The organism is Bradyrhizobium sp. INPA03-11B, assembly GCF_040446015.1.
Classification (GTDB): Bacteria; Pseudomonadota; Alphaproteobacteria; order Rhizobiales; family Xanthobacteraceae; genus Bradyrhizobium; species Bradyrhizobium macuxiense_A.
In genome coordinates this window covers 1-56,081 of sequence record NZ_JASGSR010000013.1, presented here as the reverse complement: position 1 = coordinate 56,081, position 56,081 = coordinate 1, and the positions used below count along the sequence as shown (strand labels likewise).

Here is a 56,081-nt window from a genome sequence, read left to right as displayed (position 1 = left end):
TTGCACAGGCCGCGCGCGATCCGGTCTGGCACACGATGCGGATGGGCCGGCTACGGACGCTCGAGCGGATGGGATTGGCGGCAGAAGACAAGCCCGGCCGCTGGCGTCTTGACGCCGAGCTCGAACCGAAGCTCAGGCGCATGGGCGAGCGTGGCGACATCATCAAGACCATGCATCGCGAGCTGACCGCGGCGGGAATCTCGCGGGCGTCAGGCAGCTATGCGATCTTCGATCCACAGCGTGACAGTGAGCGCCTGATCGGACGGGTCGTCGGCGAAGGGTTTGCGGATGAGCTGACGGAGCGTCGCTATGTGGTGATCGATGGGGTCGACGGGCGGACACACTATGCCGAGGTCGGCGTTCTCGGGGCTAACGAAGAGCTGCCCGCGCGGAGCACGATTTTGGAGCTTAGGCCGCGTTCCGCGGAGGCTCGCCAGATCGACCGGACCATCGCTGAAGTGTCCGCTTCCAATGACGGCCTTTACAGCGAGCGCCTGCACCGGGAGCTCGATCCCCAGGCATCGGGTGAATATATCGGAACCCACGTCCGGCGACTGGAGGCAATGCGTCGGCAAGGGATGGTGAGCCGCCTTGCCGATGACGGCTGGAAGGTCGGCGAGGACTATCTCGATCGGGCGCTTCGGTACGAAGAACTCCAGCGCGCGCGCAATCCATTCCGCGTCGCGGTGCTGTCATGGCAAAGGCTCGAAGAGCTGCCGCAAGCGGTCGGTGCGACCTGGCTCGATCGCAAGCTCCTCGGAAAGGAAACGGGCGGCCTCGCGTCAACCGGCTTCGGAGCGGAGGTCGAGACGGCATTGCGGGCGAGACGGCAATGGCTGATCGAACAGGGGCTCGCACGAGAGGAAGGAGGGCGGATGCGTTTTGCGCGGAACATGCTGCGCGCCCTTGAGGAGCGCGAGCTGGCGGGAACCGCGGCGGGCATTTCGGCTCGCACCGGGCTCGAATATCGCAACGTCAGGGCGGGCGACAACCTCGGCGGAGTCTACAAGCGGATGCTGACGCTCAATAGCGGGCGATACGCGCTGATCGAGCAGTCGCGCGAATTTGTCCTGGTGCCCTGGCGGCCGGTTCTGGAACGCGCGCGTGGACAATTCGTCAGCGGCAGCGTTGGCGGAGCGGGCATTTCCTGGTCAATCGGAATGAAGCGGGGCATTGGCCGCTAGCCCGAGCCTCCCGTCAGCCCGGTGCGAGTCCGACCCTGTATCGCTGCGCAAGCCGCCAGAACCAGTCCTGATCGAGGTTGGTCTGTCGATCGATTTCTCTGACCGAGCTGCGTGCGCGATCAAACAGCGCATAGCAAAGGCCTTCGTCGTCGTGGCGGGCGTAGTAGGCGATGCCGTCGGGACTGAGCGGATGGTCGAAGAGCGCCTTCGACCAGGCCTGCGGCGCGTCGTAGGGCAATCCGCCATGGACCACCTCGGCGGTCGCGCCGAGAATGGCGAGTGAGGGACCGGCCAGTCTGATCAGCGCCAGATCTTCTGTAATCTCGAGACGCGCGTAGGCCTTGCGACGGAGCAGGCCGGTATCGAGCAGGGTCCGTCCCGGCACGCGGAGGAACGTCTCTGCGAATGCGCCAAAAGGCTCTCGAGCTGCATAGAGAACGCCGTAGCTTCCGTCGGGAGCGTTCAGCCGGCCAAGACGCGAGGTGTCGAAAAAGATCGGGTCGTACTCGGCCGTGTAGAACCGATGTACGACCGTACCTCGCCGTAGCCGGACCGGGCGAGGACGGCGGCGATCGAGATCGCCGGGCGGCAGTGGAGCGGTCACGCGCCTTGCTGAGCCATTCGCCGGGCGGCCTCGACCACAAGTTCAACCTTGCCTTCCCGGAGCAGGTCGATCGGCTTGCGGCCGCCCAACCGATCGTCTGGCTGAGCCAGGAAATTCAGAACGGTCCAGGGGTTGTTAGTTGGCAGGGCGTCCTGAACCGACTTGAGTCCCTCGACGACGGTGCCGTCGACGTTGAACTGGAAGGTCGGAAAGCTCCGGTGGTTACTGGGACCGGGAACGGCAAGGAGGCTGCCTTCCTGCACGCGCTTGTCGACGGCCTGCCGGGAGATTCCCCGCAGGAGCGTTCTGACCTGCTCCAGATCATACGCGCCGCCAGATCGCCGAAGATCCTCCTGCGCAATACGGACGCCTTCAAGAACGGCGAGCGCGCGGGCATCGGGCGTGAACGCGTCCTTATTGACGACAGCAGCTTTCTTTGCGGCTTCGGAGAAGAACCGGAACGCCTGACCCGTCAATTGCTTGTTTCGCTCACGCACCTTCTGCAGCGCGGTCGCGCTTTTGGAGACAATCGCGACCTGCGCATCGGCGGGAAGCTCCAGGCTCTTCAAAGCGCCGGGCTTCTGCTTAAGTACCATCATCACGCCGTCCTCATGGACGGACAGATCCTCGGTACCGGAGGGCTTTGACTGTGCCTTGGACATGAGCTGAACTCCAACCTGAATATTGGGCGCGTGTGCAACTTTGTCAACTTTGACAAAGCTTGATTTGGGTATTATGGTAGTTTTGATTGGCTTGTGATGAATTTCCGGCGGAATTCCCGCAAATCATGCGGAGAATAGGGCCGCCAATCTCCGCACGCGCCCGCATTGCAAGATCGATGGCGAGTTGGGCAGTCCGTCGCGCAGCGATGCTTTGGCCGACGCGGGCCGACGCGCGGCCCTTTCGGGCCGGCAGTCGATGCGACCATCGATGTGAAGGCGTGAGCGGCCTCGTTCGATTCGTTTCGTCACCTCGGGGCAGGCCGTGCGACGAGCTATCCGGGGCGAGGCCGGACCGGTGATCAAGTTTGATCGTGCCGTTCACCTTCAATTGAGGCGCTTCCTCAACCACGCTGAGACTGCCGCAGCAACGATTTCACTTCGATGGATATGATCGAGCCGGATCTCGTTGCCGGCGACGATTTTTATTCAGGTTGAATGCGAGCCGCCATCCCGCTTTTCATCTCGCCGCGCTCGTTGCGCGCGTCGAGTGAGGCGGAAAATGTTTCCGGCAAAAATCTATGTCGGCCAGATCGCGGTCGTCTTCGGCATCGTCGTTGCATCGACATGGGGAGCGACGCAATGGACGGCGACAGCGCTCGGATTTCAGGCGCGGCTTGGTGCACCGTGGTTCGCCATTGGCGGCTATCCGGTCTATCTGCCCTGGCGATTGTTCGAATGGTGGTTCGCATATGAGGCCTACGCGCCCGAGATATTTGAGGAGGGCGGGGCCATCGCGGCGGTTGGCGGCATTGCGGGCGCGCTGTTTGCAATCGTCAATTCGGTGTGGCGGGCGCGGCAAAACCAGCTGGTCACGACCTACGGCTCCGCGCGTTGGGCAAAGGTGAAGGAAATCCGCGCTGCGGGTCTGTTCGCAGGCAAGGGTGTGTTTCTCGGACGTTTTGAAGATCACTATCTGCGTCACGACGGACCCGAGCACGTCATGTGCTTCGCGCCGACCCGGTCGGGCAAGGGCGTGGGGCTCGTGCTTCCGACGTTGCTGTCCTGGACTTCATCCGCGGTCGTGCATGATATCAAGGGCGAAAACTGGGAGCTGACCTCCGGCTGGCGCTCGACCTTCTCGCATTGCCTGCTCTTCAATCCGACCGATCCAGCAAGCGCGCGCTACAATCCATTGCTGGAGGTCCGCAAGGGTGTGGCCGAAGTCCGCGATGTCCAGAACATTGCCGATATCCTGGTCGACCCGGAAGGGGCACTGGAGCGCCGAAGCCACTGGGAGAAGACCAGCCACTCGCTGCTGGTCGGCGTCATCCTTCATGTACTCTATTCAGAGCAACAAAAGACGCTGACCCGCGTTACCGAGATCCTCGCTGATCCAGCGCAGTCCTTCGAGAAGACGCTGCGGATCATGCTGGCCACCAACCACCTCGGAACCGAGGCCGATCCCAAGGTTCATCCGGTCGTCGCGGCCACCGCGCGGGAGCTCCTCAACAAATCTGATAACGAGCGTTCCGGTGTGTTGTCGACCGCCGTGAGTTTCCTTGCCCTCTATCGCGATCCGGTTGTGAGCCGCAATACCGAGAGCTGCGACTGGCGCATCGCCGACCTCGTCACGGCGGATAAGCCGGTCACGCTGTATCTGGTCGTGCCGCCGTCAGACATCAGTCGCACCAAGCCGCTGATCCGGCTGATCCTCAATCAGATCGGCCGCCGGTTGACCGAGTCCTTGAACATCAAGGCAGGCGAGGCGAAGCATCGCCAACTTCTCCTGATGCTGGATGAGTTTCCGGCTCTCGGGAGACTCGACTTCTTCGAAAGCGCGCTCGCCTTCATGGCCGGTTACGGCATCCGCGCCTATCTGATCGCCCAATCGCTGAACCAGATCGCAAAGGCCTATGGCGAGAACAACGCGATCCTGGACAATTGCCACGTCCGCATCGCCTTTGCGGCAAATGATGAGCGCACCGCCAAGCGCATTTCGGATGCACTCGGCACCGCGACCGAGCTACGGGCTCAAAGGAACTATGCCGGTCACCGGCTCGCCCCCTGGCTTGGCCATGTCATGGTGAGCCGCCAGGAAACCGCCCGGCCGCTGCTCACTCCGGGCGAAGTGATGCAGTTGCCATCCGACCAGGCCATTGTGCTCGTCTCGGGGCTGGCGCCGGTTCGGGCTCGCAAGCTCAGGCACTATGAGGATGCGAATTTTGTAACGCGCTTGCATCCGTCGCCGCGCCTCGATGCCGGTGAATGCCGCGACCGTCCGGCACCGCGTCCCAACGACTGGGATCGCCAGATCCGGGCCGTTGATCTTCGATTGGCAACGCTTCCGTACCGAGACCTCATGCAGGCATCGACGGAGGAGGGCGGGCTCAGACAGCAGCTACCGCTGTTTGAGGAAGCCGATCCTCGAGCCGAGGCGGCGCGGTTTGCCGAGGAGCGGCTGCTCGACGACGAGGCAGATGTCGCGGCAGATCGCAACCAGATGCAACGCGCGGCAAGCGCCTCCGGCACCATCCGCAGCGCGCACGCGGTCACGCGCGATGACGACGATCTTCTTCCCGCATTCTGAGGGCACTCCCAATGAAACCAAAACTGTCCGCCTATGTCTCCGACAGCGTGGCGCAGCGGCTCGAACTGGCAGCCAGACGGCCCGGCACCAACAAGTCGGCCATCGTCGACGCCGCCCTTGATCGTTTCCTCAATCCGGAACGGGACGCGAGCGGTGACGCAGCCCTTCTGCGCAGGCTTGACCGCATGAACCGGCTGCTTGATCGAGCGGAGCGTGATCTCTCGATCATGGCGGAAACCATCGCGCTCTTCGTTCGCTACTACCTGACAATCACGCCGCCGTTGCCCACCGGAGACCAGGACGCCGCTCGCGCGTTAGGGCGCGAGCGGTTCGAGATGTTCGTCGCGCAAGTCGGCAAGCGTATCGCTTCCGGCGGCCGGCTGGTGGCCGACGTCATGGAACAGGTCTCGACGTCAAATCCGGACCTGTTCATGCGGCATCTGGAGGAGGGCGCGCCGCTCGGCGGCGGTGAGGGACAGAGTTTGACCGAATCCCGCCAGCACCATGCGGCAGGTCAGCAGCCGGGGCCATCTCCGGCTGGGCGAGAGGAGGCCGGCCATGTCTGACCTTCTCTCGCCCGAAACCCGCGAGCGCCGCCGCGGCATGTTGCGGACCGCGTTGGGGCCGGCGATCGCGCTGGCCCTGGAGGAGGCCGAAGTTGTCGAGGTGATCGTCAACCCCGATGGCAGGCTGTGGCTCGAGCGGCACCGCGCGGGACGGGCTGATACCGGTGTCATTCTGACGCCGCAGGAGTCGGAGCGGATCATCCGTTTGGTCGCGAGTCATGTCCGGGCCGAGGCAAGTGCATCGTACCCGATCATCTCGGCCGAGCTTCCCGAAACGGGCGAGAGGTTCGAGGGCGTCCTGCCGCCGGTCTCGCTCGCGCCGTGTTTTGCCATCCGCAAGCCTGCAACGACGACGTTTCTCCTGTCCGATTATGTCAGGGCGCAGATTGCCTCGCCCGCGATGGCCAAGGTGTTGGCGTCAGCGGTCATCGAAGGCCGTAGCATCCTGGTTGCGGGCGGCACCGGATCGGGGAAGACGACGCTAGCCAATGCGCTCCTGGCGGAGATTGCGCGCCTCGATGAGCGAATCGTCATCATCGAGGACACGCGCGAGCTGCGCTGCGAGGCCAAGGATGTGGTGACGCTCCGCACCAAGCCCGGCGTTGCGAGCCTCGCAGATCTCGTGCGTTCCACGCTTCGCCTTCGTCCTGATCGCATCATTGTCGGCGAGGTGAGGGGCGCCGAGGCTCTCGACATGCTGAAGGCCTGGAATACAGGCCATCCCGGTGGGATCGCTACCGTTCACGCCAACTCGGCGCGCGCGGCGCTCTACCGGATCGAGCAGTTGATCCAGGAAGCCGTGGCCACCGTGCCGCGTCGGCTCATCGCCGAGGCGATCGACCTGGTCGTGTTCATCAGGGGGCGGGGTCCCGCGCGCCGGATCGAGGCGATCGCCGACCTCAAGGGTCTTGATCCTGCCGGCGATTACCTCCTGGAGACGCCGCCCGGTCTCCCAAACGCCTCCCATCGTCCCTGATCCGCACGGAGAGTACGACATGCCTTGTTTGTTTGGTTCAACGGCGCGCTTCTGCTGTCATCGCGCTTGCAAGCACTTCCTCATCGAGCTTGGAGCAGGCGTCGCCTACATGGTTCTCACCGCTCCGGCCGTCCGCGCGGCAGGCTCAGGCATGCCGTGGGAGGCGCCGCTCGAGCGCATTCTGGAGTCGGTGCAGGGACCGGTCGCGAAGATCGTCGCTGTCATCATCATCACGGTGACCGGCATTTCGCTTGCCTTCGGCGACACCTCGGGTGGCTTCCGCAAGATGGTCCAGGTCGTCTTTGGCCTCTCCATCGCGTTTGCGGCGAGCTCCTTCTTCCTGTCGTTCTTCTCGTTCGGCGGTGGAGCGCTGATCTGATGCGTCCGGATGGCTTCGAACTCGTGCTTCACCGCTCGTTGACCGAGCCCATTCTGATCGGTGGTGCGCCGCGCTCTGCGGCCATCCTGATCGGCACCCTGTCGGCCGTGCTGGCGCTTGGCCTGCGGCTCTGGCTCGCGGGCCTCGTGCTCTGGGTCGTCGGGCACACCGTCGCGGTCTGGCTTGCCAAGCGCGATCCCGCCTTTGTCGAGGTCGCAATCCGTCACACCAAGCACAAGGCTTCGCTCGCATGCTGAACTTGAAGGAATTCCGCGGCGATGCGTACCGGCTGGCGGACTGGCTGCCTTGGGTCTGCCTGATCGCTCCAGGTGTCATCCTGAACAAGGATGGTAGCTTCCAGCGCACGATCCGCTACCGCGGACCGGACCTCGACAGCGCGACCGAGGCCGAACTCATGAGCGTCGCGTCGCGCGTCAACAACGTTCTGAAGCGTTTCGGGTCCGGCTGGGCACTCTTCTTTGACGCCACTCGCATCCCGGCCTCGGAATATCCTCGGTCCGAGTTTCCGGATGCGGTATCCTGGCTGGTTGACGAGGAGCGCCGCGCCGCGTTTGCGGGTGCCGCCGGGGCGACATGGGAGGATCCGTCACGCCCCGGCGGGCAGCACTTTGAGAGCGTGCTGCACCTGACCTTGATGTACCTGCCGCCGGCCGAGAGGGTCTCGCGTCTCGAGAGCCTGTTCCTCGAGCGTCCGAGGCAGAAGGATCTGCGAGTCCGAAGGAACCGGTCTGCTCGTCGCGGTCCTCTGGTCAGTGACGCTGAGCGAGGGAAAGAACCGGCAGAAGCCAACATCCGTGACACCCAGATCAAGGGCCAGAACGCAGAGCGGAGCGAGCATGGCTATCGCGAACACCTCCAGCAGTTCGTCCAGGAAACCGACCGGGCAATCGATCTCCTATCGTCGGTCCTACCGGAGATCTGGCCCCTCAACGATACGGAGACGCTCACCTATCTTCATAGCTGTGTCTCGACCAAGCGTCATCCGGTCAGCGTGCCCGAGATTCCGGCCTATCTCGATTGTTTCTTGAGCGATGAGCCGCTGACCGGGGGATTGTCGCCGGCAATCGGGCGCAGCCATCTTCGCGCGCTGACCGTCCTTGGGTTCCCGCACATTACCTTTCCCGGATTGCTGGACGAACTGAACCGGCTTGGTGTTGCTTATCGCTGGGCAACGCGATTTCTGCCGCTCGACCGCACCCAGGCCAATGCCGCGCTGTCGCGTTACCGGCGGCAATGGTTTGCAAAGCGGAAGTCGCTCGCCGCGATCCTGAAAGAGGTCATGTTCAACGAGCAAGCGGCGCTACTCGATACCGACGCCAGTAACAAGGCGCTCGACGCGGACGCCGCGCTTTCCGAGCTCGGCGATGATCTGGTTTCCTTCGGCTACATCACGACGACGGTCACCGTAAGTGACGAGGACTCGCATCAAGCAGACGAGAAGATCCGTGCGGTCGAACGAGTGATCAACAACCGCGGATTCACGACCATCCGCGAGAGCGTCAATGCGGTCGAGGCCTGGCTCGGTGGTCTGCCGGGACAAGCCTATGCCAACATCCGCCAGCCCATCGTACATACCCTGAACCTCGCCCATATGTGCCCACTGTCGGCGGTCTGGGCCGGACCCGAACGGTGCGAGCACCTCGATGGGCCGCCGCTTCTGATCGCCAAGACCAAAGGGGCAACCCCGTTCCGGCTCTCGCTCTATGCCGGCGATGTTGGGCATTCGATCGTCGTCGGGCCAACTGGCGCCGGCAAGTCTGTGCTGCTCTCGATGCTGGCCTTGCAGTTTCGACGCTACCCGAATGCCCAACTAATTACCTTCGACAAAGGCCGCTCCGCGCGCACCACAACGCTTGCCCTCTCGGGTGTGTGGTACGAGCTCGGGGCCAAGGGCGGCATCGCGTTTCAGCCCCTGAAGGATGTTGCCGAGGAGGGGCCGCGGCTTTGGGCGCTCGATTGGCTTTGTGGCGTGCTGGCCCATGAGCGGGTGACCATGACGCCGGAGCTCAAGGAGACCATCTGGTCGGCGCTCACGAGCCTCGGTACTGCGCCCGTGCCCCAGCGCACGATAACCGGGCTCGTCGCCTTGCTCGCCCGGGATGCCCTGCGTCAGGCGCTCCAGCCTTATACGCTGGAGGGACCGTACGGCCGCTTCCTCGATGCGGATGCCGATCATCTTTCGAGCGCCGATGTTGTGACCTTCGAGATGGAAGAGCTGATGGCGCTGCCGCACTTGGTCGCGCCTGTGCTCACTTATCTCTTCCACGCCCTGGAGGCGCGTTTCGATGGGCGGCCGACCCTGCTCGTGCTCGACGAAGCCTGGGTTTTCCTCGACGACCCGTTGTTCTCGAACCGGATTCGTGAGTGGCTGAAGACACTGCGCAAGAAGAACGTGGCGGTGATCTTTGCCACGCAGTCGCTTGCCGATATCGCGGACAGCGAAATCGCCCCCGCGATCATCGAATCCTGTCCGAGCAGGATCTTCCTGCCAAATTCTCGTGCTCTTGAGCCGACCCAGACCGAGACCTATCGACGCTTCGGCCTGAACGACACCCAGGTCCGCCTGATCGCCGAAGCCTTTCCCAAGCGCGACTACTATCTGCAGTCCCGCGCCGGCAACCGCATGTTCGAGCTTGGCCTTGGACCAGTCGCGCTTGCCTTCGTGGGGGCGTCCTCGCCAGCGGACCAGCGCGTCATTGACGCGGTCCTGAGCCGTACCGGGCCGCACCAATTCGGGGAGCGCTATCTCACCGAACGCGGCCTGCATTGGGCCGCCAACCTGATCAGCACTTTCGAGCAAGCCCACAAGGTCTGACCTCAACACAAATCCCTGGAGTCCTTCATGATGGAACGTCTCGGCCGCATGCTCACCGGTACAACCGTAAGGATTATCATGACAACGATGCTATCGTTCGTCATCGCCGTGAACGGGTCGCGGCGGCTCGGGGCGTTCGATATAGTGTTCGATCCTACGAACTACGGCCAGAATCTCCTGACCGCCGCGCGTGCGCTTGAGCAGATCAATAATCAGGTGAGGAGCCTGGAAAACCAGGCGCAGTCGCTGCTCAATCAAGCCAGGCACCTCGCGAGTCTCCCCACCAGCGTCGTCGGTCAGCTGACATCGACGATCCATCAGATGAACGGTCTGATCAGTCAGGCAAAGAACATCTCGTTTGATGTTCAGACGACGCAGCAGGACTTTCAGCGGCTCTATCCCCGGCAATACGCGGCGGCGATCTCGTCCGACAAATTGGTTCAGGACGCGACTGCACGATGGGACAACAGTTACGACGGGCTGAAGCAGTCACTCACCGTTCAATCGGCCATCGTCAGTGGCTTGGATCAGGACGGCCAGACCCTGCGGACCCTGATGGCCAGGTCGTCAGCTGCCGTCGGCTCCCTGCAGGCTCAGCAGTCGGGGAACGAGCTTCTTGCCCTGCAGATCAAGCAGTCGCTGCAGGCTCAGGCATTGATGGCAACGCAGGCTCGCGCAGAAACGTTGCGGGCCGCCGAGCAGCAGGCTTCGGCCGCTGCCGCAAAGGAGCGGTTCATCCGCTTCATTGGCGACGACCATGCCTACGCTGGCGGCAAGTAGGCGAGGGCACCATGGCTGACCTTTCCGTCATTGACCGCTTTACCGAGACCTTCTCCCGCTACATCGATTCCGGATTTGGTCTTCTGTCTGGCGAAGTCTCGTTCCTCAGTTCGACCCTGATCGGCATCGACCTGACGCTAGCGGGGCTTGCCTGGAGCACACGTGGCGATGACCAGATCCTGGTCACGCTGGCCAAGAAGGTGCTCTATGTCGGCGCCTTCGCGTTCATCATCGGCAACTTCAAAAGCCTTGCGGACATCATCTTTGCGTCGTTCTCTGGCATCGGATTGAAGGCCGCTGGCGGGAGCTTAAGCGCTTCCGACCTGGCGCGGCCGGGCTTTGTTGCGGCTGCCGGATTCACGGCGGCACATCCGCTGCTGGAGGAGACCGCCCAGTTCACGGGCTTCGACGTCCTGACTAACCTGCCAACCATCCTGACCCTGCTGTTCTGCTGGATCCTGATCGTGCTTGCGTTCTTCGTGCTCTCGGTGCAGCTCTTTGTGACGCTGATTGAGTTCAAACTGACGACGCTGGCAAGCTTTATCCTGGTGCCGTTCGCGTTGTGGAGGAAGACCGCCTTCCTCGCGGAAAAGACCCTCGGTAGCGTCGTAGCGTCGGGCGTGAAGGTGATGGTTCTCGCGATCATCATCGGCATCGGATCGACCATCTTCGGTCAGCTTGCGGGAACGCTGATCCGGCCGATCGACATTGCCTCAGCCATGAGCCTGCTGCTAGCGGCGCTCTCGCTGCTCGGCCTCGGCATCTTTGGTCCCGGGATCGCAGCGGGCCTGGTCTCAGGCGCCCCTCAACTGGGAGCCGGAGCGGCAGCCGGGACGGTGGCGGGTGCAGCAGCGGTCGCGATCGGCGGCGGAGCGGCGGCCGTCGGCGGTCTGCGCTTAGCAGCGGGCGGTTCAATGGCTGCCGTTCGATCCGCGGCATCGCTCACGGGGGCATCTTCGGCCGCGGGCGCGCCAGCGCGGGCTTTCGCCATCGATCAGGTCTCCAGCGGTAGTGCTGGAGGTACTGCTGGGCCAGGTCGCGCAGCGGCCTCGTCGGCGCGGGGACACGCGCGGGAAGCGGCACAAGTCGCCGCTCATACCCTGAAGGAAGGTGACAAAGGCGGACATTCGTCGGGCCCGAAACTGGAAGGAGAGTAGGAGATGGCATCTCACCCGTTTCAGCGCGTGTCGGTTCGCTATGGCGAGACGCCGGAGCCGGTCACGCCCTATCAGAAGGCAGCCCAGGTCTGGGACGAGCGGTTGGGCTCCGCTCGTGTTCAGGCGAGTAACTGGCGCCTCGCTGCGCTGGCAGCCATCGGCCTGTCCGGCGTGCTTGGATTGACGATCTTTACCGAGATCGCTCGCTCGGGTGTCGTTCCCTACGTGGTCGAGGTCGATCGGCTCGGTGAAGTCCGAGCCGTCGGACCGGCGATCGAAGCCTACCAGCCGTCAGACGCGCAGATAGCGCACTTTCTTGCGCGCTTCATCGAGAACGTGCGCTCGCTTTCGATGGATCCGGTCATTGTCCGGGCAAACTGGCTGCGTGCCTACGACTTCGTCACCGATCGCGGCGCACAGGCGTTGAACGACTACGCTCGGGAAACCGATCCGTTCACCAAGATCGGGTCCAAGACCGTGACCGCAGAAGTCACCTCCGTGGTGCGCGCGTCCGGCGACAGCTTCGAGGTCCGCTGGAAGGAAAACGCCTACGAGAACGGCGCGATCGCAAAGACCGAACGCTTCACGGGTCTTGTCACCACGGTTCTCAAGCCGCCCGCAGATGCCGAAACGCTGCGCAAAAACCCTCTCGGACTCTACGTCCATTCGCTCAACTGGTCGCGCGACCTTATTGGAGATGCCAAATGAACACTGTTGCCTTCAATAAGCTCGCGTCGACCAGCGTCCTGGCCTTGTCGATTGCACTCTGTGGCTGCGCCACCAAGCTCAACCTTGAAGCGCCCTATGATGAGATGAGCTTCGAAAAGGCGCTCCCGGAGACCGACCCGCCGGCGCCGATACAAGTGGTCGAAACACCGAAGGTCTTGCCTTTGCCGGGTCAATTGAAGCCCGTTCCGGCAAAGGCGGGTAAGGAGGAAAAGCTCCCGCCGGAACAGGCGGTCGCCAAGGCCAACAAGGCGGCGAGGATGGAGCCAACGCGTGCCGGATATATCAACGCCATTCAGGTCTACCCCTGGACGGAAGGCGCACTCTACCGGCTCTATGCAAGCCCGGAAAAAGTCTCGACCATCGGGCTTCAACCGGGCGAAGAACTGGTGGACGTCTCCACCGGCGATACGGTGCGCTGGGTGGTCGGCGATACTTCGAGTGGACAAGGCAACTCCCGGCGGGTGCACATCCTGGTCAAGCCGACGCTGCCGGATATCCAGACAAACCTCGTCGTGCTGACGGACCGGCGGGCCTACCACCTCGAGCTCGTCTCGACCAAGCAGACCTATATGGCGTCGATCTCCTGGACTTATCCGACAGACACGCTTGTAGCGCTCCACAAGCAGAACGTCGCCGCTCAGGAAAGCGAGCAGCGGATCGCCGATCGCGGGGTACGCCTCGACAACCTGAATTTCCGGTATCGCATTGAAGGAGACGATCCACCCTGGCGGCCGGTGCGTGCATTCGACGACGGTCGCAAGGTCTATATCCAGATGCCGTCCGGTCTCTCACAAGGGGAGGCGCCACCCTTATTCGTTGCCGGCGCCGATGGCCGGCCGAACCTCGTCAACTACCGGGTTCGAGGTTCCTACTACATCGTCGACCGGATGTTCGGTGTCGCTGAGCTCCGCCTTGGTGAAGATCCCCAGCGCATCGTCCGGATCATTCGTATTGACGCGCGTCCCGTATCGCAGAGCTTCAGCAGCACGGGGAATGCCTCATGACGACGGGGTTCGACCGGGATCCTGAGCCGCTTGAACTACGAGCACGTCCGCGGCCAGTTCGGCGGCTCAACAGGCGCGCCCTCATGACCGGCTGCGCGATCGCCGCGTTGTTGATTGCCGGAGCGACGCTCGTGGCGCTCCGACCGCAGTCCTTCAAGCAGTCGGTGCGGACGGAGCTCTTTAATACTGACCGCAAGCAGACCGCCGAGGGGTTGAGCAGGCTGCCAAAGTCCTACGAGGAACTGTCGCCATCGATCCCGCGGCTTGGACCGCCGTCGCCGGGGGACGTCGGGCGGGCATTCGTCGAAAACGAGAAGAAGGCCGGTGTGGCGTCGGATACGGGCTTCCGGACCAACCCGGAAGAAGACGCCGAACGGGCCGAGCGGATCCGGCAGACCCGGATCGCCCAGCAGGCAAAGGAGTCAGGATTGTTCTTCCGCCTGTCGGAGAAGCAGGACAGGCGAAGGCAGGCAAGCATGACCGAAGTGGCAGCTGCCGCCCCATCTGCGTTCCGGCCATCAACCACCGATACGGGACCATCAGCCGCCGAACTCGCCAAGACAGCGCAGGCGATGGTCGATCGATCCAGTGAGATCGTTCCTTCGTCGCAAGCACGGAAGCTCGCCTTTGTGGGAACGAAAGCTGACACGGAGACCACCAATCCGCATACGCTGAAACCTGCACCATCGACCTATGCAGTCATGGCCGGGTCGATCATTCCGGCTAGCCTAGTTACGGGGCTCAATTCGGATCTGCCTGGAGCGACCATCGGCCAGGTCACAGAGAACATTTTTGATACGGTTTCTGGCGAACACCTTCTTATCCCGCAAGGTGCGCGACTCGTGGGCAAATACGACAGTATCGTCGCCTTTGGCCAGAAGCGGGCGCTCGTCGTTTGGACGCGGCTGATCTTGCCCAACGGAAATTCGATCGTGATCGAGAATCTTCCGGCTACCGATGTCGCAGGCTATGCCGGGCTCGAGGATGAGGTGGACTTCCACACTTGGCAGTTGCTCAAGGGTGTGGCTTTGGCGACGTTGATCGGGGTGGGGACCCAGCTGTCAATCGGCAACGACGAGAGCGATCTTGTGAAGGCGCTGCGGGAAAGCACGCAGCAAACGACCAATCGTGCCGGCCAGCGCCTGGTCGAGCGCGAGCTCGACGTACAGCCGACGATCACGGTGCGGCCGGGTTGGCCACTGCGGGTGATTGTTTCGAAGGATCTGGTGCTGAAGCCATACCAAGATGTTCAGACGGTCACGAAAGGCAGGTAACGGATGAAGCTTGCGAAGCTGCCTGATCGGACGCCCGTTAAGATGAGTGTCATGCTGCCGCCAAGCCTTGCCAAGCGGCTAAGCGAATACGCTGATTTCTACGCTGAGACTTACGAAAACCGAGAAGACGTCGCAGAGTTGATACCGTTCATGCTAGCAGCATTCCTTGATAGCGACGCAGCATTTAGAAAGATGAAGGTCGGCGGGACCAGCTCTTCGTCGAGCAATGAGTAGCCACCGCCGTTATCTGCTTGCTTTTGGGTGGCTATGAAGCTGCTAGTGTCTTGATGAATTCCTCTAGAGTCGGCTGCGGCGACGTCTGTAGCTTGTGGAGCTCTTCTGGTTTCAGCTTCGTATAGCGCCGCAGCGTCCGCCAATCCTTGTGACCAGTCACTAGCGCGACTTTCTCGATCGGTAGTCCTGCTTCGAAGAGTCGACTGGTGCCCTCGTGCCGCAGATCATGAAAATGCAAATCCTCGATCTTCAACTTATCGCAGGCCCGCGTGAATGACGCGCTAATTGAGCGATGGTTGTACGGGAATACGCGACCTTGACCCCTGGTGACGATGCGTTGCTGGAGCAGGATCTCCCAGGCATCATAGCCAGTCAGATTAAGAAGCGGGACTTTCTGATCATTGCCATCTTTCTTTCGCGGGTCTTTCCGATCGATGATCGTGAGAACCCGCGTTTTCATATCGACGTGGGGCCAGTCGGGTCGACAAATCTCCTCTTGCCGCATTGTGGTTGCGACCGCGTAGCGAACGATGCGCCCCATCGGAATGACCTGTCGCGGGTTCGTCTCGAAGTAGTCGATGAGCTCGTCGAGTTCATCCTGGGTGGGACGTCGATCTCGCTCATCCGACTTTCCGACGAGACCCAGATGCTTCAACGCGAAGCGCGCCAGGCGAACCCCCTCGGCAGAAACTTCGATGCCGTGAACGGCCGCCGCGTGTGTCGCGATGGTCCTGATGAACGACATATCGACCGAAAGAGTCGCGGGGCCAGCACCTTCCTTTGCGCGTTTTCGCCCGTAATCGATCAGTCGCTCCCGGTTGAGCCGGGTTAATTTGACGGATCCGAGGTCCTCCTTCAGTGCCTCCAGGACGGCCGCCTTGGAACGCCGAGGAGGACGTCCGACTTCGTGCATATCCTCGAGATGAAGGTCAATGATGTCGCCGAAGGTTTGGGCTTTTACGGCGGCGCGCGGTTTAGGTGACCCACTGCGGTCGATGTTGCGCTCCATGTCGAGCGCCCATTCTTCGCCATCCTTGCGGCGGCGGAAGGTCTCTGCCACATATCGGGTCTTGCGGCGGACCTGGACCCGCCAGTTCCCTGACGGCAACTGAGTGAAGCTGGCCACGGCCGTGTGCACTCCCCAAATCGTGTGCGCTACGTGTGCACTGACAGGTCAAAACGGGTACAAACGTGTGCAAATTCGGCTAGCTTGAGGCGCACATGTTCATGGTTCTTCCTATTGAAGACTAAGGTAAATAATTGAAATCGCAAGACTATCGCTTTTCTGTGGCCCCGATGATGGATTGGACCGACCGGCATTGCCGGGTCTTCCATCGCCTGATGTCGCGGCGGGCGCGGCTCTATACGGAGATGCTGACCACCGGTGCCGTGATCCACGGCGATCGGGCGCGGCTGCTCGGCTTCGATGTCAGCGAGCATCCGGTGGCGCTGCAACTCGGTGGTTCCGATCCGCGCGATCTGGCGACCGCCGCGCAGATCGGCGAGGATTTTGGCTATGACGAGATCAACCTCAATGTCGGCTGTCCCTCCGACCGGGTGAAGGACGGCCGCTTCGGCGCCTGCTTGATGGCGGAGCCCGCGCTGGTCGCCGAAGGCGTTGCGGCGATGAAGCGCGCGGTGAAAATTCCTGTCACGGTGAAGTGCCGGATCGGCATCGACGACCAGGATCCGGAAGTTGCGCTCGATACGCTGGCGCGCGGGGTGATCGCCGCGGGCGCCGATGTGCTGGTCGTGCACGCGCGCAAGGCCTGGCTCAACGGGTTGTCGCCGAAGGAGAACCGCGACATCCCGCCGCTCGACTACGATCGCGTCTATCGTCTCAAGGCGGCGCTGGGAGATGTGCCCATCATCATCAACGGCGGCATCACGGGCCTCGCTGAAGCGAAGCAGCATCTGGCGCATGTCGATGGCGTGATGCTGGGGCGGGCGGCGTATCAGGAGCCGTGGCGGTTGCTTACCGTAGATTCCGAGCTGTTCGGCGAGACGTCGCCGCACGCGACGATGAAGGACGTGTTCGCAGCGATGCTGCCCTATATCGAGCGGCAACTGGCCGAAGGCACGCGGCTGCATTCGATCACGCGCCATTTCGTCGGCGCCTTCCATGGCGTCCCCGGCGCGCGTGCGTTCCGCAGGCACCTTGCGGAGAACGGCGTTCGGCCGGGCGCTGATATCAACGTGCTGTGCGATGCGATCGCGCTGGTCGACGATCGCGCACGCACGGCGGTGGCGGCCTGACGCGACGGACTACGGCTTGCGCTGACGCCGCATGACGTCTTGTGCCACCTTCAGGAAGTTGAAGAGGTGCGGCATCCGGTTGTCGCGCCGGTAGTTCAGCGACAGCGCGGTCCCCGGATTGTGTCCCTCATAGGCGCGGTAGGCGACGCCGGGGCGTTCGGCCTGCGAGACCGATTTCGGCACCAGCGCGATGCCGACGCCAACCGACACCAGGCTGATCGCGGTCTGATAATCCTGCGCCAGCACCTGCGATTTCGGAATGAAGCCTTCTTCGAGGCAGATGTTGAGGATGTGGTCGGCGAAGCTCGGGCGCGGCTTGCGCGGGTAGAGCACGAACGTCTCGGCCTTCAATGCCGAAAGCCGCGTGACCTGCTGCTCGAGCAGCGGCGAAGTGTCTGATAGTGCGAGGATCAGCGGCTCCTGCAGCAACGGCTCCGACTTCAATTCCTCGTCTTCGAGCGAGGGCCGCGCGACGGCGATATCGATCTCGCGCTGGATCACCGCGCGCTTCTGCTCGGCATTGTTCATCGCCGACAGCGCGAGCTCGACATCGGGATAGGCCGAACGAAACGCCTTGATCACGTTCGGCAGCACGCCATAGGTCGCCGATCCGACGAAGGCGACGCGCAGGTGCCCCGAAAAGCCTTCTCCGATCCGCTTGATCTCGCGATGGGTGCGGTCGAGCCGCTCCAGCACGTCGCGCGCACGCTCCAGTAGAACGCTGCCGGCCTGGGTCAGCCGGATCTGGCTTCGACTCCGGTCGATCAGCATGACGCCGAGATCGCTTTCGAGCTGCGCGATCTGCCGGCTCAGCGGCGGCTGGGCGATCGCAAGCCGCGAGGCGGCACGGCCGAAATGCAATTCCTCGGCGACGGCGACGAAATAGACCAGCCGCCTGAGGTCCATGACATCGTCGCGCTCGGTCACGGTCAGCCGGACATCTGTTCGCACACTTCCGGAGAAGCTGCGGAAAAGGCCTGCCGGGTTCGATACCGATTGGTCATCAGCGCATGATCGAGATGGGTCCAGCGCGAAGACTGGGCATGGGTCCCGGGATTGTCAATTGTCCGAGGGAACGACGCCATCCCGGCTAGTCCTTCCGGGCGAAGGCGCGGATCTTGTCCTCGTCGATCTCGACGCCAAGGCCGGGTCCGTCCGGGACGCAGATCTCGAATTCGTCGAATTTGATCGGATTGACGACCAGGTCTTCCACCAGAATCCGCGGACCGAAATGCTCGGTGCCCCATTCGAGCCTGGGCAGGGTGGCGAATGCGGCGAGATGCGCGGCAGCGCCGATGCTGCTTTCCAGCAGGCAGCCGCCATAGAGCTCGAGGCCGTGCGCGCCGGCAACCGCGGCGGCACGCTTGATCTCGAACAGGCCGCCGCTCTTCACGAGCTTCAGCGAGTAGACGCTGCCGCAACCCATCGTGGCGACGCGGGCGATCTCCTCCTTGGTGAAGGCGGCTTCGTCGACCAGCAGCGGGATCGATGTGCGCGCCGCGACACGCGCCATGGCTTCCAGCTGTTGTGCCGACACCGGCTGTTCGATCAAGGCGACGTCCAGTTCTTCAAGCGCGGGTATGAAGCGGATGCATTCGGCCTCGGTCCAGCCCTGGTTGACATCGACGATCAGGCGCACCTCGTCGCCGAGGCCGGCACGCAGCGTCTGCAACCGCTTCAAATCCGCCTGCGGGCGGTTGAAGCCGAACTTGATCTTGAACTGACGGTGTTCGCGGCGCCGCAGCTTCTCTCTTGCTTCCTCGAGCTCCTGGCCGCTGTCGCCCGAGGCCAGCGCCCAGATCACTTCCATGCGCTGGCGCACGGCGCCGCCGAGCAGCGCGCTGGCGGGAAGGCCCAGCGTCTTGCCGGCGGCGTCGAGCAGGGCGGATTCGATTGCGCCCTTGGCCGCGAAATTGCGGGTGGCGGCCTTGCTCATGCGCAAGGCGTTGGCCTCGAAGGTGAGGGCAGGCTGCCCAAGCAGCGCCGGCGCCAGATAGTTCGTGACCGCGGCCTTGATCGATTCCACGCTCTCCTCGGCCCAGCGCGGTCCGCCGAGCGTCGAGGCTTCGCCAATCCCCGTCACGCCGTTGTCGAGCAGCACGCGCACCAGCACGTAACCCTGATGGGTGACCTCCGTGTTCGACAGCTTGTGCCGCCGGCGGGTCGGCGCCTCCACGATGGTGGCACGGATGCTGCGGATCGCAGTGTCCTTCGCGAGCGGCTGCACTTGCTCCAGGGGCTCGGCGATTTCGATCACGGCACGGCTCATAAGTCCTCACAGGTCGGTTCAAGATGAGCCCGCCGGGCCTTCGAGGTCCGGCGGGCCTGGTTCGTATCACTCGGCCGCGACGAGCCGCTCGACCGCCGCCTTCTTGAGCTTGAAGTCGAAGGCGAGAACGAGATCGGTGTCGGCGCCGGCGGGCGCCTTGGCGAACGTGCCGATCAGGCTCTGCTTCACGGCGAACACCGAGTCGTTGTCGAGATACTTGGTCTCGGAATCGTAGATCTGCGAGATCAGCGATTGATAGCCGTCCTTGGAGAGCATGAAGTGGATGTGGCCCGGACGCCAGGGATGATGGCCCATATACTTCAGGAGCTCGCCGCCGGCGCCGTCATAGGGGATCGGGTAGGGCTCGGGACGCAGCGCCACGAAGGCATATTCGCCGTTGGCATCGGTCGTGAACCGGCCGCGCAAATTGTACGCCGGCTGCTCGGGGTCTTGCAGATCGTAGAGTCCGTTCGGCGCGTCTTCCCAGACGTCGATGGTGACGCCCTCGATCGGCCGTCCGGCGGTGTCGCTGATGCGCCCGCTGACCCCCACGGTCTGCGCATTGTCGAACGTCTTCTTGATGATGGAGGCGCCCTTCGGCAGCACCGGCGGGTTTTCCCGGTAGAATGGCCCGAGCACGGTGGATTCGCTTTCGCCGTCGGTGACCCGGTGGTCGAGCATGTCGACCAGCACCTCGACGCCGAGAATGTCAGCGATCAGGATGAACTCGTTGCGCTTCTCGTCCGAGATGTCGCCGGCGCGGCGCAGGAATTCGCAGGCGGCAAACCATTCGGCGAAGGTCAGGTCGACCTCCTTGCAGAAGGCGTGCATGTGACGGATCAGGCTCGTCATGATCTGGCGGTTGCGATCCGGGATGTCCGGTGAGAGCGCGGCGATCACGTGGTCGGTGATGGTGTCCTTGTTGACGTTCAGCATGGTCGTTTCCTCCTTTTCTTGCAGTTTTGATCAAACTTGCATCCCCGGTTTCGGGAATCTCGGGCGGTGGCTTCACCAGACGAATTCGTAAGCAGCATTCTCCAGCATCGCGGGCGCAGGGTGCGGGTCGGCAAGGCCGCCGAAGCGGCCGCGGAAGAACAGCAGAGGTCGCTTGCTCGGCTGCAGCGACATCTCGCGGACGTGGCCGAGGAAGATGGTATGGTCTCCGGCGATGATCTCGTCGGCGAGATCGGTCACGAAATACGCCGCCGCATTGGCGATGACCGGCAGCTCATTGCGCCGCTCGAACACGTCGCGGAGGTCGAGCTTGGGCTTGCCGGCGAAATGCCAGGCGAGATCTTCCATCCCCTCGGCGAGCACGCTGACTGCAAAGCGGCCGGTGGTCTGGATGTTGCAAAGCATCTTCGCACTTTTCGCGATCGAGATCGCGACCAGCGGCGGATCGAGCGAGACCGACATGAAGGCATTCGCCGTCATGCCGTGATCGCGTCCCTCGCAATGCGTGGTGATGATGGTGACGCCGGTGCCGAACTGGCCACAGGCATTGCGCAGCTCGCGCGGATCGATGGCGGTCATTGGTTGATGACCTCGAGTTGGGCCAAACCGGATCGGCTGGCCGATGGCGCGGTCACGATGCCTCGCCAGTTTTCCAGCGCTGACGCCGCGGCGGCAAGACCGGATTGCCGCAGCGAGCGGATCCGGCTGCTGGAGACGATCTCGCCATTGCCGCAGCGCACCGGCGGCAGGATGCGCGTGTTGAAGTGCTGCCGCAGCAGCTGCGCGGTGCCGCCCTTGCAGGACCCGAAGCGGAAATCCTCGCCGACGATCACTTCGCGAGGCTGCAGAAGCTGCAACTCGGCGAGAAAATCGGCCGCGGTGCGGCGAATGTAGATTTGGTTGAAGGCCGCGACGATGACATGGTCAGGCGCAAATGTTGCGATGCGCTCGAGCTTTTCGTCGAGCGGGATCAGCGCCTCGGCCTGGCCGAAATACACCTTTGGCGGCGGATCGAAAGTGTAGATCACGGCAGGAACGCCGCGGCGTTGCGCTGCCGCAATGGTCTGCCGGAGCAGTTCCTGATGGCCGCGGTGGACGCCGTCGAACGCGCCAACGGTGACGACGCAAGCGTCGAGAGCCAATTCCCCATCGCGATGGAAAGCGACAGCGGTGCTGCCAAAACACTTGGCTAAACCTTTCCCCATGGTTCGCTCCCTTTGCCGTGCTGTGCGATTGCTGCGTCAGCTGCGGTGCTGCATCGGCCGAACGATCATTGCCGTGCGGTCCGTGCCATCTTGTCATAGCCCGAGCCGCGGCGGTCCGCGCGGTATGGTGTGATACCTTTCGCTGGCTCCTCCTGAGCGCGTAGCGTTTCCTCCGATGTCACGCCGCTCAAGCGCGTGACGGGATGGTCCAGATCGGTGCGGCGATGTCCGCCGGTCGAACGACACAAGCGGAGGAGAAACCCATGACTACAGCGGCAGCCCTGCGGGCCGATGCACCTGCGTCAACCACCAGCGTCTATACCGGCGCGGAATTCCTGGACAGCATCCAGGACGGCCGTGAAATCTACATCTACGGCGAGCGCGTCAAGAACGTCACCCAGCATCCCGCCTTCCGCAATTCGGCGCGGATGGTGGCGCGCTGGTACGATCGTTTTCACGAGAAGAAGGATCAGATCGGCGTCCTCACCGATACCGGCTCCGGACAGATCACCCATCCGTTTTTCCTCGGCTCGAAAACGGCCGACGACCTTGTGCGGGGCCGCGATGCGATCGCCGAACTGCAGAAGGTTGCGTTCGGCTGGATGGGCCGTTCACCGGATTACAAGGCGGCGTTCCTCGGCACGCTGGGCGCGAATTCGGGCTTCTATGGCGAGTACGCCGGCAACGCGAAGAAGTGGTACGCCCGGACCCAGGAGCGGCTCGACTTCTGGAATCATGCCATCGTCAATCCGCCGATCGATCGCGATCGCGCCATCGAGGAGGTGCGCGACGTCTTCATGCATGTCGAGAAGGAGACCGACGCCGGCCTGATCGTCTCGGGCGCGAAGGTGGTCGCGACCGGATCGGCGCTGACGCACTACAATTTCATCGCCCACTACGGCATCCCGATCAAGGACAAGTCGTTCGCGCTGATCTTCACGGCGCCGATGGATGCCAAGGGCATCAAGCTGATCGCCCGCTCGTCCTACGAATTCACAGCGGCCGCGACCGGCTCGCCGTTCGACTATCCGTTGTCGAGCCGCTTCGACGAGAATGACTCCATCCTCGTATTCGACAAGGTGCTGGTGCCCTGGGAGAACGTCTTCATCTATGGCGACGTCGACAAGATCAACCAGTTCTTCCCGGCGTCGGGTTTCATCCCGCGCTTCACGCTGCACGGCGTGACGCGGCTTGCGGTCAAGCTCGACTTTATCGCCGGCCTGTTCTCGATGGCGGTGGAGGCGACCGGGTCGAAGGATTTCCGCGGCGTGCAGACGGCGGTCGGCGAGGTGATCGCCTGGCGCAATCTGTTCCACGGCATAGCCGATGCGATGGTGAAGTCGCCGATCGCCTGGCAGGGCACCGAGGGCTACAATCTGCCTAATCTGAACTACGGGCTGGCCTATCGCGTGTTCGCGCCGATGGCCTATCCGCGGATCAAGGAGTTGATCGAGCGTCACGTCGCGAGCGGTCTCATCTACCTGCCGTCGAGCTCGGCGGACCTCGAGAGCGAGTCCATCCGGCCCTATCTCGATCGTTTCGTGCGCGGCTCGAACGGTTATGCCGCGATCGACCGGATCAAGCTGCTCAAGCTGCTGTGGGATGCGGTCGGCTCCGAGTTCGGCGGCCGGCACGAGCTCTACGAGCGCAACTATGCGGGCAATTACGAGAACCTGCGCGTCGAGACGCTGATGGCCGCGAGTGCGACCGGCGACCTCGGCGCCATGCAGGATTTCGTACGCAACTGCATGAGCGACTACGACGTCTCGGGTTGGACGGCGAAGGACCTCGTCAATCCCGACGACATCAACCTCGTCAGCCGCGGTCTGGTACAGGGCTGACGATCTGCTAGACAGATCAACGGAGCCGCCGCGATCGTGCGGCGGCTCCACGCCGTTTCGCGGTGTCGCCTCATCCTTGCAGAAAGAGTTCAACGCCATGCTGTTCCACGTCGAGATGGATGTACGGATTCCACATGACATCGCGGCCGAAAAGGTCGACGGGCTGAAGCAGGCGGAACGCGTGCGCGCGATGGAGCTGCAGCGCGCGGGGGCCTGGCGCCATCTATGGCGGGTGGCCGGACGCTACGCCAATGTCAGCATCTTCGACGTATCGGGCGCGCAGGAGTTGCACGACATCCTGTCCAGCCTGCCGCTGTTTCCGTTCATGCAGATTAAGGTCACACCGCTGTGCCGGCACCCGTCGTCGATCCACGAGGACGATAGATAGCGTTAGTCGACCATCGTGCGCGGGCGCCGGTGGCGGCTTGAGGTACTAATGCTCCCGGTGACGTCGGGGTAGCCGGTCAGCGACAGCGTATCGGCGCGCACGCCCCAGCTTTCGAGCCGGTCGAGGAAGCTCATGCCGAGCAGATTGGTCTTCATCTGTCCGCGCTGCACCACCAGCGCCGGCACCGATTTCTCGACCAGCTTGCCGACCGCGAGACGGTCGAGCGTCAGCCGCGCCGCCTTGGTGTGACCGCCGGCGGTTTCCAGGTCGACATTGTATTCCAGCATGTCGGTCGGCAGCCCGATCGCCTTGGCAGTTTCCCAGGTCAGCACGACCGAGGTGGCGCCGGTGTCGATCACCATCGGCGCGCTGACGCCGTTGATCTTGGCGCGGAACGCGAACTCGCCGCCCTGGCTGCGCGCGATCTGCACGGCGGGCGCGGAGGAGGGGGCTGAGGCCGACGCGACGGTGCTGCGGCCGAATATCTGGGTCAGGTTCTCCCTGGCGCGCGCGATCTGATCGGGATCGCCATAGGCGACGACAGCGCCGGCGGTTGCCATCAGCAGCAGGATGACAAGGAGGATGCGGGTCACAGTGCGCCTCCGGTCGCGGCGGTGGCTAGGCCCGCTTCGGGCGCGGCTCCATGCGCTCGAGTCCGGCCTCGGCCATGCGCGCCGGCAAATTCGCCATCACAGATAGCCGCTCCGTGCGGTCCATCTTGTGCCAGCGCGCGATCTCGGGAAGCGTGCGGCCACAGCCGAAGCAGAGCTTGGTCCTGGGGTCCATCATGCAGACTGCGATACACGGCGTTTCTGAGCTCATTCTTCAACTGTTGAACCGTTTCGGCCGCCAGTGCAAGCCGAGCGGCGCGGGATGCTGCATCACGCCCCGGCTTTTTGTCGCGAGCATGGTCCCGGCGCGAACGCCTTGCGTTTGTTGGCAGCGAAACCCGCGTCACGTTTGTCCGCGACATGCTCTACAATCCGGTGCCGGCACTCATGATCGACTTGCGGCGCACACGTTTCCGGTCGGCGCCCATCGTGGGCTCGGCGGGCTCCGGCTGCATCGGCGGCGATTCTTCCGCCATCGGCGCCAGCGCGCTCATCACCCGCTCGGGCGGCAAGGTCACGATCACCTCGGTGCCGATGCGCAGCTTCGATTTCAGCGTGAAGGTGCCGCCATGCATGTCGATCAGGCTCTTCGCGATCGGCAGTCCAAGGCCCGCACCCTGTTCCGCCGACTTGATCGAGTTGGAGCCCTGGCCGAACGAGGCCAGCACGACCGGGATCTCGTCCTCGGCAATGCCGCTTCCGGTGTCTTTCACGCTCAGATATTGCCCGCCCGATGCGGTCCAGCCGACCTTGAGCCAGATCTCGCCGCCTTGCGGCGTGAACTTGATCGAGTTGGAGAGCAGATTGAGCACGACCTGGCGGATGGCGCGCTCGTCGCCCCAGATCCTCGGCATGCCGTGCTCGAACACTTCGTGGATGGTGATGCCGCGGCTGGAGGCGCGCAGCTTCAGCAAATGGTGGCAATCGGCGACGACATGCACCAGCGCCACCGCCTCTTCGTTCAGCTCGTAGCGGCCGGCCTCGATGCGCGACAGATCGAGGATCTCGTTGATGAGGTTGAGCAGATGCACGCCGGAATTATGGATGTCGGCGGAATATTCCTTGTAGACCGGCACGGCGTGCGCGCCGAAGATCTCGCTCTTCATCACCTCGGAGAAGCCGAGGATGGCGTTGAGCGGCGTGCGCAGCTCGTGGCTCATCTGGGCGAGGAAGCGCGACTTGGCGACGTTGGCGGATTCGGCGCGGTGCCGTGCCTCGTCGGAGATCGCCTTGGCCTGTTCCAGCTCGCCGATCAGCGCGTCCTTTTCGGCGCGGGCTTCCAGCGTCGCCAGCGTGGTCGAATGCAGGCGGTGCGCCAGCAGCGCGAAATAGCCCTCGGCGGCGAGCGCAAGCAGGGCCAGCACGTAATTGTCGAACGCACCGTTGAGCACGAGGTCGAGCGCGATCCCGACCGTCACCGGAACGGTCGCCGCGAGCGCTGCGATCGGCAGGCTCGCCGCCAGCATGCTGGAGACCGCGATCACCAGCAGCATCAGGAACATCATCAGCGTATTGGAAGCGAGATCGCGCCCGGCAGGGTGGATCAGGATCGCGGTCCAGCACAGGCCGTACAGCAGGTCGAGCAGCACGAAGCGGGTCCGCCATTTGCGGGTCACCGCGACCGAGGTCGGCTCAGCGAGGAAGCGGGAGCAGCTGCGGATGATCAGGAGATGGACACAGAGGATGCCGACCGTCCAGGCGCCGGCCACCAACGGCTTCATCCAGAGGCCGAACAGGACGCCGGTTGCCACCACGAGCAGCATCACGACGTAGGACGCCGAGATCCGGGTCTGGGCGTACTGGCGAAGCAGTTCGGCGTCGAACGCCGGGCGGGTTCCACTGGTTGACGTTAACCGATCCCGTGCCTCGCGCACCCGCTGCGCAGCGACACGCCGGCTGTTCACCGGCGCCGCTACCTGAGGTCCTGCCGGAAGCGCTACAACTTCAGGCTTTTCTGCGGGATTACTCATAAACAACACAAATCCTGCCAGCGAACCGCGCGGGCCTTTTGCATTGTCTATCTGTGACGCCAAATCATTAAGCGATGACTTAAGAAGCTAAAGAAACTCGTTAACCGGAGGTTAAATTAACTTTTTGGCGGCGCGCCTGACGAAGCGCCGACAGCGTTGCGCAGGGGTGTTCGATCGCCTGCAAAAAGGGCGCGGCTGAGCCGCGCCCGTACTGTTTGCTTCGTGCCGGATCTCAGCGCTGCAGGCGTGCGAGCAGGCTCGACGTATCCCAACGCTTGCCGCCCATCTTCTCCACCTCGGCGTAGAACTGGTCGACCAGTGCGGTGGCAGGTAGGGTGGCGCCGTTGCGGCGGGCTTCCGCCAGCGCGATCGAGAGGTCCTTGCGCATCCACTCGACGGCGAAGCCGAAATCGTACTTGCCCTCGTTCATGGTCTTGTAGCGGTTTTCCATCTGCCAGGACTGCGCTGCGCCCTTGGAGATGGTTTCGATCACGGCGGCGACGTCGAGGCCACTCTTCTTGGCGAAGTGGATGCCCTCGGACAGGCCCTGAACCAGCCCGGCGATGCAGATCTGGTTGACCATCTTGGTGAGTTGGCCGGCGCCTGCCGGTCCGAGTAGCTTGCACATCCGCGCATAGGCGCCGGTGATGATCGGCTCCGCGCCCGCATAGGCGTCTTCGCTACCGCCGCACATCACCGTCAGCACGCCGTTCTCGGCGCCGGCCTGGCCGCCGGACACCGGCGCGTCGACGAATTTGAAGCCGGCCTTGGTGGCGGCTGCGTCGAGCTCGCGGGCGACCTCGGCGGACGCGGTGGTGTGGTCGACGAATGTCGCGCCCTTCCTGATCCCGGCAAAGGCACCGTCGGGGCCGATCGTAACCGCGCGCAGGTCGTTGTCGTTGCCGACGCAGCACATCACGAAGTCCTGACCTTCGGCGGCGGCCTTCGGGGTCGGCGCGGTCTTGCCGCCGAACTTGTCGGCCCATTCCTTCGCCTTCGCCGCGGTCCGGTTGTAAACGGTGACCTCATGGCCGCCCTTTTTCACGAGGTGTCCCGCCATCGGGAAACCCATTACGCCGAGACCGAGGAAAGCGACTTTAGCCATGTCTGATACCTTGTGATTTGCCGTGGTGATCGCCCCTTGGGACCGCCGGAAACGTCGCGGCGGGCAGGGCATTCCGTCCATGGAAGGAGCCGCACCATACCCCCTGCGCAGCGGAGGGCAACGGCTTCGTTGGATGGCAGACCCCGGTTTTGTGCTAGGATCGGGCTACCTAAGAAGCTCACAAAAAAGGGAGTGTATCGCATGGGCATGAGCGTCGGTGTGCTCGATCATTTCAATATACGGACCCGGAATCTCGCCGCCACCGTGCGGTTCTATGAGGACATTCTGGGCCTGGAAAAGGGCGCGCGGCCGAACTTCGCGTTCCCCGGCGCGTGGATGTACAGCGAGGGCAAGGCGGTCGTGCATCTGGTCGATATTTCAGCGACCGACGAGGCACAAAAGCCTGACTCGGGCGTCGTCCATCACGTCGCCTTTGCCAGCCAGGGCTTCGACGGGATGCGGAAGCGGCTTCAGTCCAAGGGCATGGAATTCGACTCGCGCCAGGTTCCCGGCGGCGATCTCTGGCAGATCTTCGTGAACGACCCCAACGGGGTCATGATCGAGCTGAACTACGAGGCCGCCAAGGAAGGCGGCTCGGCAGCCCCGGCCGAGCGGCGGGACGACGTCGGAGCGCGGTAGCCTTTTGCGCTGCAACGCTCTATGGGAGGTCTCCTGGGCGTGATCCGGAAATGAGGTTTTCCGGCGCGACAAACGCGACGCGTTTGCGCGGAGATCACGCCCCGCTAAAAAGCCAGGAGATGCGCGGTGAGCGTGACGCAGCAACAGGTCCTCGATTGCCTTGCCAAGGTGATGTCGCCGCGTGGCGTCCCCTTGACCAACGCCAATGTGCTGTCGGCGATCACGGTCACCGACGGCAAGGTGTTCTTCTCGATCAACGTCGATGCCGCGGAAGCCCGTGCGTGGGAGAGCGTGCGTGCGCAGGCCGAGAACGCCGTGCGCGCCATTCCCGGTGTCAGCGTCGCCATGATCGCGCTGACCGCGGAGCGCAAGGCGGGCAGCGGTGCGGCGCCCGCGCCGCGGCCTGCCGGCGGCGTCCAGCCGGCGTCCGCGCACCGCCATCCCCATCCGCCCAGTGCGCAATCGCCGATGGCGCGCCAGGCCGAGATACCGGGCATCGCCGCTGTCATCGCGGTGGCCTCCGGCAAGGGCGGGGTCGGCAAGTCGACCACGGCGCTCAATCTCGCGCTCGGCCTGCGTGACCTCGGCCTGCGCGTCGGGCTGCTCGACGCCGATATCTACGGCCCTTCGGTGCCGCGGCTGACCGGCATCCGCGAGAAGCCGCAGCTCAACGACGACAAGAAGATGGTCCCGCTGGTGCGCTTCGGCCTGTCGATCATGTCGATCGGCTTCCTGGTCGAGGAGGACACCGCGATGATCTGGCGCGGGCCGATGGTGATGTCCGCGATCACCCAGATGCTGCGCGACGTGGCCTGGGGCACGCTCGACGTGCTGGTCGTCGACATGCCGCCGGGCACCGGCGACGCGCAGCTCACGCTGGCGCAGAACGTCCCGCTCAAGGGCGCCGTCATCATCTCGACGCCGCAGGACCTCTCGCTGATCGATGCGCGGCGCGGGCTTGCGATGTTCAAGAAGGTCAATGTGCCGGTGCTCGGCATCGTCGAGAATATGAGCTATTTCCAGTGCCCGCATTGCGGCACGCGCTCGGACATCTTTGGCCATGGCGGCGCCCGCCACGAGGCCGAGAAGCTCGGAGTGCCGTTCCTCGGCGAGGTCCCCCTGCACATCGCGATCCGCACCGCCTCCGATTCCGGCAATCCGGTGGTCGAGAGCGAACCGGACGGCCCGCACGCGGCGATCTACCGCGCGATCGGCAGCAAGGTCCGTGAGCAGCTGCAAGGCGTGATCGCCGCCGCCTGAGCCCGCGCGGTTCTCTCCGCGAGCCGAGGCGCTCCGGCGGGCTTTCTTCACAGGCCCGTCGCTCGCTGGCGATTGCTGAATCGGTTCCGCCCTGTATGTTTGTGCGGGACTGGCCGAATCATACTCTTCGATCAATTGAAGGCGGCCAAGGGATGAAGCCGAAACCGCGGGAACGGTCGTGGGGCGACCATCGACATGGCAGCATCACGCGAGGCAGACAAAGAACGCAAGCACCTGACGCGGGAGAAGCGCGAAGAGGCCTCCCGGGTGGCGTTCAACGTTGCGAAGAAGTCCGAGTCCATCGGCGAAGCTGCGGCGACGATCTCGAAGATCTACGGCGTCAGCAAAACAACCGCGCAAAGCTGGATCCGGCGCGGGAAGCATTTGGCCGACAAAGCCAAGAAATCGCGGGAGGCAGCGCGGCGCTGATTGCCGCGGCAACCCGGTGGTTGAAAAGCCGCCGGAGGGCCCGTGCGCGGCGATTTACCGCGCGATCGGCGGCAAGGTCCACGAGCCGCGGCAAGGTATCGTCGCCGCCGCCTGAGCCTGTATTTTTCGGCAGATTTTCCGCATCATCAGACTTTCGTTTAATTGGCGCGGTCATGCCATTGTCGCGTTTCCGTGGGGCCGCCTTCCGTGTTAAAGGGCCGACCCAGAGCGCCTCGGCGGGCCTTTGCAACCGTCCTGCCGGAGAATTGCTTGCGGTCATTGGGAAACGCCCCTCAAGGAGAAGCCTTACGATGAAGCGTCGTGATTTTTTGAAAGTTTCTGCGGCCGGTGCTGCCGCGACGGCGGTTGCCGCGCCGGCGATCGCGCAGTCCTCGCCTGAAATCAAGTGGCGCCTGACCTCGAGCTTCCCGAAGTCGCTGGACACCATCTATGGCGGCGCCGACCAGGTGGCGAAGTACGTCGCCGAAATGACCGACAACAAGTTCCAAATCCAGGTGTTCGCGGCGGGTGAAATCGTCCCCGGCCTGCAGGCGCTGGACGCGACGTCGAACGGCACGGTCGAGATGTGCCACACCGTGTCTTACTACTATGTCGGCAAGGACCCGACTTTTGCGATCTACGCGTCGGTGCCGTTCGGCCTCAACGCCCGCATGCAGAATTCCTGGTGGTACCAGGGCGGCGGTGAGGCGCTCGGCAACGAGTTCTTCAAGAAGTTCGGCGTGATCGGCTTCCCCTGCGGCAACACCGGCACCCAGATGGGCGGCTGGTTCCGCAAGGAGATCAAGACGGTCGCCGATCTCTCCGGCCTCAAATTCCGCATCGGCGGCATTGCCGGCCAGGTGCTGCAGAAGGTCGGCGTGGTGCCGCAGCAGCTCGCCGGTGGCGACATCTATCCGGCGCTGGAAAAGGGCACCATCGACGCCGCCGAGTGGGTCGGTCCCTATGACGACGAGAAGCTCGGCTTCCAGAAGGTCGCCAAGTACTACTACTACCCGGGCTTCTGGGAAGGCGGCCCGACCGTGCACGCCTATTGCAACCTCGAGAAGTGGAACGCGCTGCCGAAGAACTACCAGGCGATCCTGACCAACGCGACCGCCAACGCCAACAGCTGGATGGCTGCGCGCTACGACATGCAGAACCCTTCGGCGCTGAAGCGGCTGGTTGCCAGCGGCACGCAGCTGCGTCCGTTCACCAACGAGGTGCTCGAGGCCTGCCTCAAGGCGACCAACGAGCTGTGGGGTGAAATCTCGGCCAAGAACGCCGACTTCAAGAAGTCGATCGATGCCATGCAGGCGTACCGCTCCGACCAGTATCTGTGGTGGCAGGTCGCCGAGTACACCTTCGACAGCTTCATGATCCGCTCGCGTACCCGCGGCTAAGAGCGTTTCGAGCGTTCGCGACAAGAGAACGCGCCAAAAGCTTCGACTTAAGTAGCCCGGCCCCCGCAAGGGGGCCGGGCTTTTTGCGTCTGGCATTCGCCGGGGGGATGTTCCATGCTCGCCGCCAAAGCCTCGGCACGAAGGCGGCGCATGATCGGTCACCGGTCATGACGGCAAAGAAAAGCAGCGCGACGATCGCAAGCAGTCGACGCTCGGACAACACAATCACAGAGGGTGGGATTCAAATGAAGCGAAGAGATTTCATCAAGGTCACGGGCCTCGGCGTCGCGGGCGCAGCAACGGTTGCGGCTCCCGCGATCGCGCAGTCGATGCCGGAGCTCAAATGGCGCCTGACCACGAGCTGGCCGAAGTCGCTCGACACGCTGCACGGCGGCGCCGAGCTGATGGCGAAGGCGGTCGGTGAGGCCACCGACAACAAGTTCCAGATCCAGACCTTTGCCGCCGGCGAGATCGTGCCGGGCCTGCAGGTGCTCGACGCCGTGCAGAACGGCACGGTCGAGATGGGCCACACCGCGCCGTATTACTATTTCGGCAAGGACCCGACCTTCACCTTCGGCTCCTCGGTGCCGTTCGGGCCCAACATGCGCCTCAACCAGGCCTGGTTCATGCTGGGCGGCGGCAAGGAGCTGCTCAACGAGTTCTACAAGAGCTACAACGTCACCTCGCTGCTCGCCGGCAACACCGGTTGCCAGATGGGCGGTTGGTTCCGCAAGGAGATCAACAGCGTCGACGATCTCAAGGGCCTCAAATTCCGCATCGGCGGCTTTGCCGGAAGGGTGATGCAAAAGCTCGGCGCGGTGCCGCAGCAACTCGCCGGCGGCGACATCTATCCGGCGCTGGAAAAGGGCACCATCGATGCGGCGGAGTGGGTCGGTCCCTACGACGACGAGAAGCTCGGCTTCTACAAGGTCGCGCCGAACTATTACTTCCCCGGCTGGTGGGAAGGCGGCCCGATGCTGGTGGCGATGATCAACCTCGACAAATGGAACGCGCTGCCGAAGCACTACCAGCACGTACTCGAACAGGCCGGCCATCTCGCCAACAACTGGATGATGGCGCGCTACGATCAGGCCAATCCGGTTGCACTGAAGAAGCTGCTCGCGGTCGGCACCAAGCTGCGCCCATTCCCTTCCGCGGTGATGGAGGCCTCCTTCAAGGCCGCCAAGGAGCTGCATGCCGAGGTCGCGGCAAGCAATGCCAATTTCAAGAAGGTCTACGACTCGCTGACGTCGTTCTCCAACAACGGCTATCAGTGGTTCCAGGTCGCCGAAGTTGGATATGACAATTTCATGGCGCGCCACTCTCAGGTCTGACGCCGCGCACCTTCAACGCAGGTAGAAATCCCGGGGCACGGCTCCGGGATTTTTGTTTGGAGCCGGCGAGCGCTGTGCGAATTGTGCTTTTCCGCCGGATCAATGCTTTTCTGGCCCGATTCGTGCTAGCGTTGTCGAGGAGCATGAATCAGGGCGCCAGATGCGTTTCCTCGGTCTTTTCCTTCGGACGCTGTTTCTGATCGTTGTGGTGGTCATCACCGCACGCGTCGCAAGCCCGCAAAACGAAACCATCTGGTCCGTCTACGACACGCCGTCCGATTTCTTTCGCACCCTCCTGGGCGCCGCGGTCTGCCTGTTCGTCGCCGCTCAGATATTCACGTATTCGAGAGATCCGGCTGAAATGCGCAGGTGGGTCGTCATCGGGGGGGCCGCGCTTCCGCTGGCGCTGCTCTGCGCGGCCGTCATTTGGTAGGCGGCTTCGCGGGTCGCCTTGGGCATTGTCAGCCGAAACCGGCGCGACGGTCAGTAACCGAGCCCGTCTACCGAACTGCACCTCAAGCGGTAGGTGTCACCCCGCCTGGGGGACGATTTCCGCAACGGGATATTGTCCAGCCGCGTTCTTACAAATCGTGGCCCGTTCGGTGGGGTGACCTCGAAGGTCACTTTCACAAGCCAGTATCCCATCGGCGCGTAGGGCAACTCTTCAGCATGCAGAACCCTGACCGTGCAATCGTTCGGGCTGGCGGGAGAGGCCTCGGCGTTCGACAGGGCGCCTAGGCATAGCGCTGCTGTCAACGACACGATGCCCAAGGCAGCACGTTTCATGGCGTGTTTCCTTCACAAGGCGTGGCCTGACAGGGTGCCGGGCGGTTGCTATTGGCGCAATCCCGCCGATCAAAACGGAAACGGGAACGCGCGTACGGGGACGCGGCTCTCGAAGCCCAATCCGGTGGCAGGTCCAGTGCGGTAATGGCCGTTATAATGCCCGCCGCCTGGGCAGTAATTCGGATCAAGGCGCGCTTGATCGTCGACCTTTTGGCGATGACTTCGCTGCTGATAGCGTGTCTGCCAGCACCGGCAGTCCTGGTCGCAGGCGAGCCGCACCCGGACGGCGCCTGCGGGGTGTTGCGACGACAGCCTCGTGACGTGCAAGGGCGCCGCGCAGGCGTCCGATGTCATCACGGCGATCGCCGCGGCGATGAGAAACAACAGCGTTGCGTTTTTCATATTCGAGCCGATCAGCGTGAATCCCGGGAGCCAACTCAATTGCGGAAGCGTGCCGCTACTTCTTCGGCAATGGCTTTGGCGGCGATGGTGGCGGCGTTGGCGCGCTCGGCTGCGGAGCCGGAACCACCGGATTCTTCTGGACGGTCGGCCCGCCGAGATTGCTTGGCTTTTTCGGGCCGCCGACCGCGCTCTGTGCGGCCGCGGATCCCGCCCAGATCGCGAGCAGGACCGCCGTCAAAGTGAACATGTTTTTCATTCGCCGGATCCTCCAGTTCGTGTCTCGTGTGCCGCGTTGGTCAGCGGGCAGGAGGCCCGTTTTCGCTGACCCGTTGCGGGGTGGCGGCGGGGGCGTCCTCCAGGACGCATTTGCGCCAGTCGTTGGACGCGCAGTTGGTCGGCCATCCGCCGCCGAGCGCCATGAACAGGGCAGCGCTGTCCGAGAGGCGCGTCGCCTGGGCCTGGACGCGGACCACCGCGGCCGTCAGGTAGACCTGCTGGGCATTGAGCACGACCACCTGGTTGACCTGCCCGAGGGCAAGCTGCTTCTGAATGATGTCGAGACTGGCCTTGGCGGCGAGTTCGGCCTTGACCGCAGCCTGCAAGGCGCGCGCGTCGGCCTGCAGGCTCCGCAGGGCGTCGGCGACGTTCTGCATCGCCGTGACCACAGCCTGCCGATACAGCGCGTCGGCCTGGTCCACCGCGGCCTCTGCGGCCTTCTGCTTGTGGTAGAGCGTCAGGCCGTCGAAGATCGGCTGGGTCGCGCTCGCCGCGATGGCGTAGAAGCTGGTTCCCGGCGTGAACAATTCGGCCAGCGTGAAGGCGGTGGTTCCGGTATTTCCAGTGATCGTGATGTTGGGCAGCCGCGCCGCGATCGCCACGCCGATCTGGGCGTTCGTCGAATGCAGCAGTGCTTCCGCAGCCCTGACGTCCGGACGCTGGCGTATCATCTTGCTCGGCAGGCTCACCGGCAGGTTTGCGGGGAGCGCGAGGTGGTCGAGCGTAAACTTCTGCAGGATCTCGTCAGCCGAGAATTGCCCGGCCAACGACGTCAGCAGGTCGCGCTGAACCGCGAGCTGCTTTTCCAGCGGCGGGAGCAACTGCTCGGACTGGGCCAGCGCGGCCTCCTGCGCCAGCACGTCGACCTGGGCGGCGCTGCCGGCGTTGAACTGGTTCTTCACGATCTCCAGGATGCCGCGTTCGATCTTCACGACGCGCTGGATCGCGCCGATCTGGCCCCGAAGCGACGCTTCCTGGATCGCCGCGGTGACGACATTGGCTGTCAGCGTCAGGTAGGCCGCTTCCAGCTGGAACAGTTGCTGCTCGGAGATCGCGTCGAGACTCTCGACCGCGCGAACATTCTGGCCCCAGATGTCGGGCACGAAACTGACGTTCAATTGCGCGGTATGCAGCGAGAATACCGAAGGGGACTGGCCGCCCGGGCCCGAGCTCGATGCGCCGGAGATCTGCTGCTGCGACGGCGTGTAGTTTGCGCCGATCTGCGGGAAGAACAGCCCGCGCTGAGCCAGCGCGTTGTATTGCGCGATCCGGATCGCCGCCTCGGCCGCCTGCAGGGAGGGGCTGTGCTCGACCGACATTTTGATCAACTCGTCGAGCGGCTTCGACCGGAATGCCGTCCACCATCGCAGCGACACGTCCTCGCCGCTGACGAAATGCTGCTTCGGTACGCTGGGACTCCCGGCGTTGGTGCTGGGGGAAGCCAACTTCTCCGGCGTGTAGCGATCGACGTCTGGAGCGGCCGGCGGGACGAAATTCGGACCGACCGCGCAGCTCGCAAGCATGAGGGCTCCGGCCGCTACCGCCAGCGCGCGCATGGGGACGGCGGCTGCGTGGCGAGACATTTTTGCGCTGAGGGCGTGCATGACTGGGCGCCTCTAATGCGCTGCTTCGGGCGGCGCCGCGGCAGCCGTCTCGTCGGGCGAAGCGACACGCTCCCGCGACAGGAATATCTTGCGCAACGCCGGTGCGACGATCAAGAGCAATAGCGGACCGATGAACATGCCGCCGACTACGACCGTCGCAAGCGGCCGTTGCACCTGACTACCGATACCGTGCGACAGCGCGGCCGGGAACAGGCCTACGCCCGCGGACAGCGCGGTCATCAGCATCGGCCGCATGCGTTGCTCGGCGCCGTTGAACACCGCCTCTGCGATGCTCATGCCGGAGGCCCGCAATTCGCGGAAATAGGTGATGTTGAGGATGCCGTCCATGACCGCGACGCCGAACAGCGAGATGAAGCCGATCGCGGCCGAGATCGAGAAATCGAGCCCGGCGAGGAACAGCGCGATCAGGCCGCCGCCGACCGCGAAGGGAATGCCGGCCAGCGCCAGCAGGCTGTCGCGCAGCGAGTTGAACAGGCTGTAAAGCAGCACGAATATCAGCAGCAGCGTCACAGGGACGACGATCAACAGGCGCGCCTTGGCGGCCTGGAGATTGTCGAACTCGCCGGACCAGATCATCCGGTAACCGGTCGGAAGCTGCACGGCCTCGGCGACGCGCGCCTGCGCCTCCGCCACCGTGCTGCCGAGATCGCGGCCGCGCACGCTGAACTTGATCGGGATATAGCGCTGGCTGCGCTCGCGATAGATGAACGAGGCGCCGGTATCGAGCGAGATGTCGGCGAGCTCGCTCAAGGGGATGTAGGCGTTGGTACCGGATGGCGTCTGGTAAGCGACCTTGATCTCGCGCACCTCGTCGATGCTCTGGCGGAACTTGGGATCGAGCCGCACCACTACGCCGAACTGCCGGTCGCCCTCGAGCACCGTCGTCGCGCTGGTGCCGCCGAGCGCAGCCTGCACCACGGTCGTGACGTCGCCTGTATTGAGGCCGTAGCGCGCGGTTTTCTCCCGGTTGACCTTGATGTTGAGGTTGGGCTGCCCGACCAGATGGAAGATGCCGAGGTCGGCAACGCCGCGGATCTTGGCCATCTCCTGCGCGACCTTGCTCGCGAGCTGTTCGAGCACGGCGAGGTTGGGGCCGACGATCTTGACTGAGTTCGCACCCTTGACCCCCGACAGCGCCTCCTCGACGTTGTCCTGGATGTATTGCGAGAAGTTGAACGCGACGCCGGGCAGTTCCTCGTCGAATTCCTTCTGTAGCTCCTCGGTGAGCTTCTCCTTGGTCAGGCCGGGCGGCCATTGGTCGAACGGCTTGATCGGCGCGAACAGCTCGACGTTGGAGAAAGCGGACGCGTCGCTGCCATTGTCGGGACGGCCGTGCTGCGACACCACGGTAATGACCTCAGGGTGGCGCAGCAGGATCTCGCGCATCTTCCGCGTCGGCTCGGTGCCGGCATCGAGCGACATGGTCGGCGGCATCGAGGCGCGGATCCAGAAATTGCCTTCCTCGAGCGCGGGCAGGAATTCGCTGCCGAGCCGGCTCGCAGCAAGGCCGCTGAGGCCAAGGAAGATGATGCCGGCGGCAACTGCGACCCGCAGATTCGACAGCGACCAGCGCAGCACAGGCGTGTAGGCCTTGCGCAGCGAGCGCACGATGATGGTTTCGGTTTCCTGGATATGCCGTGGCAGCAGCAGCGATGCCAGCACCGGTGTCACCGTGAAGGTTGCCAGCAGCGCACCGGCGAGCGCGTAGCCGTAGGTTCGCGCCATCGGTCCGAAGATCTGGCCTTCGACGCCCTGCATGGTGAACAGCGGCACGAACGCGGTCACCGTGATGGCCGCGGTGAAGAACACTGCCTTGTCGACCTGCAATGCGCTGACGAAGATCATCCGCAGCCGCTCGGTCCAGCCTGGCGCGGGCTGGCCGTTGCGCGTGGTCGGATCGCCTCCCCAGTAGCCCTCGGCGAGGTTCTGCAGCACGCGTAGCCGGTTCTCCGGGCTGGACTGGAAGTTGCGGAAGATGTTCTCCATCATGATGACGGCGGAATCGACGATGATGCCGAAGTCGACGGCGCCGAGCGACAGCAGGTTGGCGTCCTCGCCCTGCAGCACCAGGATGATGATCGCGAAGAACAGTGCGAACGGGATGTTGGCGCTGACGATCAGCGCGCTGCGCAGGTCGCCCAGGAACACCCACTGGATCACGAACACCAGCAGGCAGCCGAACATCAGGTTGTGCAGCACGGTGTGGGTCGTGACGCTGACCAGCGAGGTGCGGTCGTAATACGGGACCACCTTGACGCCGGGCGGCAGGGTGCCGTCGCTGTTGATCTTGGCGACTTCCTCCTTGACCTTCGGCACGATGTCGTTGGTATGCTGGGTGCGACCCATGACGACGATCGCCGCGGCGACGTCGTCGCTCTTGTCCTTTCCTGCGATACCGAGCCGCGGCACATAGCCGACCGAAACCTTGGCGACGTCCTTGATCTGGATCGGCAGTCCGCTGGATTGCGTCAGAACGACGTTCTCGATGTCCCGGACCCTGTAGCCTTTGGTGACATCGTCCTCGCCGCCGGAATTGATCAGGCCGATGCCGCGGATGTTGACGGATTGCTGGCCGATCGCGATCTCGCGGCCGCCGACATTGACGTTGGAATTGCCGAGCGCGCTGATCAGTTGCGGCACGGTGATGTTATAGGCCTCGAGCTTTGCAAGATCGGCGTCGACGTTGAACTGCTTGGTGGTGCCGCCCCAGGAGTTGATCTGCACGACGCCCGGTATCGTCATCAGCCGGCGGGCGACGACGTAATCCTGCAGCGTCCTGAGATTGGTCAGGCCGAAATTCGGCGGACCGACCAGCTGGTAGCGGTAGATCTCGCCGACCAGGCTCGACTGCTGGATCTGCGGGATCTGATTGCCGGGAAGCTGGACGTTCTGCGTGAGGTTGTTGGTGGCCTGCGAGAGCGCAAAGTAATAATCGACGCCGTATTTGAAGGTGACGCGCACGAATGACAGGCCGTAGAACGAGGTCGAGCGGATGTTGACCACGCCTGGCGTCGAGTACAGTCCGACCTCCATCGGGATCGTGTAGTACTTCTCCATCTCCTCGGCCGAGAGGCCGGCGGCCTGCGCCGTGATCTCGAGGATGACGGGCGCCGGGTTCGGATAGGCCTCGATGTTCAGCTTGGCGAACGCGGCGAATCCGGCGGCGCAGAACACGGCAAGGCCGAGCACGATGACGGCGCTTCGGGTCAGACCGAATTGAAGGAGGCTCTTGATCAAGGTGCTGCACTACTCTTGAGCGGACTTGGGCGCGGTTGGCACGGGCTAGCCGGTGGCCGCGTTGGCGAACTTGTTGCTGAGGAAGATCGCGCCGGTGGAGGCGACCTTCTCGTCGGCTGCGAGGCCGCTGAGGATCTGCCGCCAGCCGTCCTGCTCCATGCCGATCGTCACCGAGCGGCGGTCGAACTTGCGGCCGTCGGTCGTGACCCACACCGTCATCGTGCCGTCGCCTTCACGCACGATGGCATCAAGCGGAACGCTTACCGACAGTTTCGGCGGCTCGGTTTCGATGGTGAAACTCGCCAGCATGCCGGCGCGCAGCTTGTGCTGGGGATCGTCGATCACCGAACGCACCAGCTGGCGGTGCGAGTTCGGATCGATGTTGAGGCCAAGCGTCGTCACGCGGCCGCGAAACACCTCGTTCGGATAGGCCGGCACCCGCACCTCGACCGGCTGGCCGATCCGGTAGGAGGGGGCGTCGGTCTCGATCACATTGGCGACCATCCACATCGTCGAGATGTCGGCCAGCGAATAGGGCGCCGGCGCATTGCCGGGCTGCACGAAGAGACCCGGCGCGGCGTTGCGGGCAATGATCCGGCCGGAGATCGGGCTCGGCACCACCAGGATGGAATCGACCTTGCGGTCGGCGACGATGCGATCGATCTCGGCATCGGTCTTGCCGAAGATGCGCACCGCGTCGCGGCCGGCCTTGTAGTTGCCCTCGGCGGTCTGCTGATCCGATGTCGCCTGGTCGACGTCCTTCTGCGCGCCGCCGCCGGTCTTCAGCAGCTGCCTGACGCGCGCCAGCGTCCTGGTCTGCAATTCGAGCACGCCGGCCGAGGCGAGCAGCGACGATTCGGCCTGCAACAGATCGGGGCTGTCGATGGTGAACAACCTGTCGCCCTTCGCCACCTCGTCACCGACGTTGAGCGGCGTGTCGACGATCCTGCCGGGATTTGAGGTAAACGCCTGCACCAGCATGTTCTGGTTGAAATCGATCGAGCCGACCGCGTTCTTCAGCGTCCGGAACGAACGCTGCTCGGCGGCCATGACCTTCATGGAGGCCGCCTGCTTGTCGTTCAGCGCAACGTATTGCTGCTCGACATTGACATCCTGCGGCGCGGTCTCCTGGACGGCCTTGGCGCTTACGACGCCATCGGCTCGCGTCGTGAGCCACGCGCCGGCGAGAAGCGCCGCCAGCACCGGCATCGCCGCAAAGCCCATAAATTTCATTCGAAATGACATCTCTTGCCCGGCCAATACTGCATGAAAGCCCCGCGCGGGAGACGATGTCTTGCCGCGTGGTGGGCCATCGTCGATCTCCCGGTGAGAGCGGATGAACAGTTATCAGGGCTAGCTGACGCCAGCCTTACATTCGCCCTTTTCGGCGGTGGGCGGGATCGGCGAATTTTGATTGCGGCGGGTGCAGGTTTATCTATTTTGCGTGGGGACAGGAGCGGCCCCGCATAGCCAAAACATAGCGCCGTCAGCGGCAATTCAGGCGCTATGCTCAATTGCGTGTCGTTTGCTTATCGGGCTTGCCCAACGCGCGATCTGTTGCGGATTTGTCGCTTGGCTGGCGCATCGCAACAAGGTGTGCAAACAGAAGGCCGATCGAATGAAGACAGGAATGCCGCGATGCGCCTTCTGATCGTCGAGGATAACGTCGAACTCTCGCGACTGCTTGCCAGCGGGCTGATGGCGGCGGGATATGAGTCCGATATCGTCAACAGCGTCGCCGAGGCGCGCGATGCGCTGCGCAGCGTCAGCTACGCTGCCATGATCCTCGATCTCGGTTTGCCCGACGGCGATGGCCTGTCGGTGCTGTCGGAGCTGCGCCGCAAGAGCGACCCGTTGCCGGTCCTGGTGCTGACCGCGCGCAACGGCCTGCAGGACCGGGTCAACGGCCTGCGCAGCGGCGCGGACGATTATCTGGCGAAGCCGTTCGCGCTGGAAGAGCTGGTGGCGCGGCTCGAAGCCATCCTGCGCCGGCCCGGCCAGCTGCTCGGCTCGTCGCTGAAGCTCGCCAATCTCGTCTACGACACCGAGAGCAAGCAGGTGTTCGTCGATGGCGCGCCGCACGTGTTCTCGGCGCGTGAGACGTCGGTGCTCGAGATCCTGCTGCGGCGGCAGGGACGGGTGGTGCCGAAGAAGAATGTCGAAGATCATATCTTCGGCCTGTCGGGCGAGGTCGCCTCGAATGCGGTCGAGGTTTATGTGTCGCGGCTGCGCAAGCTGCTCAGCGAGCACAACGCCAGGGTGATCATCCACACCATTCGTGGCGTGGGCTATCTGATGGCGGAGGAGAAATAAGGGTGGTGTTCCGCTTCACGTCGCTGACCTCGCGGATCGTGTTTCTGCACATCGTGGCGGTCGCGGTCGCCGCGATCTTCCTGCCGCTGCTGCTGCTGTGGCTCTTGAACTCGGAGATCAACCAGCTGCATCGCGAAGCGATGCGCGATCAGGCGGCCGATCTCGGCCAGAACCTCACGGTCGATTCCGCCGGCAAGGTCGTGCTCAACCTGCCGGACAGCCTGAGAGGGCTCTATTCCGACGCCTACGGCCGCTACCGCTACGACATCTACGATGCGGACGACAATCTGCTGTTTTCGTCGCATCGCTCGGCGCCGCGGCTGCCGGTTTCGGTGGACCGGATTTCCGGTGCCAGCGTCACCCAGCTCGTCGGCGGCGAGACGCTGCGCATCCAGGTCGCCGAGGATCTGTCGCATCGCGACGTCATCATCGACGACATCGTCTCCAACTTCTTCCGGCGGGTCGGCTGGATCACCATCCCGATCCTCCTGATCCTGCTTGCGACCGACATCCTGATCTTCCGCCGAGCCGTGATACCGCTGTTGCGCGCCTCGGAAGAGGCGAGGAGCATCGGGCCGGCCAGGACCGACATCCGCCTTCCGACGGACGGGATTCCGAGCGAGATCCTGCCGCTGGTGACCGCCGTCAACCAGGCGTTCGACCGTCTGGAGGATGGATTTCACGTGCAGCGCCAGTTCACGGCCGATGCCGCGCATCAGCTGCGCACGCCGCTCGCGATCCTGAGGACCCGGATCGAGACGCTGGATATCAGCAAGGGGACCAAGGAGCTGCACGCCGACATCGAGAGCATGAGCCGTATCGTCAGCCAGCTGCTGGAGATCGCCGAGCTCGATACGCTGGTGCTGGACCCCGGCGAGACCGCGGACCTGCGCGCCGTGTGCGCCGAGGTGGTCGGCTCGATCGCGCCCTACGCCCTGGCGCAGCAGAAGGATATCGCGCTGCGCGGCACCGACGGTCCGGTGCGGGTCAAGGGCAATGCCGAGATGCTGCAGCGCGCGATCTTCAACCTGGCGGAGAACGCCATCAAGTACACCGCCGACGCGACCTCGGTCGATGTGGAGGTGCATGAGGACGGTTCGGTGCAGGTGCGCGATTGCGGGCCCGGCATCGCGCCCGCCGAGCAGGGCCTGGTGTTCCAGCGCTTCTGGCGCGGCGATCGTCAGCGCCACCGCACCGATGGTGCGGGGCTCGGGCTCTCGATCGTCCGCGGCGTCGTCGACGATCATGACGCGACGATCAAGGTCGAGAACCTGCCGTCCGGCGGTGCGCAGTTCACGCTGAGCTTCCGCCTTGCCAAGGCAGAGCCGGCGACCGCCTGAGAGGCCGGTCCGTGGCGCCCGTCGTGCCCGGCCCGCCGGTTTACTTCACCTTGCCGTCGGACAGGTCCATGATCATGCGCGTGGCCAGATACAGGCGCGGCACGATGCTGTTGATCTGCACGTATTCAGCATCGTTGGAGTGCGCGCCGAAGCCCGAGAGGCCCATGCCTTCGACCACGGCGCCCTTGGTCTTGAGGGCGGCGAAGGCCGCGTCGGTGCCGCCGCCTGTGGCCCTTTCGGCGACGTTCATCGAAAGGCCCAGTTCCTGATAGATCGCCTTGCCGTGGCCGGCCAGGCTGCGCGAAGCGTCGTTGGCCTCGAGCGGCGGACGGCGGACCTCGAACTTCACGTCCACCTTGGAGTCGGGCAGCAGGCGGTTCTTGATCTTGTCCTGCAGGGCTTGCTCGAGCTCGTTGAAATCGGACACCTTGAGCGCACGCGCATCCGCCTGGGCCGTGGCTTCGGCGGGGATCACGTTGCGGTTGGTACCGGACTTGGAAACCGTCCAGTTCAGCTTCAGGCCCTGCTCGGGCTTGGACAGGTCCTTCATCTGCAGCACCTGGTGCGACAGTTCGTAGAGCGCGTTCACCCCGCCCTCGGGCCTTGCTCCCGCATGCGACGACTTGCCATGCACCGTGAGGTAGGCCGACCCGATGCCGCTGGTGGCGAGGCGGAGCGTGCCGTTGGCGTCGCTGCCTTCGAACGAGAACACAGTGTCCTGCTCCGCAGCGAGGCGGGTGATGGTGCTGCGCCAGCCGGGCGACGAGATCTCCTCGTCGCCATTGATGAGCACCGTGAGCGTGCCGTAATCCTTGAAGTTCAGCTTCTGCAGCAGCGCCACGGTGTGGATGATGGTGGCGATGCCCTGCTTGTCGTCGGCGATGCCGAGCCCGTAGGCCTTGTCGCCGTCGACGCGGAACGGCTGGTCCTTCAGCATGCCCTTGAGATAAACCGTGTCCATGTGCGCGATCAGCATGATCTTCGCGCTGCCGGTGCCCTTGAAGACGGCCTGCACGGCCGGGCCGATCTTCTCCGGCGTGTCGTCCAGCCGGTAGATGTCGGTGGTCTGTAGGATGTCGACCGTGCCGCCGAGCTGCTTGAGCTGGCCGGCGATGCGCGCGGCGATCTGGTTGAGGCCGTCGATGTCCTTGCTGCCGGATTCGATCTGCACGAGGTCGCGCAGGGTATCGAGCAGGGGCTGCTGCTCCTGTTGCGCCAGCGCGCGAACATCGGCCGCAGGTGCCGCCTGCGCCATGGCAGCGGCAAACGTCAGGCCGAGGAAAGTGGTGAGCGGGCGGACGAATGAGCGGGTGGGGCGCGATTGGGGCATGGGCGGCGATCTGTGAGTTCGAGGACGGTCCGTGCCTCGTCTATTCACAGGCTGATTGGCCGCCGTCAACAGCCGCAGCATGCCTCGCTTCCGCGAGACATGCCTGAGTGAGGCCGAAAGCCGGCTACTGCTTCGGCTGGCCGAAATCGAGCGGTGGCAGCTCGATCTGCGGCACCTCGATCTTGACCTTGTTGAGGTCGACATCGAGCGGCTTGTCGAGCAGGCCGGTGACGACCACCGGGAACGCTATCACCAGCGCCACCATGATCGCCTGCAGGCCGATCCAGGGCATCGCGCCCCAATAGATGTCGGAGCTCTTCACTTCCTTCGGCGCCACGCCGCGCAGATAGAACAGCGCGAAGCCGAACGGCGGATGCAGGAACGAGGTCTGCATGTTGACGCAGAGCATCACGCCGAACCAGATCAGCGCGGCGTCGGGGCCGACCACGGGGGCCAGCACCTTCTGCGCGATCGGCGCGATCATCGGAAGGATGATGAAGGCGATCTCGAAGAAGTCGAGGAAGAACGCCAGGAAGAAGATGAAGATGTTGATGAAGATCAGGAAGCCCCAGACGCCGCCGGGCAGCGAGGTCAAATGGTGCTCCAGCCAGGTGCCGCCGGACACGCCGAGGAACACCACCGAGAAGCAGGTCGACCCGATCAGGATGAAGGTGACCATGCAGGTGATGCGCATGGTGGTCTCGTAGCCCTGCTTGATCAGGTCGCGCAGGTCCGGGATCTTGACGGCCTCGATGCAGATCCAGACCACCGCGAGATAGGTGATCGCGAAGGCGAGCCTGAAGATCAGGTTCTCGGTGTAGAGCATCGCGACGATGGTGCCGATGCCGCCGGCGATGACGCCTGCGATCAGTACCTTGCGGCCGGCCGAGCTGAAGTCCTTGTGGTGGATGGCGGCGAGCACGATGGCGCCGACCGCGCCCATGGCGCCGGCTTCGGTCGGGGTCGCAAGGCCCATCATCATGGTGCCGAGCACGACGAAGATCAGCACGGCTGACGGGATGATGCCAAGCAGGCACTTCTTCCACAGCGCCCAGCCAGTCAGCGTGCGGGCCTCGACCGGCACCGCAGGCACGTGGCTCGGCTTGAAGATGCCGAGCAGGAAGGTGTAGCCGGCGAACAGCAGGATCTGGAACACCGACGGGCCCCAGGCGCCGAGATACATGTCGCCGACCGACTTGCCGAGCTGGTCGGCGAGCACGATCAGGACGAGAGAGGGAGGAACGAGTTGCGTGATGGTGCCGGAGGCGGCGAGCACGCCCGTGATGTAGCGGATGTTGTAGCCGTAGCGGATCATCACCGGCATCGAGATCAGCGCCATGGCGATCACCTGCGCCGCCACCGTGCCGGTGATGGCGCCGAGGATGAAGCCGACGATGATCACGGAATAGCCGAGGCCGCCGCGGATCGGGCCGAACAACTGGCCCATCGAATCCAGCATGTCCTCGGCGAGCCCGCATCTCTCCAATATGGCGCCCATGAAGGTGAAGAACGGGATCGCGAGCAGGAGCTCGTTGGACAGCACGCTGCCGAAGATGCGGCCCGGGATCGCCTGCAGGAAGTTGAGGTCGAAGAAGCCGAGATAGATCGAGAGGAACCCGAACGACAGGCCGACCGCGGCGAGCGTGAATGCCACCGGATAGCCGATCAGCATTGCAATGATCAGGCCGCCGAACATCAGCGGCGGCATCATCTCCAGCGTGATCATTGCGTCGGCCTCTCATACTTCGCGTCGATGGTCACATAGCCCTGCAGCGCGGCGATCCGCTTGATCACCTCTGAGACGCCTTGCAACGCAAGCATCACGAAGCCGGACGGGATAACGAACTTGATCGGCCAGCGCAGCAGGCCGCCGGCATTGCCGCTCATCTCGCCGACCGCATAGGCCTGGTAGAAGAACGGCCAGGACAGATAGGCGAGCAGCAGGCAGGCCGGGATCAGGAAGAACAATGTGCCGATCATGTCGAGCCAGAGCTGGCCGCGCTCGGACAGCATCAGATAGAGTATCTCGACGCGCACATGTTCGTTGCGCTTGAAGGTGTAGGAGGCGCCGAACATCACGAGGATCGCGAACATGTACCACTGCGCCTCGAGCCAGCCGTTCGAGGAGTAGCTGAATGCGTAGCGGATCATGGCATTGCCGGCGCTGACCAGGCAGGCGATCAGCACGAGCAGATTGCAGACGTAGCCGATCTTCTCATTGAGTCGGTCGATGGCCTGACTTAGTGCCAACATTGGGCGCATCACGATCTCCGCGGTCGCGCGATCTGCGCACCGAATATCTTCTCAAGCATCATCTGGCCGCCGCGCGCATGCGCACGGAGCCACGGCTCACTTTCAGGAGCAGTTGCAAGCGATCGTCCTCCCCCGAAATCCGCTTCCGCCGTTCTTGGCTGCCGGGTCGTCGGCGGGAGCCGACGGAGGCAACGGCCTATCCGGCCAGACTAGCGTGAAAGCTGAGGCACCAAATCAGCGCCGTGAAACGCCGTCAATCGGAAAATGGGCAAATTGACGCCACGGCAAATCGTTGTCCCGCCTTGGTAAAACGGGAGCTGCAAGGGCGTCCGGGAAGCTACGGATTCTAGCCGCCGGTCACGCTCATGTGGCGGCTGACGCTCGGCCGGTTGTGGCGGCGGTCGATGATGAAATCGTGCCCCTTCGGCTTCAGTCCGATGGCCCGGTCGATCGCCGCCGACAGCAGATCATTGTCCGGCGAGCTGCGCAGCGGCCGGCGCAGGTCGGACGCGTCCTCATGGCCGAGGCAGGTGTGCAGCGTGCCGGTGCAGGTGATCCGCACCCGGTTGCAGGATTCGCAGAAATTGTGGGTCATCGGCGTGATGAAGCCGAGCTTGCCGCCGGTCTCGGCGACCCCGACGTAGCGGGCAGGGCCGCCGGTGTCGTCCGCGAGGTCGGTCAGCGTGTAGTGCTTCTCGATCCGCGCGCGCAGCAGCGACAGCGGCACGTACTGATCGATGCGGCCCTCGCCGATGTCGCCCATCGGCATCACCTCGATCAAGGTCAGGCCCATGCCCTTGCCATGCGCCCATTCCATCAGCGCGGGAATCTCGTCCTCGTTCATGTTCTTCAGCGCGACCGCGTTGATCTTGACCGCGAGTCCCGCCGATCGGGCCGCCTCGATGCCCGACAGCACCTTGTCGATGTCGCCCCAGCGGGTGATGGCCCGGAATTTTACGGGGTCGAGCGTGTCGAGCGAGACGTTGACGCGCCGCACGCCGCAATCGGCCAGCTCCTGGGCGAAGCGCGCGAGCTGCGAGCCGTTGGTGGTCAGCGTCAATTCATCGAGCGCGCCGGTCGAAAGGTGCCGCGACAGCGAACGCACCAGGCCCATCACATTGCGGCGGACCAGCGGCTCGCCGCCGGTGAGGCGGATCTTGCGCACGCCCCTGGCGACGAAAGCCGAGCAGAGACGATCGAGCTCCTCCAGCGTCAGCAGATCAGCCTTCGGCAGGAAGGTCATGTCTTCCGACATGCAGTAGAAGCAGCGCAGGTCGCAGCGGTCAGTGACGGAGACGCGCAGGTAACGGATGGTCCGGCCGAAAGGATCGGTCATCGGACGAAACAGCGTGTCGGAATGCGCTTGCGTTGAGACGTTCATTCAGCCGGGGCCTTCAACCAAAGTACTGCAACCAGTTCCCTTGCACGCCGCGTCGCGATCGGCTGCGGCACGCATAATCTATGCATGTTGGCAGGCTGTCACAATGCGTCCCAAGGGATGATGCATGCGATGATCAGCAACATGCAACGTCAATCGCAAAGCGATAGGTGAGCCATATCGCGCGATGCATGATCGCAATCGCCGATGTGTCTCGACCAAAACCAAAAACCCGGCTTTGGGCCGGGTTCTTGTGCAGTGCAAAGAGCGCAGTTGCTAGCGCGTCGGCGCTGGCGCAGCGGCCGGCGGCGGCGCCGCAGCCGGGGCGGGAAACGCCGAATCCGGCGCGCCGGCAGGCGCCGCAGCAGCAGCCGCCGGCTTCGGCTTCTTCCGCTTCGGCCGCGGCTTGTGGGCGCGCGGCGGCGGACCGGCGGGCTGCAACTCGGCGAACACCGGGCTCGGATCGAGCGTGGTGGTGGCTGGGCTGGTGAAGTCGCCCGGCGTGCGGGTCACGGTCACCGGCACAGTCGCCGGCTGGAACTTGGGCATGTTGAAGGTGACGGTGAAGTTGCTCTCCGGCGCCGGGATCGACACGGAGCAGGGCGTCTTGCAGCCCGGTCCGATCGACGTCACGGCGTCGGCGCCTTGCGGGTTCGAATCCAGTTGCACCGGCATTGGCGGCGGCGCTGACTTGAACGAATCCAATGAGAAGGAGGAGCAGCCGGCCAGGCTCAGCCCGGCGGCCGCAATCACGATGATACGACGCATGATCCACACTCTAATGCGGCAATCAGCCACAATCCCCGGACCGACCATAGGTGCGTCGGAACAGAGGCGCAACAGGGGGAGGCCTGTTCGTTAAAGGATGGTTAATGCAAAATCGCATGGCAAAATATTGCCAAGCGATATCAGTACGTTGCGAAAAACTTATGCCGCGATGAGACTGGCGACGGCGTCCGGCAGATCGCGCATATGGCTGATCAGCCGGTCCGGCTTCAGCTCGGTCATCGGGACGTCGGTATAGCCGAAATCGACCCCGATCACCGGGACGTTGGCGCGCCGGGCGACCCCGACATCGGGACCGGCATCGCCGACCATGATGGCGCCGGGCAGCTTCCCGCCGGCGCGGGCCACCGTCTCGCGCAGGATCGCCGGATCGGGCTTGGCGACGCCGAACGTGTCCTGGCCGCAGATCGCGGCAAAGCGCGGCGTCAAACCGAGCCGGTCGAGCAACAGCTTCGACAGCCACTCCAGCTTGTTGGTGCAGACCGCAAAGCGGTGGCCCTTCGATGCGAGCCGGTCGAGCGCGCTCTCGAGCCCGTCGAACGGACGTGAGCCGTCGGCGATGTGCTCGGCGTAGAAGTCGACAAAATCCTTGGTCAGACGATCGAGGTCAGCGAGGCTGACCACACGTCCGTCCACCTCGAGCCCGCGCTCGAGCAGCTTGCGCGCGCCGGCGCCGATCATGTTGCGCGCCGCGGACAGCGGCACCGGCTGCAGACCCTCCCGGTCGAGCACATGGTTCAGCGCGCTGATCAGGTCAGGCGCAGTGTCGACCAGCGTGCCGTCGAGATCGAACACAATGATGGGGGGAGAGGACGCGGACATCTGTCTCTCGCTATCGGGCAGCGCCGCACGATGCAAGAGAAGATGCTAGTGTCGCGCAAAAAAGGGAGGCTCGGATGCGGGAACTTGCCGGAAAAGCCGCTTTTGTCACCGGCGCGGCCAGCGGAATCGGACTGGCCATGGCAACCGCGTTCGCGCGCGAGGGCATGAAGGTGATGCTCGCCGACATCGAAACCGGCGCGCTCGACAAGGCCGTCGACGCGCTGCGCGCCGGCGGCGCAGATGTCCGTGGCGTGGTTTGCGACGTCGCTGACCCCGGCAGCGTCGACGGCGCGGCGCAGGCCTCGTTCCTCGCTTTCGGCAAGGTCCATGTCGTCTGCAACAATGCCGGTGTCGCGGGTGGCGGCGGCATCGACCGGATCTCCGTCGACGACTGGCGCTGGGTGATCGACGTCAACCTGATGGGCGTGGTGCATGGCATCCGGAGCTTCCTGCCGCATATCCGCGCGCACGGCGAGGGCGGACATATCGTCAACACGGCGTCGATGGCCGGCATGAATGCGGGGCTCGGTCTCAGCCCCTATTCGGCAACCAAATTCGCCGTGGTCAGCATCTCGGAGGGACTGAATCAGCAGCTCAAGCCGCTCGGGATCGGCGTCAGCGTGCTCTGTCCGAGCTTTGTGCGGACCCGGATCGGCGAGAGCGGGCGCAACCGTCCCGAGCGGTACGGCCCGCCGCGCCAGCACGCTCCGGACAGCCGCGCAGCCGCGCTCATCGCCGAGATCGCCCGCCGCCTGGAGGCCGGTCTCGACCCGTCCTTGGTTGCCGCCCAGGTGCTGGCCGCGATCCGCGACGACCAGTTCTACATTTTCACCCACCCCGGGATGCGGGCCGAGGTCGAGGACCGTTTTGCGGCGATTTTGGCCGCGATGGACGCCGTTTCGGCCTAAAGACGGGCACGGATGGCGCTATTCCTGTTCGTGAATCGAGGCTAGATATGCGCCCGCCGGGCCGCCCGATGGCGTGCCCGTAACGGACAACCGAGGGGCTATCGGCCGTGGACATGGATGCACTGAAACGCCTAGCGGCGGCGCGCGCGCTCGAAGAGGTGCGCGACGGCATGAAGCTCGGGCTTGGCACCGGATCGACCGCCAAGCATTTCGTCGAACTGCTCGGCGAGAAGGTCCGCTCCGGCATGAAGGTGATCGGCGTGCCGACCTCGGAGGCGACCCGGGCGGATGCGATCCGCTGCGGCGTGCCGCTGACCACGCTGGACGAGATCGACCACCTCGACCTCACCATCGATGGCGCCGACGAGATCGACCCCGCGCTCAATCTGATCAAGGGCGGCGGCGGCGCGCTGCTGCGCGAGAAGATCGTCGCGGCCGCCAGTGATCGCATGATCGTGATCGCCGACGACAGCAAATGGGTCGACGTGCTCGGCCGCTTTCCGCTGCCGGTGGAGGTGATCCCGTTCGGGCTCGCCGCGACGCAGGCCGCGATGACGCGCGCGTTCGCCGAGGCCGGCGTGTCCGGCCAAATGATCATCCGCAAGGGCAAGGACGGTCACGTTTTTGTCACCGATGGCGGCCACTGGATCGTCGATGCGCATCTCGGCCGGATCGGCGACCCGCCGCGTCTTGCGGGGTTGCTCAGCGTCATTCCGGGCGTGGTCGAACATGGCCTGTTCATCGGGCTTGGCAGCGTCGCCGTTCTGGCCGGCGCGCAGGGAATTCGGGTTGTTGAACGGCGATAGCGCCGCAAGCAAGGAGACTTGGAATGAAGCGTTTTTCGGGACTTTTGTCGGCAGCGGCCCTGGCGGCTGGACTGGCGCTCGCGGCGGCGCCGGCCATGGCGCAGCAGCAATTGCCCCCCATGCCGAAGGTCAAGCAGTCGACCCCCGCGGCGATTGCGGCCGCCAAGGAAATCCTGACGATGAAGAACGTGGCCGTGATGTATTCCGGCGCCGTTCCGGGAATCATCGAGAAGACCAAGACCGGCCTGCTGCAGCAGTACCTGAACTACCAGAAGGATCTCGACGAGGTCGCGGTGATCGTCGCCAAGCAGTTCGCGGGCGGCGAGAAGGAGATCGGCGACGGCATGGCCCAGATCTACGCCGCCGAGTTCACCGAGCAGGAGCTCAAGGATCTCGTGACGTTCTACAAGACGCCGCTCGGCCAGAAGCTTTTGACCGCGGAGCCCACTGCAATCAACGGCTCGCTGCAATATATGCAGCAGTGGGCGCAGCAGTTCGGCGTGATCGTCGCCGGCCAGTTCAAGGCCGAGATGAAGAAGCGCGGCAAGGATATCTAAGCGCGCTTGTCACCTCGCCCCGCTTGCGGGGCGAGGGCGAAGAAAGAGGTACCCATGGCCGAGTTTGACGTCGACCTGTTTGTCATCGGTGGTGGTTCAGGCGGCGTTCGTGCCGCCCGCATCGCCGCCAATTATGGCGCGAAGGTCATGGTCGCCGAAGAGTACCGGATGGGCGGCACCTGCGTGATCCGCGGCTGCGTGCCGAAGAAGCTGTTCGTGATCGGCAGCCACGTCCACCAGGAGATCGAGGATGCAGCCGGCTTCGGCTGGAGCATCGGCCAGGTCTCGTTCGACTGGGCTACCCTCGTCGCCAACAAGGACAAGGAGATCGCCCGGCTCGAGGGTGCCTACACGACCAATGTCGAGAAGTCGGGCGCGCGGATCGTGAAGACCCGCGCGGTGCTCGATGATGCCCACACCATCCGCCTCGCCACCGGCGAGAAGGTGACGGCGAAGTACATCCTGATCGCCACCGGCGGCGCGCCCAATCACGGGCCGGCCGTTCCCGGCATCGAGCATGTGATCTCGTCCAACGAGGCGTTTCATCTGAAAGAGCTGCCGAAGCGGATCGTGATCCAGGGCGGCGGCTACATCGCACTGGAGTTTGCCGGCATCTTCGCCGGCTTCGGCTCCGACGTGTCCGTGATTTACCGCGGCGACAACATCCTGCGCGGCTTCGACGAGGACGTGCGCAAGCACGTCCGGGCCGAGATGGAGAAGCGCGGCATCACCATCATCACCGGCTGCACGGTGACCAAGGTCGACAAGCACGGCCGTGATTTCACTGCACATCTATCTGGCGGATCGAGCATCGCCGCCGACCAAGTGATGTTCGCAATCGGCCGGCATCCCAATGTGAAGGGGCTCGGACTTGAAGCCGCGGGCGTCGCCATCAACCCTGCCAATGGCGGCATCCAGGTCGATGGATGGTCGAAGACCTCGGTCGACAACATCTATGCGGTCGGCGACGTCACCCACCGCACCAATCTGACCCCGGTCGCGATCCGCGAGGGGCATGCCTTCGCCGACACCGTGTTCGGCAAGCGTCCCGTGCAGGTTGACCACGCGACGATCCCGACCGCGGTGTTCTCGCAGCCCGAGGTCGGCACTGTCGGCCTGACGGAGCAAGAGGCGCGGGCGCAGTTTGCTCACGTCGACATCTACAAGGCCGATTTCCGCCCGATCAAGGCGACGATGTCCGGCCGCGACACCCGCGTGCTGATGAAGCTCGTGGTCGACGGCGCGAGCGATCGCGTGCTCGGCTGCCACATCGTCGGCGATGCAGCCGCCGAGATCACCCAAGCGGTTGCGATCGCCGTGAAGATGAAGGCGACCAAGGCCGACTTCGACGCCACCATCGCGCTGCATCCGACCGCCTCGGAAGAACTGGTGACGATGCGCACGCCGACCGCGCGCCACGTGCGCCAGGCGGCCGAGTAGGGATGGTCCCCGCGACCGCGAAGCATTCATAGCGGCTTGGCCGGGCTCAACGGCGTCGAGCCGTGTGAGCTACTCCCATCTCCGGGCAAGCTGATTGGCCCGGCGGTTCCGTTGTCGTACAATGCGAACGGTGCAGCCTCGATACAGCACTCGCTGTGCCGCAAGGGGTTGCCCTGTGACACAGGGAGGGACCGATGCCCGCGCTGGTTTATGGAGTGATTTCTTACCTCGTTTTCCTTTTGACCTTTTTGTACGCGATCGGCTTTGTCGGCAATATCGTCGTTCCCAAATCGATTGATCATGGCGGCGCAGCGGCCTCGGTCGCCGGAGCGCTGATCGTTGATGTCGTGCTACTCGGTCTGTTCGCGGTACAGCACAGCGTCATGGCCCGGCAGGGCTTCAAGCGCTGGTGGACCGGATTTGTGCCAAGCTATGTCGAGCGCAGCACATACGTGCTGTTCACCTCGCTCATCCTGATCCTGCTGTTCTGGCAATGGCGTCCGCTGACCGGCGAAGTCTGGTCCGTCAGCGCGCCGGTTGGCATTGCGGCGCTCAACGCGATCTTCTGGATTGGCTGGGGTGTGGTGTTACTCGGCACGTTCCTGATCAATCATTTCGATCTGTTCGGGCTTCAGCAGGTTTACGCCCATTCGCGGGGATCCGTGGCGGAGTCGCCGAGCTTCAGGACTCCGTTGTTCTACAGGTTCGTTCGTCATCCGATCTATCTGGGCTTTCTGCTGGCGTTCTGGTCCACGCCGATGATGACCGTCGGACATCTGCTGTTTGCGGTCGCGACGACCGGTTACATCTTCATCGGCATCTGGCTGGAGGAGCGCGACCTCGTGAGTTTCCACGGCGAGGCCTATGTCAAGTATCAGCAGAACGTCTCGATGATCATCCCGATGCCGCCGAAAGGGGGCTGAGACCGGGCGACGCTTTACGGAACACGGGTTGCGTTGTGCAGGCAGCCCGCGGGCCGGCTCTGATCCTCGATCGGGAAACAAGCCCTGCCTGACAGCCCAACGCCGCCCGCTTAAAATACCTGCGAGCGGCGCTGTCTCTAGCCCCAGGAGGGTCGTGGCAAAATCCTGATGAGGGTTTGTCTGCGTGAAGCCGCAAAGGTTTCATACCTCTGAAGGGGTAGCTTCCCGCCGCACGATGGAGCGCATTGCGGAGAGCCCCCTGCGGCCATTCGTGTTGGTGCCAGAGAAATTAGGGCACCCTTGCTGACATGCATATGTGAATGCGGCCGGGCCTCTCCGGGCTCAGACTGCGGTCATGTTCCGACCGGATCACATGGACGGCTTGGACTACGGCTTCCTCGGTTTTGCCGGGGCGTCGTTTATCGCGCTCATCGTCGGCGTTGCCTGGCTGCTGATCGCGTGACGCTTCGACTTCATTGGTGAAGGACTTTGGCCTCAGCCAGTGCCCCCTTGGCTGGGGCCTTTCTTTGGGCACGCTGGGCTTGTGCACAGATGGCGCGTGCCGTCGGCAGTGCGGCATCTCGCGCGCCTTGGAACCTTGCGCTATGCTGGCTGTTCCACTCTCAAACAGTTTGATGTCTCAAATTGAGGGAGCCGCCCATGAGAGGTCCCACCGAGCAGGAGATCCGGACCCGCGCCTACGAGCTGTGGAAGGACGCCGGCGAGCCGCGAGGCCAGATGGATCAGCTCTGGTACAAGGCCGAGCGGGAACTGTTGGAGCGCAAGGCCGCCAACGGCGAAACGCATTGCGACATCAACGGGCGCAACGAGCCGGCACCATATCCGGCGAAGTTGAGGGGCGTGCATTGAGTATGTCGCGCCGCTGAGCTAACGAGCCCGGCAAGCTGGCCCGGACCCGGAGGCATCATGAGCGACGCGATCGATCTCTCGCAGAAACTGTCGACATTCAGCGATCACTGGTCGCCGCGCACCGTCGCGCAATTCAACGCCTGCGACGTCATGGTGGTGAAAGTGCAGGGCGAGTTCGTCTGGCACAAGCACGACGACACCGACGACTTCTTCCTGGTGCTGAAAGGCGTACTCGACATCGAGCTGCGCGACCGCACCGTCACGCTGAAGCAAGGCCAGATGTATATCGTGCCGAGGGGTGTCGAGCATCGTCCCGTCGCCCGGGAAGAGGTGCATCTGTTGCTGATCGAGCCGACGGGCACGCCGAACACGGGGGATGCGGCGACGGCGGCGGGGCGGAAGGTGGTGTGAGGTCAGGCGCGCCAAACGGCGGCTATTTCAGGCAGAGACCCTGGATCGAACCCAGTTTGACGCAGCGGCTGCCTGGACCGCAATCGGTATCGAACGAGCAGGTGTTCCCATAGCTCCCGTTGATATCGAGGGGGAATTGCGCCGGCTGCTGATCGTTGGTGTTGCCGGGCGACGGGCCGCCAGCGCACACTCCGTAAATGCTTGCGGACGCCTTCAGGCACTGACTGCCCGGCTGGCAATCAGTATCAAACTGACATGCCATCGCCGGCGTCGACGCCAGCAAACATGCCAGAACAATATATTGCATCGAAATACTCCGAATAACGCTTCGCATTCTGTACGCCTCTATGTGCGCGCAAGGAAAACGACGGCGGGTTCGACTTCGATGAGGAACGCGTCGTTCGCGAGACTTGGCACTCCAATCCAAGTCGCGCAAGGCGGATTGTCGCCGAATGTCGCGACGAGAGCGGCACTGATCGCGTCGCGCTCGTGAATGTGACTTTGCTTGATGTACAGTCGCAGTGCTCCGACGTCGTCGAGCGTTGCGCCGACCGAGGCGAGAGCGACGGCTAGATTCTCAAGGCTCTTCTCAAGTTGACGCCCGATGTCGCCGTCGGCGACGATTTTTCGATCGGTATCCCAGGCGACTTGGCCCGATACATGGATAGCGTCACCGAACGGCGTCGGAACGACTGCCACCTGCGCAAAGCCGAAGGGCCGGCTATCAAAGACCCCCGTAGGAACATGGACCGATCGACCCATACCGGTCTCCATTGTTAGCGGCGCCTGCATCGAACACTTGCGCATAATCACGAAATTCGTAAATCCGGTCAACGCGATCTACCTTGTCCAGTCCTCCAGCGGAAAATATTCCGCTTGGCGTTTGACCCAACTCAGAGGTTCAATGTGCCCGTCTCACCCGATCGAGGGGCGCTGCGCATCGTCAGGAGTGTTGCGGTGAGATGCGGTGGACGCCGAGGTCACG

The 56,081-nt window shown here is 63.7% G+C and carries 55 protein-coding genes (1 of these 55 running past the window's edge); 31 read left to right on the top strand and 24 right to left on the bottom strand.

Annotated elements, in window-relative coordinates:
* Positions 1-1,184, top strand: the 3' portion of a protein-coding gene (gene rlxS / locus QMZ05_RS07800) for a relaxase/mobilization nuclease RlxS (RefSeq protein ID WP_353700266.1). The gene continues 787 nt to the left of window position 1, outside the view; 1,184 of the gene's 1,971 nt are visible here — the last part of the coding sequence; its start codon lies off the left edge, out of view; it ends in the stop codon at positions 1,182-1,184.
* 13 nt (positions 1,185-1,197) lie between these two features.
* On the opposite strand, the gene QMZ05_RS07795 is transcribed toward rlxS, so the two are convergent.
* Both QMZ05_RS07795 and QMZ05_RS07790 read right to left on the bottom strand, forming a co-directional pair.
* Positions 1,198-1,788: an RES family NAD+ phosphorylase gene (locus QMZ05_RS07795; RefSeq protein WP_353700265.1), complete on the bottom strand. Its 591-nt coding sequence runs from the start codon at positions 1,786-1,788 to the stop codon at positions 1,198-1,200.
* Positions 1,785-2,450 (bottom strand): hypothetical protein, encoded by a 666-nt coding sequence (locus QMZ05_RS07790; RefSeq protein ID WP_353700264.1) that lies wholly within the window; start codon positions 2,448-2,450, stop codon positions 1,785-1,787. The genes QMZ05_RS07795 and QMZ05_RS07790 overlap by 4 nt, the downstream gene beginning before the upstream one ends.
* Positions 2,451-3,009: 559 nt before the next feature.
* Between QMZ05_RS07790 and QMZ05_RS07785 the strand changes: the two genes are divergently transcribed.
* The 12 genes from QMZ05_RS07785 (at position 3,010) to QMZ05_RS07730 (ending at position 14,972) form a co-directional block, all read left to right on the top strand.
* Positions 3,010-5,037, top strand: a complete 2,028-nt coding sequence (locus tag QMZ05_RS07785) for a conjugal transfer protein TraG (RefSeq protein ID WP_353700263.1) — start codon at positions 3,010-3,012, stop codon at positions 5,035-5,037.
* Positions 5,038-5,048: 11 nt separating this feature from the next.
* Positions 5,049-5,603 (top strand): CopG family transcriptional regulator, encoded by a 555-nt coding sequence (locus QMZ05_RS07780; RefSeq protein WP_353700262.1) that lies wholly within the window; start codon positions 5,049-5,051, stop codon positions 5,601-5,603.
* Positions 5,596-6,579, top strand: a complete 984-nt coding sequence (trbB, locus tag QMZ05_RS07775; RefSeq protein WP_353700301.1) for a P-type conjugative transfer ATPase TrbB — start codon at positions 5,596-5,598, stop codon at positions 6,577-6,579. Before QMZ05_RS07780 ends, trbB begins: the two co-directional genes overlap by 8 nt.
* A gap of 109 nt (positions 6,580-6,688) precedes the next feature.
* The gene (locus QMZ05_RS07770; protein WP_353700261.1) at positions 6,689-6,958 is read left to right on the top strand and encodes a TrbC/VirB2 family protein; all 270 of its coding nucleotides are present in this window, start codon (positions 6,689-6,691) and stop codon (positions 6,956-6,958) included.
* A complete protein-coding gene (locus tag QMZ05_RS07765) occupies positions 6,958-7,215 on the top strand; it encodes a VirB3 family type IV secretion system protein (protein ID WP_146991418.1) in 258 nt (85 codons plus the stop codon). The genes QMZ05_RS07770 and QMZ05_RS07765 overlap by 1 nt, the downstream gene beginning before the upstream one ends.
* Positions 7,209-9,794, top strand: a complete 2,586-nt coding sequence (gene trbE / locus QMZ05_RS07760; RefSeq protein ID WP_353700260.1) for a conjugal transfer protein TrbE — start codon at positions 7,209-7,211, stop codon at positions 9,792-9,794. Before QMZ05_RS07765 ends, trbE begins: the two co-directional genes overlap by 7 nt.
* A 27-nt stretch (positions 9,795-9,821) precedes the next feature.
* Positions 9,822-10,574, top strand: coding sequence for a P-type conjugative transfer protein TrbJ (trbJ, locus tag QMZ05_RS07755; protein ID WP_353700259.1), 753 nt, complete (start codon positions 9,822-9,824; stop codon positions 10,572-10,574).
* A gap of 11 nt (positions 10,575-10,585) precedes the next feature.
* A complete protein-coding gene (gene trbL, locus QMZ05_RS07750; RefSeq protein ID WP_353700258.1) occupies positions 10,586-11,731 on the top strand; it encodes a P-type conjugative transfer protein TrbL in 1,146 nt (381 codons plus the stop codon).
* Between the two features lie 3 nt (positions 11,732-11,734).
* Complete coding sequence (gene trbF, locus QMZ05_RS07745) at positions 11,735-12,439, top strand: conjugal transfer protein TrbF (protein ID WP_353700257.1); 705 nt, start codon at positions 11,735-11,737, stop codon at positions 12,437-12,439.
* On the top strand, positions 12,436-13,464 hold the full coding sequence (gene trbG / locus QMZ05_RS07740) for a P-type conjugative transfer protein TrbG (RefSeq protein ID WP_353700256.1): 1,029 nt from the start codon (positions 12,436-12,438) through the stop codon (positions 13,462-13,464). Before trbF ends, trbG begins: the two co-directional genes overlap by 4 nt.
* 83 nt (positions 13,465-13,547) lie before the next feature.
* Positions 13,548-14,738 carry a TrbI/VirB10 family protein gene (locus tag QMZ05_RS07735; protein ID WP_353700255.1) on the top strand — a complete coding sequence of 397 codons (1,191 nt, stop codon included), beginning with the start codon at positions 13,548-13,550 and terminating at the stop codon, positions 14,736-14,738.
* Between the two features lie 3 nt (positions 14,739-14,741).
* On the top strand, positions 14,742-14,972 hold the full coding sequence (locus QMZ05_RS07730; protein WP_353700254.1) for a DUF2274 domain-containing protein: 231 nt from the start codon (positions 14,742-14,744) through the stop codon (positions 14,970-14,972).
* Between the two features lie 31 nt (positions 14,973-15,003).
* Here QMZ05_RS07730 and QMZ05_RS07725 read toward each other — a convergent pair whose 3' ends face one another.
* Positions 15,004-16,098, bottom strand: coding sequence for a site-specific integrase (locus tag QMZ05_RS07725; RefSeq protein ID WP_353700253.1), 1,095 nt, complete (start codon positions 16,096-16,098; stop codon positions 15,004-15,006).
* Positions 16,099-16,232: 134 nt separating this feature from the next.
* Between QMZ05_RS07725 and dusA the strand changes: the two genes are divergently transcribed.
* Positions 16,233-17,228 (top strand): tRNA dihydrouridine(20/20a) synthase DusA, encoded by a 996-nt coding sequence (gene dusA, locus QMZ05_RS07720; RefSeq protein ID WP_353700252.1) that lies wholly within the window; start codon positions 16,233-16,235, stop codon positions 17,226-17,228.
* Between the two features lie 9 nt (positions 17,229-17,237).
* Here dusA and QMZ05_RS07715 read toward each other — a convergent pair whose 3' ends face one another.
* The 5 genes from QMZ05_RS07715 to QMZ05_RS07695 form a co-directional block, all read right to left on the bottom strand.
* Positions 17,238-18,179: a LysR family transcriptional regulator gene (locus QMZ05_RS07715; RefSeq protein ID WP_353700251.1), complete on the bottom strand. Its 942-nt coding sequence runs from the start codon at positions 18,177-18,179 to the stop codon at positions 17,238-17,240.
* A 139-nt stretch (positions 18,180-18,318) separates the two neighbouring features.
* A complete protein-coding gene (locus tag QMZ05_RS07710; protein WP_353700250.1) occupies positions 18,319-19,497 on the bottom strand; it encodes a muconate/chloromuconate family cycloisomerase in 1,179 nt (392 codons plus the stop codon).
* 66 nt (positions 19,498-19,563) lie between these two features.
* Positions 19,564-20,433 (bottom strand): intradiol ring-cleavage dioxygenase, encoded by an 870-nt coding sequence (locus QMZ05_RS07705; protein WP_353700249.1) that lies wholly within the window; start codon positions 20,431-20,433, stop codon positions 19,564-19,566.
* Between the two features lie 72 nt (positions 20,434-20,505).
* The gene (locus tag QMZ05_RS07700; RefSeq protein ID WP_353700248.1) at positions 20,506-21,030 is read right to left on the bottom strand and encodes a flavin reductase family protein; all 525 of its coding nucleotides are present in this window, start codon (positions 21,028-21,030) and stop codon (positions 20,506-20,508) included.
* Complete coding sequence (locus QMZ05_RS07695) at positions 21,027-21,593, bottom strand: FAD synthetase (protein WP_353700247.1); 567 nt, start codon at positions 21,591-21,593, stop codon at positions 21,027-21,029. The genes QMZ05_RS07700 and QMZ05_RS07695 overlap by 4 nt, the downstream gene beginning before the upstream one ends.
* A 326-nt stretch (positions 21,594-21,919) precedes the next feature.
* Here QMZ05_RS07695 and QMZ05_RS07690 point away from each other — a divergent pair, with 326 nt between their 5' ends.
* Positions 21,920-23,497 carry a 4-hydroxyphenylacetate 3-hydroxylase N-terminal domain-containing protein gene (locus QMZ05_RS07690; RefSeq protein WP_353700246.1) on the top strand — a complete coding sequence of 526 codons (1,578 nt, stop codon included), beginning with the start codon at positions 21,920-21,922 and terminating at the stop codon, positions 23,495-23,497.
* Between the two features lie 97 nt (positions 23,498-23,594).
* Positions 23,595-23,885, top strand: coding sequence for a muconolactone Delta-isomerase (catC, locus tag QMZ05_RS07685; RefSeq protein ID WP_353700300.1), 291 nt, complete (start codon positions 23,595-23,597; stop codon positions 23,883-23,885).
* Between the two features lie 2 nt (positions 23,886-23,887).
* Here the strand turns inward: catC and QMZ05_RS07680 are convergent, their stop codons facing one another.
* The 4 genes from QMZ05_RS07680 to QMZ05_RS07665 all read right to left on the bottom strand — a co-directional run bounded on the left by QMZ05_RS07680 (position 23,888) and on the right by QMZ05_RS07665 (position 27,643).
* Complete coding sequence (locus QMZ05_RS07680; protein WP_353700245.1) at positions 23,888-24,478, bottom strand: TIGR02281 family clan AA aspartic protease; 591 nt, start codon at positions 24,476-24,478, stop codon at positions 23,888-23,890.
* 25 nt (positions 24,479-24,503) lie between these two features.
* Complete coding sequence (locus tag QMZ05_RS07675) at positions 24,504-24,707, bottom strand: DUF1289 domain-containing protein (protein WP_353700244.1); 204 nt, start codon at positions 24,705-24,707, stop codon at positions 24,504-24,506.
* Between the two features lie 154 nt (positions 24,708-24,861).
* On the bottom strand, positions 24,862-26,466 hold the full coding sequence (locus QMZ05_RS07670; protein WP_353700243.1) for an ATP-binding protein: 1,605 nt from the start codon (positions 26,464-26,466) through the stop codon (positions 24,862-24,864).
* A gap of 232 nt (positions 26,467-26,698) precedes the next feature.
* On the bottom strand, positions 26,699-27,643 hold the full coding sequence (locus QMZ05_RS07665; RefSeq protein WP_353700299.1) for an NAD(P)-dependent oxidoreductase: 945 nt from the start codon (positions 27,641-27,643) through the stop codon (positions 26,699-26,701).
* Positions 27,644-27,772: 129 nt separating this feature from the next.
* On the opposite strand from QMZ05_RS07665, the gene QMZ05_RS07660 reads away from it, so the two are divergent.
* From QMZ05_RS07660 to QMZ05_RS07635, 6 genes are all read left to right on the top strand, one after another.
* Positions 27,773-28,210 (top strand): VOC family protein, encoded by a 438-nt coding sequence (locus tag QMZ05_RS07660; RefSeq protein WP_353700242.1) that lies wholly within the window; start codon positions 27,773-27,775, stop codon positions 28,208-28,210.
* Positions 28,211-28,336: 126 nt separating this feature from the next.
* The gene (locus tag QMZ05_RS07655) at positions 28,337-29,470 is read left to right on the top strand and encodes a P-loop NTPase (protein ID WP_353700241.1); all 1,134 of its coding nucleotides are present in this window, start codon (positions 28,337-28,339) and stop codon (positions 29,468-29,470) included.
* Between the two features lie 195 nt (positions 29,471-29,665).
* Positions 29,666-29,899, top strand: coding sequence for a hypothetical protein (locus QMZ05_RS07650; protein ID WP_353700240.1), 234 nt, complete (start codon positions 29,666-29,668; stop codon positions 29,897-29,899).
* A 311-nt stretch (positions 29,900-30,210) separates the two neighbouring features.
* Positions 30,211-31,299: a TRAP transporter substrate-binding protein gene (locus QMZ05_RS07645; RefSeq protein WP_021082298.1), complete on the top strand. Its 1,089-nt coding sequence runs from the start codon at positions 30,211-30,213 to the stop codon at positions 31,297-31,299.
* A 245-nt stretch (positions 31,300-31,544) separates the two neighbouring features.
* Complete coding sequence (locus QMZ05_RS07640; protein ID WP_353700239.1) at positions 31,545-32,633, top strand: TRAP transporter substrate-binding protein; 1,089 nt, start codon at positions 31,545-31,547, stop codon at positions 32,631-32,633.
* 160 nt (positions 32,634-32,793) lie between these two features.
* Positions 32,794-33,066 carry a hypothetical protein gene (locus tag QMZ05_RS07635; RefSeq protein WP_353700238.1) on the top strand — a complete coding sequence of 91 codons (273 nt, stop codon included), beginning with the start codon at positions 32,794-32,796 and terminating at the stop codon, positions 33,064-33,066.
* Positions 33,067-33,876: 810 nt separating this feature from the next.
* Here the strand turns inward: QMZ05_RS07635 and QMZ05_RS07630 are convergent.
* From QMZ05_RS07630 to QMZ05_RS07615, 4 genes are all read right to left on the bottom strand, one after another.
* A complete protein-coding gene (locus QMZ05_RS07630; protein ID WP_353700237.1) occupies positions 33,877-34,077 on the bottom strand; it encodes a hypothetical protein in 201 nt (66 codons plus the stop codon).
* Positions 34,078-34,117: 40 nt separating this feature from the next.
* Complete coding sequence (locus QMZ05_RS07625; RefSeq protein ID WP_353700236.1) at positions 34,118-35,620, bottom strand: efflux transporter outer membrane subunit; 1,503 nt, start codon at positions 35,618-35,620, stop codon at positions 34,118-34,120.
* A gap of 93 nt (positions 35,621-35,713) precedes the next feature.
* Positions 35,714-38,959, bottom strand: coding sequence for a CusA/CzcA family heavy metal efflux RND transporter (locus tag QMZ05_RS07620; RefSeq protein ID WP_353700235.1), 3,246 nt, complete (start codon positions 38,957-38,959; stop codon positions 35,714-35,716).
* 45 nt (positions 38,960-39,004) lie between these two features.
* Positions 39,005-40,192: an efflux RND transporter periplasmic adaptor subunit gene (locus tag QMZ05_RS07615; protein WP_353700234.1), complete on the bottom strand. Its 1,188-nt coding sequence runs from the start codon at positions 40,190-40,192 to the stop codon at positions 39,005-39,007.
* Between the two features lie 405 nt (positions 40,193-40,597).
* Between QMZ05_RS07615 and QMZ05_RS07610 the strand changes: the two genes are divergently transcribed.
* Positions 40,598-41,272, top strand: a complete 675-nt coding sequence (locus tag QMZ05_RS07610; protein ID WP_353700233.1) for a response regulator transcription factor — start codon at positions 40,598-40,600, stop codon at positions 41,270-41,272.
* A 5-nt stretch (positions 41,273-41,277) separates the two neighbouring features.
* A complete protein-coding gene (locus QMZ05_RS07605; RefSeq protein ID WP_353700298.1) occupies positions 41,278-42,612 on the top strand; it encodes a HAMP domain-containing sensor histidine kinase in 1,335 nt (444 codons plus the stop codon).
* A 40-nt stretch (positions 42,613-42,652) separates the two neighbouring features.
* Here QMZ05_RS07605 and QMZ05_RS07600 read toward each other — a convergent pair whose 3' ends face one another.
* From QMZ05_RS07600 to QMZ05_RS07575, 6 genes are all read right to left on the bottom strand, one after another.
* On the bottom strand, positions 42,653-43,942 hold the full coding sequence (locus QMZ05_RS07600; protein ID WP_353700232.1) for a M20/M25/M40 family metallo-hydrolase: 1,290 nt from the start codon (positions 43,940-43,942) through the stop codon (positions 42,653-42,655).
* A gap of 124 nt (positions 43,943-44,066) precedes the next feature.
* On the bottom strand, positions 44,067-45,668 hold the full coding sequence (locus QMZ05_RS07595) for a TRAP transporter large permease subunit (RefSeq protein ID WP_353700231.1): 1,602 nt from the start codon (positions 45,666-45,668) through the stop codon (positions 44,067-44,069).
* Complete coding sequence (locus QMZ05_RS07590; RefSeq protein WP_050421808.1) at positions 45,665-46,204, bottom strand: TRAP transporter small permease subunit; 540 nt, start codon at positions 46,202-46,204, stop codon at positions 45,665-45,667. The genes QMZ05_RS07595 and QMZ05_RS07590 overlap by 4 nt, the downstream gene beginning before the upstream one ends.
* Positions 46,205-46,541: 337 nt before the next feature.
* Positions 46,542-47,576 (bottom strand): GTP 3',8-cyclase MoaA, encoded by a 1,035-nt coding sequence (gene moaA / locus QMZ05_RS07585; protein ID WP_353700230.1) that lies wholly within the window; start codon positions 47,574-47,576, stop codon positions 46,542-46,544.
* Positions 47,577-47,849: 273 nt separating this feature from the next.
* Positions 47,850-48,341, bottom strand: coding sequence for a hypothetical protein (locus tag QMZ05_RS07580; protein WP_353700229.1), 492 nt, complete (start codon positions 48,339-48,341; stop codon positions 47,850-47,852).
* A gap of 159 nt (positions 48,342-48,500) precedes the next feature.
* A complete protein-coding gene (locus tag QMZ05_RS07575) occupies positions 48,501-49,181 on the bottom strand; it encodes an HAD-IA family hydrolase (RefSeq protein WP_353700228.1) in 681 nt (226 codons plus the stop codon).
* Between the two features lie 74 nt (positions 49,182-49,255).
* Here QMZ05_RS07575 and QMZ05_RS07570 point away from each other — a divergent pair, with 74 nt between their 5' ends.
* The 7 genes from QMZ05_RS07570 to QMZ05_RS07540 all read left to right on the top strand — a co-directional run bounded on the left by QMZ05_RS07570 (position 49,256) and on the right by QMZ05_RS07540 (position 55,096).
* Positions 49,256-50,089 (top strand): SDR family NAD(P)-dependent oxidoreductase, encoded by an 834-nt coding sequence (locus QMZ05_RS07570; RefSeq protein WP_353700227.1) that lies wholly within the window; start codon positions 49,256-49,258, stop codon positions 50,087-50,089.
* Between the two features lie 107 nt (positions 50,090-50,196).
* Positions 50,197-50,895, top strand: coding sequence for a ribose-5-phosphate isomerase RpiA (gene rpiA / locus QMZ05_RS07565; RefSeq protein WP_353700226.1), 699 nt, complete (start codon positions 50,197-50,199; stop codon positions 50,893-50,895).
* A gap of 23 nt (positions 50,896-50,918) precedes the next feature.
* A complete protein-coding gene (locus tag QMZ05_RS07560) occupies positions 50,919-51,452 on the top strand; it encodes a DUF2059 domain-containing protein (protein ID WP_353700225.1) in 534 nt (177 codons plus the stop codon).
* Positions 51,453-51,506: 54 nt separating this feature from the next.
* Positions 51,507-52,892, top strand: a complete 1,386-nt coding sequence (gene gor / locus QMZ05_RS07555; RefSeq protein ID WP_353700224.1) for a glutathione-disulfide reductase — start codon at positions 51,507-51,509, stop codon at positions 52,890-52,892.
* Between the two features lie 194 nt (positions 52,893-53,086).
* Positions 53,087-53,815: a methanethiol S-methyltransferase gene (gene mddA, locus QMZ05_RS07550; protein WP_353700223.1), complete on the top strand. Its 729-nt coding sequence runs from the start codon at positions 53,087-53,089 to the stop codon at positions 53,813-53,815.
* 660 nt (positions 53,816-54,475) lie between these two features.
* Positions 54,476-54,685 (top strand): DUF2934 domain-containing protein, encoded by a 210-nt coding sequence (locus QMZ05_RS07545; protein ID WP_353700222.1) that lies wholly within the window; start codon positions 54,476-54,478, stop codon positions 54,683-54,685.
* Between the two features lie 57 nt (positions 54,686-54,742).
* Positions 54,743-55,096 carry a cupin domain-containing protein gene (locus QMZ05_RS07540; protein WP_353700221.1) on the top strand — a complete coding sequence of 118 codons (354 nt, stop codon included), beginning with the start codon at positions 54,743-54,745 and terminating at the stop codon, positions 55,094-55,096.
* Positions 55,097-55,118: 22 nt separating this feature from the next.
* Here QMZ05_RS07540 and QMZ05_RS07535 read toward each other — a convergent pair whose 3' ends face one another.
* Positions 55,119-55,403: a hypothetical protein gene (locus QMZ05_RS07535; RefSeq protein WP_353700220.1), complete on the bottom strand. Its 285-nt coding sequence runs from the start codon at positions 55,401-55,403 to the stop codon at positions 55,119-55,121.
* A 38-nt stretch (positions 55,404-55,441) separates the two neighbouring features.
* Positions 55,442-55,858, bottom strand: coding sequence for a Rid family hydrolase (locus QMZ05_RS07530; protein ID WP_353700219.1), 417 nt, complete (start codon positions 55,856-55,858; stop codon positions 55,442-55,444).
* Between the last annotated feature and the right edge of the window lie 223 nt (positions 55,859-56,081).

What these genes read in the sequence shown, in the direction of transcription:
- QMZ05_RS07575 (WP_353700228.1), bottom strand. Translation starts at nt 49,181, where the DNA reads ATGTCCGCGTCCTCTCCCCCCATCATTGTGTTCGATCTCGACGGCACG.
- QMZ05_RS07560 (WP_353700225.1), top strand. Translation starts at nt 50,919, where the DNA reads ATGAAGCGTTTTTCGGGACTTTTGTCGGCAGCGGCCCTGGCGGCTGGA.
- QMZ05_RS07600 (WP_353700232.1), bottom strand. Translation starts at nt 43,942, where the DNA reads ATGCCCCAATCGCGCCCCACCCGCTCATTCGTCCGCCCGCTCACCACT.
- QMZ05_RS07790 (WP_353700264.1), bottom strand. Translation starts at nt 2,450, where the DNA reads ATGTCCAAGGCACAGTCAAAGCCCTCCGGTACCGAGGATCTGTCCGTC.
- QMZ05_RS07670 (WP_353700243.1), bottom strand. Translation starts at nt 26,466, where the DNA reads ATGAGTAATCCCGCAGAAAAGCCTGAAGTTGTAGCGCTTCCGGCAGGA.
- QMZ05_RS07595 (WP_353700231.1), bottom strand. Translation starts at nt 45,668, where the DNA reads ATGATCACGCTGGAGATGATGCCGCCGCTGATGTTCGGCGGCCTGATC.
- QMZ05_RS07645 (WP_021082298.1), top strand. Translation starts at nt 30,211, where the DNA reads ATGAAGCGTCGTGATTTTTTGAAAGTTTCTGCGGCCGGTGCTGCCGCG.
- QMZ05_RS07700 (WP_353700248.1), bottom strand. Translation starts at nt 21,030, where the DNA reads ATGACCGCCATCGATCCGCGCGAGCTGCGCAATGCCTGTGGCCAGTTC.
- catC (WP_353700300.1), top strand. Translation starts at nt 23,595, where the DNA reads ATGCTGTTCCACGTCGAGATGGATGTACGGATTCCACATGACATCGCG.
- trbE (WP_353700260.1), top strand. Translation starts at nt 7,209, where the DNA reads ATGCTGAACTTGAAGGAATTCCGCGGCGATGCGTACCGGCTGGCGGAC.
- QMZ05_RS07660 (WP_353700242.1), top strand. Translation starts at nt 27,773, where the DNA reads ATGGGCATGAGCGTCGGTGTGCTCGATCATTTCAATATACGGACCCGG.
- QMZ05_RS07665 (WP_353700299.1), bottom strand. Translation starts at nt 27,643, where the DNA reads ATGCCCTGCCCGCCGCGACGTTTCCGGCGGTCCCAAGGGGCGATCACC.
- QMZ05_RS07730 (WP_353700254.1), top strand. Translation starts at nt 14,742, where the DNA reads ATGAAGCTTGCGAAGCTGCCTGATCGGACGCCCGTTAAGATGAGTGTC.
- QMZ05_RS07640 (WP_353700239.1), top strand. Translation starts at nt 31,545, where the DNA reads ATGAAGCGAAGAGATTTCATCAAGGTCACGGGCCTCGGCGTCGCGGGC.
- trbG (WP_353700256.1), top strand. Translation starts at nt 12,436, where the DNA reads ATGAACACTGTTGCCTTCAATAAGCTCGCGTCGACCAGCGTCCTGGCC.
- QMZ05_RS07705 (WP_353700249.1), bottom strand. Translation starts at nt 20,433, where the DNA reads ATGCTGAACGTCAACAAGGACACCATCACCGACCACGTGATCGCCGCG.
- QMZ05_RS07765 (WP_146991418.1), top strand. Translation starts at nt 6,958, where the DNA reads ATGCGTCCGGATGGCTTCGAACTCGTGCTTCACCGCTCGTTGACCGAG.
- QMZ05_RS07770 (WP_353700261.1), top strand. Translation starts at nt 6,689, where the DNA reads ATGGTTCTCACCGCTCCGGCCGTCCGCGCGGCAGGCTCAGGCATGCCG.
- trbF (WP_353700257.1), top strand. Translation starts at nt 11,735, where the DNA reads ATGGCATCTCACCCGTTTCAGCGCGTGTCGGTTCGCTATGGCGAGACG.
- gor (WP_353700224.1), top strand. Translation starts at nt 51,507, where the DNA reads ATGGCCGAGTTTGACGTCGACCTGTTTGTCATCGGTGGTGGTTCAGGC.
- QMZ05_RS07780 (WP_353700262.1), top strand. Translation starts at nt 5,049, where the DNA reads ATGAAACCAAAACTGTCCGCCTATGTCTCCGACAGCGTGGCGCAGCGG.
- QMZ05_RS07535 (WP_353700220.1), bottom strand. Translation starts at nt 55,403, where the DNA reads ATGCAATATATTGTTCTGGCATGTTTGCTGGCGTCGACGCCGGCGATG.
- moaA (WP_353700230.1), bottom strand. Translation starts at nt 47,576, where the DNA reads ATGAACGTCTCAACGCAAGCGCATTCCGACACGCTGTTTCGTCCGATG.
- QMZ05_RS07690 (WP_353700246.1), top strand. Translation starts at nt 21,920, where the DNA reads ATGACTACAGCGGCAGCCCTGCGGGCCGATGCACCTGCGTCAACCACC.
- QMZ05_RS07675 (WP_353700244.1), bottom strand. Translation starts at nt 24,707, where the DNA reads ATGAGCTCAGAAACGCCGTGTATCGCAGTCTGCATGATGGACCCCAGG.
- QMZ05_RS07710 (WP_353700250.1), bottom strand. Translation starts at nt 19,497, where the DNA reads ATGAGCCGTGCCGTGATCGAAATCGCCGAGCCCCTGGAGCAAGTGCAG.
- trbL (WP_353700258.1), top strand. Translation starts at nt 10,586, where the DNA reads ATGGCTGACCTTTCCGTCATTGACCGCTTTACCGAGACCTTCTCCCGC.
- QMZ05_RS07545 (WP_353700222.1), top strand. Translation starts at nt 54,476, where the DNA reads ATGAGAGGTCCCACCGAGCAGGAGATCCGGACCCGCGCCTACGAGCTG.
- QMZ05_RS07615 (WP_353700234.1), bottom strand. Translation starts at nt 40,192, where the DNA reads ATGAAATTTATGGGCTTTGCGGCGATGCCGGTGCTGGCGGCGCTTCTC.
- QMZ05_RS07635 (WP_353700238.1), top strand. Translation starts at nt 32,794, where the DNA reads ATGCGTTTCCTCGGTCTTTTCCTTCGGACGCTGTTTCTGATCGTTGTG.
- QMZ05_RS07590 (WP_050421808.1), bottom strand. Translation starts at nt 46,204, where the DNA reads ATGCGCCCAATGTTGGCACTAAGTCAGGCCATCGACCGACTCAATGAG.
- QMZ05_RS07540 (WP_353700221.1), top strand. Translation starts at nt 54,743, where the DNA reads ATGAGCGACGCGATCGATCTCTCGCAGAAACTGTCGACATTCAGCGAT.
- QMZ05_RS07630 (WP_353700237.1), bottom strand. Translation starts at nt 34,077, where the DNA reads ATGAAAAACATGTTCACTTTGACGGCGGTCCTGCTCGCGATCTGGGCG.
- QMZ05_RS07785 (WP_353700263.1), top strand. Translation starts at nt 3,010, where the DNA reads ATGTTTCCGGCAAAAATCTATGTCGGCCAGATCGCGGTCGTCTTCGGC.
- QMZ05_RS07610 (WP_353700233.1), top strand. Translation starts at nt 40,598, where the DNA reads ATGCGCCTTCTGATCGTCGAGGATAACGTCGAACTCTCGCGACTGCTT.
- QMZ05_RS07530 (WP_353700219.1), bottom strand. Translation starts at nt 55,858, where the DNA reads ATGGGTCGATCGGTCCATGTTCCTACGGGGGTCTTTGATAGCCGGCCC.
- QMZ05_RS07650 (WP_353700240.1), top strand. Translation starts at nt 29,666, where the DNA reads ATGGCAGCATCACGCGAGGCAGACAAAGAACGCAAGCACCTGACGCGG.
- QMZ05_RS07735 (WP_353700255.1), top strand. Translation starts at nt 13,548, where the DNA reads ATGACCGGCTGCGCGATCGCCGCGTTGTTGATTGCCGGAGCGACGCTC.
- trbJ (WP_353700259.1), top strand. Translation starts at nt 9,822, where the DNA reads ATGATGGAACGTCTCGGCCGCATGCTCACCGGTACAACCGTAAGGATT.
- QMZ05_RS07625 (WP_353700236.1), bottom strand. Translation starts at nt 35,620, where the DNA reads ATGCTTGCGAGCTGCGCGGTCGGTCCGAATTTCGTCCCGCCGGCCGCT.
- trbB (WP_353700301.1), top strand. Translation starts at nt 5,596, where the DNA reads ATGTCTGACCTTCTCTCGCCCGAAACCCGCGAGCGCCGCCGCGGCATG.
- QMZ05_RS07580 (WP_353700229.1), bottom strand. Translation starts at nt 48,341, where the DNA reads ATGCGTCGTATCATCGTGATTGCGGCCGCCGGGCTGAGCCTGGCCGGC.
- QMZ05_RS07570 (WP_353700227.1), top strand. Translation starts at nt 49,256, where the DNA reads ATGCGGGAACTTGCCGGAAAAGCCGCTTTTGTCACCGGCGCGGCCAGC.
- mddA (WP_353700223.1), top strand. Translation starts at nt 53,087, where the DNA reads ATGCCCGCGCTGGTTTATGGAGTGATTTCTTACCTCGTTTTCCTTTTG.